Raw genomic sequence first — 56,362 nt, 5'->3', positions numbered from 1 at the left:
AGCGATACGGCAAATTGAGAAGATGGTGGGGGAATGAACATGGGTATAGCGGTGGCAAAGAAACAACACATCTTACAATCAATAAATTGGTCACGTTTTGATTTAGAGGGATGGTTAACTCAGTTTGGGGCATGGTTATATATCAATACTGGTTCAAGCGGTCGCACGGTGAATCCAATCGCTGTAGCGATGGATAATGCTATTAAAACCAAGAAGCAGAAAGATCTAAGCCGTGCTCAACAGCTGCAGGTCATTACTGACTATCTGACAGGAGACTATCAACCTCCTAAACCACGAAAGACCAGGACTCTTTGTGAAATCGATGACAATGAAGCTCGCGCCGTACAGCGTTTAATTTTAGACATGAAGGGGCAGTCTGAAATATTGGATGATTGGATGAATGCAATTATCGATCGCTATTTTTATGGGAATTCATGGTCCGAGATGGTTCGTGAAAACCGCACTCAGACGGATTCACGAATGGATGTTAAATGTGGATTGGCTGCTTTGCATAGTAAGTATGGGTTTATTGAATATTAAAAAAAAGCACCTCATGAGTTGCAATAGGCGATAAGAAAGCTATATGCGTGATGCAATAGTATTTAATAAGTCTTGACGCTCATTGGTATTTGTCTCTAATTCAAATAAGGTCTCATACATAAGTTTATCATTTTCATTTTTTTGATCATCCACAATTTTTTTAAGATTCTCTATGTATTCTGCATTGCCTGCGTGATACATATTTACATTAAATCCCCATAATATTTGAATGTGTGTAGCTGCTGAAGGGTCTAATTTATTTAACTCATTTTTATACAGTGAAGCAGCTTCTGAATAACAACCCTTAATCAATGAAGTTGGCTTTTTAAGCGATTCCATTAACATACACTGGAAATTCTTCATGTTAGGTTTATTTTCTTTAGCTAAAATTTCTTCTGTTAGCTTATAGGCTTGATCAATTTCTCCTATACGCAAATATGAGCTTATCAAAAGACGATTACGTTCTTTATCGCTATTAATTTGCTTAAGCTTAGGGATCAAAGATTTGAGCTTTTTAGTCGTTTTTGTCTCATCATCACCATTTTGAAACTCTAAAATTATTGAATTGTATTCATCAATAATTTGTTTACTTTCACTGCTTAGTTCTGAACTTATTTTGGGGTTAGTAGAGTTTTCTACAGGGTTGTTGGAAGAACTATTACAAGCAGTCGCTAAGCCTAGTGTTGTAAAAGATATGAATAATGGAAGAAGAAATTTTTTCATAAGTAGCTTATCTAGCAAAAGAAGTTAACGTGAATTTGTGTTTCTTGTATGGAGGAATAGGGGTAACAAATCCAACACTGTCATTAGGACGAGCGGTATACCCTAACTCAAGTTCAACCTCGACCAATTGAATATTAGGTTCTGGTAGTTCTATAGTGCAGCTACCTAATGGTATCTTCCCTTTTTCAGTGTTCCAGACACCTGAACCCACTTGAAGCCGAGTTGTACCGAAATCTTCGCCTTTTCTCTTAATTGTTACTTTACCGTAGGGATGAATTTTAGCGCTATGAATAATTGGTTTGGGATCCATCATCACACTTATGAAAAGATCTCTACCGGTTAAAACATAGTTTAGAAAGTAACTAACTGCACCAGAAAGCCCTTGAACTCCTTCGTCAAATGGCATGATTATAGCCTTGTGACTGATGAAGACATCGGTTTCATTTCTATCAACATAATATACTTTTGTTTTAGCCTGTTGACCGATATAGCTACTATTAAGTTGGTCTTCGATGCTACTTGACGAACTTGAGCTAGAAAAGATATTACTACTACCAGAACTTGATCCTGCACCCTGAGCTTTGCCTACTAAACTTTGACCAGGAACAAAAGTTGCTCCACAAGTAGTTTTATCACCAGCGACAATCATTGCTTTACCATTTATGGTAACTAGACTATTACTCGCTATAGCTGAAACCATTGTTTTGCATTTAGGGCAGAAGTGTTTCATCCCTTGTAGGTGAGCAGCTTTTCCCTGAACAATAAAAGTATTATCAACTTCAGTTACCACACCACCATGAGTGGTTTTATCACCTATTGTTATTGTTGCTTGCATTCAAATAAACTCAATTTGATTAAACCGATTGATAAGTCAAATCTTATCGGAAATAGTCTCTGCCTTCAAATGTGCTTTTGTTAAATAGTTTAGTCTGAATTATTTGTACTATGTTTTTCTAGCTCGTTAATTAAGAAACGAGTTTCTGACAAATCGGTGGTTTTGAAAAGACACATAAACATCAGTGCTAAAAAAAGGATAATAGCAATTATTAAAAGATATAAAATTCCCCAAAAATTATCTATTGAAAACGAATTTATAATTTGAGGAAAATATAGGACTAAAAAGGTCGCAAACATTGCAAATAGAACATAAAGTAAAAAATAACCTAATTGTCTGAGCCCTATGTAATTAATGTTGGATTTTAAAGTTGTTACACCTGATACGGTAATAATTTCAAAATATTTATGTGATTTTGTGAGTCTTGAAACGTAATGAAAATACTGATTAGGATGATTTTTAATCAGGAAATCTGTGAATTCTGTGGGGAGGTTTACATTTTCATTTAGGTCATCACTATCAATTTTTTTTAAAAAGGGTGAAGGGGTTATAGATGGAGGTTTATTAATGTATTCCTGATAATAATGTTTAGCTTTTTCAGATCTGCTTTTAACTTTTTCAAAACTTTTTAAAGTAATCAAATAGGAATTACGTGTGTAATAAACTCCAATTGTTGTCACTAAAAATGCAAAAATTGCTAACGTTATAGTGGACCAAAAATTCAAATCAATGTTATCCATAATTTTTAATTTAACCTTAATATTTTTAGCTATAAATAAATTATATGTATGCATTGGTGTATATAAATTTATTGAGTTATGAGAAGTTTTTTTAACTCTAGATTTTTCATTCTAAGAAACAGCTTATCTTTCTCATCGTTCACAACGTGCATTTTCTTATGACAATTTGGGCATAAGGCCACAGTATTCTCAGGGCTATCAGAGCCGCCGTTTGCTAACCATTCGATATGGTGTGTTTCTAAGTAAGGGTCACCATTTTTGTCCAAGAATGGAGCAGCTTCTTCACAAAGTTGACAAATTCCATTAGCGAGTTTTTTTGCAAGTTGAACGATTGAATCAGATCTAATGTAATACTTTGTAGAAGTATTTCGAAAGCCTACATCATTTTTTGCCGTTGCTTGGGCTTCTGCAGCTAACTGCTCTAACGTCTTTTTACGTAATTTACGCTGTTTATTTTTACTCGTTTCAATAATTTCTGTCAGAGTCACAGCTGAATTTTTTGATTTTAACTGTAATGGAAAAACCCATACAGTTCTTGATTTTTTTTGCTCATCCTCTTGTTGCTGTTGGTAAGGTTCGTCGATTAGTTCAACAGGTCCCTGATAAATATAATTCTTATCCTTGAATACTTCGAATAGATGAACAGTAATACCGTTCGTCTTACTTTCTGCTAATGTCTTATTTTGAGTATTGAGCTTTTGATCACCAAGACGTCCCATGCCAGTGTAATGCAGTATGTCACCAATCCACTTATCCTCATAAATTGATTCAACATGATTTGAAACGATGATCAAAGTATTAGTTCTTTTAGATCTCCGCATACCACCTTGAGGTGAGCATCCAAAATAATCACAAAGATCTTGATTTAGAAGAACGTCCCCAGGAGTTAAATCTTGATAATTTTTTAACATTTTAAAATTCTTTTTCAGATAAGTGATGAACTATTGGTAAGTCAGCTGCAGCCCAATCAAGTTTTAAAATCACATGTGAGCTAAGCCATTTAATTTCTTTATGTTCTTGTATTATAAGATTATCAGTCGAAAGAGTGGTACAAAGATATGAAATTAATTCAATCTCAAAGTCAGGATAAGAATGATTAACTGTGATTAAGTGATTATTGACAGTAATATCTAGGTTAAGCTCTTCTTTAATTTCACGAATAAGCGCTTGTTCATTTGATTCATTTAATTCGACTTTCCCACCAGGAAACTCGTACTTATTAGATAGATAACCGTATTTATGGGTATCTTTAAGCGCGCATAGAATCTTATCCTCATAAACAATTACAGCGGCAACAACTTTCAGTACTTTCTTTTTCATTCTTTAAAAGTCTCATTCAATGCTTGTTGAACGGCGTCAACACGACTCTTACAAGCTTTGTATGCTGACATGGACTCTTCAACAATCTTCATTAAATTATCAATATCTGGTTCTTCTTGAGACTCAAGTAGTTCAGCATTCTTTTTCAGAACTTCATAGCCTTCTTTAAACGTTAACTCTTTCTTAGTCATTGCTGGATACCTGCGTCACATTGGCGTTGATAATACCATCCTGTAATTCTACTTGAATGCTATCACCTGAAATTTGTTGAATAGAACGAATGGCTTTACCTTGACTGCGCACGATACCAAAACCTTTGGCCATTACATTTTTAGGATTCTGAAGTAGTGTTTCACGCATGAGAGATTCGACTTGAGTAGAGGCGAGCTTAATTCGTTGTTGAGCTAAATATTGTGTGGTGTCTTTAATTAATTCTAAGCTGCGATTGGCCTCATTAATGTGATTATTGGCATGTGTCTTAATTAGCTTAATGTATTGGTCATTCTGGCTTTGGTACGACGTGATTTGATGTTGCGATAGTAGTTTAATGGTTTGCAGTGATTCGGATACATCTTGGACACGCTCTACAATTAAATTGCGTATGCCTCCAATGACCTTACTTGGAGTGTCAAAAGATCGATGTGCAACTTCATCAAGAATAGTCCGGTCTTTTTCATGGCCAATGCCCACCCAAATAGGAACTGAACGTTTACAGAGTAGGGCAGCTAGATCATAGTCATTTAAATATGCCAAATCGTTTACAGATCCCCCACCTCGAATTAGCACGATTAGATCTGGAGCAACTTCGTAATCTTTGACCCATTGTTTAAGAGCAGTGATTAAGGAATCCCTAATACTGGTTGGAGCTGTATTACCTTGGAAAGTTGCACTGTGATAAACGAAATGGCAAACACCGGCTTTATGTAATGCATCAGCATCTTTTTTAAAATCACCCAAACCTGCAGCATTCTCTGGAGCAATGACCAGGACATTTTGAATATCAAATGGCGTGGATAAAAGTTTATTTTTATCGGCAAGTCCTTCAGTACGTAATTTTTCTAATGTTTGCTGATAACGCCGTGCTATATCACCCAATGTAAAACTTGAATCAATATCTTCTACATTAACTGAGAATCCATATTGCGGGTCAAATTTGGCTTTAACTTTGATAAGTACATTAAGATCTCGAGATAACTCAATGCCACTTTCACGTTCGAATTTAAGAACCATCTTTTGAGCAGAGGATTTCCATATCGTTGCCTTACAACTTGCGATCACTTTATCCGAGCCTTCTTCTTTTTCTGCCAGCTCAAGATAGTAATGGCCACCTTTAATATTTAAATTTCTAATCTCTGCTTTAACCCATACAGGATCATCAAAGGTTACTCGTATAACTTCTTGCACAGTAGACAAGTATTCACTTAACGATAGTTTGTATTCAGACATCATTGGGCAACGAGAAGGTGGACCAAAAATACTAACGAACATAATGATTAAAGACAATGATGAATGATTGACCTTGCGCAAGGGATATGGCATATTTCAGTTATAGTGCTGTGGTTGTATCAGTAGCACTCAACTAAAAAGCTCGCCTCATGGTGGGCTTTAATCTTAAAAGAAGGGTGTAATATTTTGGAAAACAAAGAGCCTGAACAAAACCCTCAGCAAGAAAACAATCAATCAAACCCTATAATTGATAATTTAGGTCACGCAAACCCAGTGGATGTGATTGAGGTTTTGGTAGAAGCAGGAAAGTTTGTTGTTAATACCAGTAAAAATGTTATTTCAAGTATTGCTGATAATATCGATATTACTTAATAACTCAGAATAAATTTAAAGTTCACAAATCGATGTACATTTAATTCTTATCTGCAAAATATAAGTTAGAAATTTATGAAAAAAATATTGGTTGGTCTCGTTAGTTGTTTAGCCACTTTTGCGAATGCTGCAACTTTAGATTGTGAAAATAGCTACCCATTATTTGAAGAAATAATTCAGGAAAAGACAGACGTTGAGAACGTTGGTGGTGTAGATGATATATATAATTATATTCAGCACTATGATTACACATACATATTTAATAAAAACCATCCAGATAAGCAATTTTGGGTAGATAAGCATTTATCTTTTGCAAAACCCTCATGGAGTAACAATGAATGGATAAGTAAAAGTGAATTTAACAAAAGAATTAAAGTAATTGCTAAGCACAATGTCAAAGATCCTTCGAATCCGTACATCCATGAGTTGCTACCACCTAAAGCTAATCTTTTAACCCAGTCCGGTGAAATATGTGTAGTCCCAGTTCAGGCGTATCTTGAAGTAGAGGTGGATGCGGAACCAGATGAAGGAGAAAATCAAAATACTTCAGAAACTGTCGTGGTTGAGGCTATGCTAATTGATCATATTTTTGTGCGAGATATTAAGAACAATAAGTGGCGTGTTTTAGCGTTCAATCGCTATATTGCAGATAATGATTTTAACGAGTTTTTTCCAGATTTATCTGATCATATTAAAAATGAATTGAATGACGGTATTGAAGAGGCTGAGGAAGCAATGGTGGAGCAGATAGAGATTCAGGAGTAAATTAAGCTTATTTTTTACATTCCGCTAATCGACTTTTTGTTGTTGTCCAACCAAATCCTAATACCTGGTTGATGAGACAATTTTTCATTTAATATGTAAACTAGAAGATATGAAATTTAAGATAGCGAGCAGCTGGTGGATCGTCAAAAATTAGAAGAAAAATATGATGAATTTATGAGCAGTAAGCATTATCAAAAAGCTGATGTGAATCCCAAATATTTCAAAAGAAATACAGACCTGTCTCGCCTGGCTATTATTGCTGACAATATGGTTTGCAATATGTTGTTTCTTAAAAATTATTTTGAATTAGCTAGGCCAGATGATGAGTCAACTCAAGTAGCAAGTAATTATATGATTCTCGTGGATAATGCTGAAGTAGCGCTCAACGTGAATGAGGCTCCTAACTTTAGGGATAAGGAAGATTATTTAAGCTGGTTTGAATCAAAGTTAAATACAATATTGCATTAGCCTTTAAACCTCCTTGTGGAGGTTTTTTATTGACCTCAAATTATGGATATAGACCTATACAAATCACTGACAGGTAAGGCGCCGTTAAAATCTAAAGTTAAACATAAATCCTTAGCAAAACTCAGTGAAAAATATGTAGAAGCATTCGATCGACTGAAAGAGATTATTGATCGGATGGAGATTAAGTATGAAGAGTATTTTCATTTTAAAAGCACAAAGCATTGGCGTTTTGATCTGCATTTAATTGAATATCGAATGCTGATTGAAATCGCTGGTGGTCCATGGTCAGGTGGCCGTAAAGGTCGGCTTGCTACCAAGGCGTGGAGCATTGAAAGATATGATCATGCTAACGAAATGGGTTATCGATATATGCGATTTGAGCAAGCTGATATCAATATGGGTAGAACTACAGCTTGGCTTAGAAATTTAAAGGCTAATCATGGAACAACAATTCAGACCATTCCCACCGACGGAGCTAATTGATCAGGCTGATGAGGAAGAAGCAATCCGCTTGGCACCCGCCGTAGATTTAAAAGAATGGGTTATTAAAAACTGGCTGACCATTGGTGGTGAACTTCACAATCCAGATCATGATCATATTGCTGAGCTCCTGCACGATGATGAAACCTTTTTAGCATTTGCTTGGGCTTCATCTGCCGCCGTAGCGAAAAAACGTATGGTACTTGGTCAGTGTGAAAAAGTGATGTTTAACCAGGGCGGATGGAAAAAGGCAAGGCAAGAACAACAGATGCGTGACTGGTTTGGTTTTGTACCTCAATACCTGATTACGGTTGATGCAGCATTTTGCGAACAGACTTCAGATCGTGAATTCTGCCGTTTGATTGAGCATGAGCTTTATCACATTGGTGTTGAACGTGATGAGGACGGCGAACCTATATACAGCGATCATACTGGTCTGCCTAAGCATTACTTAGCTGGCCATGATGTAGAAGTGTTCTTTGGTGAAACAAAACGATGGGGCGCAGATGAGTCAGTCAAACGGCTTTTGGAAATTGCCAAGAATGCGCCGTTTGTATCGGAAACCAATATTGCTGCGTGCTGTGGAAATTGCGTGATTGGATAGAGCTGAAAGGCTCTATTTTTTTGCCTATCTTGCTATACGTAGCTATACAAAGAGGTGTTTATGGCAGCACTAAAAGAGCCTGTAAAAATGTTTATAGTTCAGTCTCTTGCTTGCTTTGAAACCCCTCAACAAGTTGTAGACGCTGTAAAGCAAGATTATAAGATTGAAATAACACGCCAACAGGTAGCGCTTTACGACCCAACGAAAGTTGCTGGACGCAATCTTAGTAAGAGATTGAAAGATTTATTTGAACGAACTCGGACAGATTTTCGAAAGAATATTGAAGATATTGCGATAGCCAACAAGGCATTTCGATTACGCGAGCTTCAGAAGATGTATGAGGATTCTGGGCGAAATAAAAGAGCTAAGCAGAATTTACTCAAACAAGCGTATCAAGAAACTGATGGTCGTATTACTCGTCAAGAAATCACCGGTAAAGATGGTAAACCAATTGAAACAATAAACCAGAACGTGCCAACCGAGAGTTATTTAAAAGCTCGGGAGGGAGTCCTGAATGACTATTGACCCAGCGCGTGAATTAGCCATTCAAATTGAGGCTCAAGAGGATTTATATTTCTTTTCACGCTATATGTTTAAAGAGCGTCGTAAATATAAATGGCTGCACAACTGGCACCATCGAATTGTTTGCGATGCGTTAATGAAAGTGTTTCGTGGGGAAACCAAACGATTAATTATCAATATTCCGCCACGATATTCTAAAACTGAATTAGCTGTAATTAATTTTATGGCTTGGTGTTTTGGAAACGTTCCTGACAGTGAATTTATTCATGTTAGTTATTCAGCAACACTTGCTGCAAATAATGCTTTCCAGACACGTAATCTTGTACAGGAAGATGCCTATAAGCGTGTATTTCCTGATTTTCAATTGCGTGATGATAGTAAAGCTAAGGATGATTGGCGAACTGCAAAGGGCGGTGTCTGCTATTCACAGGGTACTGGCGGTACGATTACAGGTTTCGGTGCGGGTAAGTTTCGGGATACTTTTGGTGGTGCAATTATCATTGATGACCCACATAAAGCCAGTGAAGCGCGTTCTGATACGGTTCGTAAAGGCGTGATTGAGTGGTTTCAGAATACACTTGAATCTCGTACCAACTCACCAGACACACCCATCATTGTGATTATGCAGCGATTACATGAGGAAGATTTGGCAGGGTGGTTGCTTGATGGCGGGAATGGTGAGGTATGGGAACATTTGGAGCTTTCAGCCATTCAACCTGATGGATCGGCATTATGGCCAGCAAAGCACAGTATCGAAGTACTTAATCGAATGGAATTAGCAGCTCCTTATGTTTTCTCGGGGCAATATCGCCAAAGACCATCACCGCCAGCAGGCGGTTTTTTTAAGCCTGACAATATTGAAATCGTTGATGCATTACCTGCAGACATAATCAAACAGGTTCGAGCATGGGATCTGGCATCTTCTGAAAATGAGGGTGATTACACGGTTGGTATGCGACAAGCCAAAGGCAAAGACGGGTATATCTACATTGTGGATGTGCAGCGTGGTCAGTTAGGTCCTGATGGTGTTGAAAAGCTAATAAAGCAAACTGCTGCTCTGGACGGTAAGCCTGTTGCAATTCGACTTCCACAAGATCCCGGCCAGGCTGGTAAATCTCAAGCTAAAAGCTTTATTAAGATGCTCGCTGGCTTTTCTGTTAAAGCTGAGACAGTTTCTGGTGACAAGATTACTCGTGCAGAACCTTTTGCTGCTCAGGTCAACGTCGGTAATGTACGGATGCTTCGCGGTGATTGGAATAAGCCGCTGATTAATGAAATGCGGAACTTCCCAAACGGCAAATATGATGACCAAATCGATGCAGGAAGTGATGCGTTTAACGAGTTACTAGAAGCTAGAACAAGAGCAAAACCTACTGGTGCAGGCACACGTACTATTAATTAGGAACAACTATGGCAAAGTCTAAAAAAGACAAAGTTAAAAACAAGGCTTTGTCGAGCGGTTCACTTGACTCTCATTTAGCCGTAAAAAGCTTTTTCAATGCAGGTAAAGCCCCTGATATTGATGAAACACTGAGAAAAGCAGGGATCCAGCGCCATCGCTTATCAATTTTACTTGATGATGATGAGATAGGTCAGGCTGCTGAAACTCGTTTAGATGCGTTGCTCGGTGCACCTTATCGATTAGAGCCAAATGATACGCCTGAAGCTGAATTACTTACTCAAGAATTGAATGAATGGTTTGTTGAGATTGCAACATCAGCACACAATGCATTGTTCTTCGGTTATTCCGTACAAGAGGCAATTTATGAGCGAAAAGATACGCATATCGGGCTTGAATGGGTCGGTGAAAAACCTATGGAATGGTTCGAGCCAAAGAGTGATGGGCGTTTAATTTATCGACCTGAATCAGGTTTAGAGAGTGAAGTTGATCAAGTGGTTAAGTTTTTTCTAACTCGCCGTAAATCTTCATATCAACAACCCTATGGCAAGGCCCTTTTAGCATCTTTGTATTGGTTATTCTTTTTCAAGCAGAATGGATTTAAGTTTTGGGCTAAATTTCTCGAACGTTTCGGCACGCCAATCTTACTTGGAAAAGTTAAAGATGGCAGTGATGAAGATGTGCAGGCAATGAATGACGCTTTGTTGTCGGCTCATGCACAATCAGTCATTTCAATTGATGCTGAAGATAGTGTGGAAGTTATTGGTGTTGCGCAAGGAACCGCAGGAACATCATTTGATGCATTTAACAATGAAATCAAGCGTCAGATTCAAAAGTTAATTCTGGGTCAAACGCTCACATCGGGAAATGATGGTGGTGGCAGTCGGGCATTAGGCCAAGTACATGAGAATGTGCGAAAAGATAAGCTTAAATCAGATATTCGAATGATTACGCCGACGGTTCAAGCTGTTGTGAATGCCTTGTGCAAATTGAACCAATGGTCGCAGCACAAAGTCATTATTGGTGATGAAAAATCACTTGAAATTGATAAAGCTGAACGTGATGTAAAGCTCAGAGATGCAGGTGCTAACCTTACACCACAATATTTTCAGCGTGAATATGGCTTGCAAGATGGTGATATTGCCGAAGCTCAAGAGCTTACACCCAAGACATTTTCAGCTATTCCGAAGCAGGCATTTAGCTTTAAAGCGGATGTTCAGAAGATTAGCCCTGATCAGCAAGAAGTTGATGATTTGGTTGATGACATTGATAAGACGCTATTTTCTGAATCAGAACTTTTGAAAGTGGTTGAGACTGTGAAGAATCCCGATGAGCTTCAAGAAAAGATTTACGGTTTGATGGCGAGTGAATCGGTTGAAAAGTTCAATGCAACCATGGCAAGAGCTTTGTATTTATTTGATGTGGTTGGGTATGTACAGCGGAGTAAGTGATGTCAATAACCTACGCTGACGCACTCCGTTATGCTCGTGAAAAGCGTGTTGTTTTGCCTGAAGAATTCTATTTATTAGATTTGAATGCAAGGCAATACGCAACCACGGTAAGCAAACTGGCTTCACTTGATCAGATTAGAACGGTAATTAATCTTTCAAACAAGGCGATTGAAACCGGTTCAACTTTTCAAGACTTTCAAAAAGCTGTTAAAGAGTCAGGGATTGAACTTAGCCCACATCATTTGGACAATATTTTCCGCACAAATATTCAGAATGCTTATGCGCATGGTATTTGGACTCAACAACAGGCAAATAAAGCCAATCGACCATATTTACGTTATTCATCACTCACTGATAGTCGAGTGCGTCCGAGTCATTTAGCTTTAAACAATATCATTCGACACATCGATGATTCGTTTTGGTATACGCATTATCCTCCCAATGGATTTGAATGTCGTTGCGGTGCGGATGCTTTAACTGAGGCGCAGGCAAAAAAACAAGGCATCACTATTGACGAAGATTTACCAGATATTCAACCTGATAATGGCTGGGCAACTGGTCCTGCAAATTACGGCAAGCAATTGAATGAAGTCTTGGATCAGAAGATTGCTGATGCTGAGCCAAAATTAGCCGATGAATTAATTAAGGTCCGTGATGAGGCTCTTGTGTCGCAAGAAGCCAATGATTCGATTGTGAAAGCGTTTGAGCCAATGTCTGAGGCATCTAAACAGGTTAATGAGTCCATTGTTGATCGTGTGCTTGAATCCAAAAAAGACGTTGAGCCTAGCGCCATACGCATGCTGACTGAATTGGTACGTGACGATGAGCAGGCTTTAACTGATTTGCTGAAGAGTGCTGTGGTGAAAGATGATAAGTCTATTATTGGTTGGATGAAGCGTTCATTCGACTCACTACTCTCGATTGCTAAGAACCTCAAAAATAAGCTGACAGGTAACAATCTGAAAGGCTTTGATTCTCTTGAGTTGAAAAAAGGCAATGTGATTGGGATCCAAACACCGACTTTATTCAAAACCTCTGCCGAATCAGGCAAAAACATTACGATTTTGGATGCTAAAGGTGTGGCACTCGATTTAAGTAAAATTAATGGTTTAAACGGTGCGTTATTGGCTCCTGATTTGAATTTAGAGGTTGTTAGCGTTACCGATAGTGAAGTAGTGCTGAAGAAGACAAAAAAGCTTGCTACACGCCTTTTTGTGGCGAATAACACGTTATTTAATTTGTATTAATCGAAATTAATTTAAGACCGTCCTATTTGGGCGGTTTTTTTATGGAGCATGAAAATGCCAAACCCACAAGAAAAGCCCAAGGATCAGTTTTGCTTTGAGCTTGGTCAGTTTGCTGTAGAGCAACCGGTCGAAGGTAAAAAGAAGCGAACCTTTACGGGCGTGGCGTATAGCGGTGAACCAATCATTGATCATTGGTATTGGGAACGAGTCATTTTTGATTTGGACTCAATGCAGATCAAAGGGCGCATTCCCGCACTACTTGAGCATTCAGCACGTCAGCGTGCAGGTGCGATCAATAGTCACACCATTGACCATGCTCAGGGCTTGGTTATCTCAGGTGATCTGATGAGTAATGAGTTTGGTTCACAAGTCGCTCAGGACTCGGACGATGGCTTCCCATGGCAAATGTCTGTGCGTATTGAGCCAACAACCACAGAAGAAGTCGCGCCCGACCAAGCTGTAACGATCAACGGTAAAACATATCAAGGACCTATCACGGTTTTCCGTGGTGGCCGTATTCGTGAAGTGTCTTTTTGTGCATTGGGCGCAGATGAAAACACAAACGCAGTGGCGGCAAGCCACAACCCAACCCATCAACCCAAAGAGGACACAAACGTGACCGAATTAGAACAGGCGCAAGCCAAAATTAAAGAGCTTGAGCAAAAGAACACTCAACTCGAATCAGATGTGAAGAAATTCGCTGCTGAAAAGCGTGAGGCTGAAATCAAAGCATTGACTGCTGAAACCAAAACTGAGTTTTCAGCTGAAGAACTGGTAGAAATGAAAGGTCTTAATGATAAGGCGTTCGCATTTTCCGCTGCTCAGATTCGCAAATTTTCAGCTAATTCAACTCCGAAAAAGCCAGATCTACCTGATTACTTGACTAAACACCAAGCGGGTGGTCAAGGTGGTCAGGCTCCGCAAGGCTCGGCTTTAGATCAAGCATTCAACCAATTTGCTGCAGCACAGCAACAAGGAGCCAAATCATGAGCCAAGTATTAACAAGCACTATCGAAAATAAACAATTGGTAGTTGGTGATGGTGTTCGCACTGAAAATGCAAAAGCTAAAACCGCTACTGCGTATAAGCGTGGTGATTTACTAAATATTGATGCAGATAACGTGGCTGAGCATCCTGTAGTTACTACAGGTGTGGTTGGTGATTGGAATGCAATTGCTTTAGCGGATTTTACTGCAGAGCAGTCCACCTACCATGCTGTAAATGATCTTGAAGTGCCGATCTATGTGCAAGGTGCATTTGATATTGCAGTTGTTACTGTGAATGGGATTGCATTAACCACTGCTCAATACGATGCAGTACGTGCTCAAGCACTAGAAAATAAAATTGAACTTCGTAAAGTTGTGGGGAACTAAAACATGAGTCAAACTTTTACATTTCAGAATGCACCAGTTGAATTGCTGGATGTGCCACAACTGGTACTACTGACCGATACCACTCAAAAGGTCGATACATGGTTGATGGATCGCTTCTTTCCACAACGTGTTTCATATACCAAAAAGGAAGTTCCTGTTGGGGAGTTAAATACAGCTACACCGCTTGCACCATTTGTAACTCCAACTGCAGCTGGCCGTCAAATTAAAGTAGGTGAGTCTGGTAACGTGAAATTCGTAAAGCCTGCTTATCTAAAACCCATGATGACGGTCATGCCAAGTGAGGTGCAAAATACAGCGCTTATCGCGCGTTTGCGTCAGTTTGGCGTTATTGCGACTGGTTCTAATCGTTTGTCAGATGCAGACCTACTGCTTATTGATCAGGCTCAAAAGGCTTTATATCTTCGCCAATCTATTGAAAACCGAAAGGTATTGATTGCGCGTGATGTATTGCTTTACGGTAAAACCACGTTTGCCTCTGCTGACTTCCCGATGTATGAAGTGAATTATGAGCGTAACCCAGCTTGTAATTTCTCTCCATTGGTTAAATGGGGGCAAGTTGGAGCAACACCTGTTAAAGATATTCAAGCAATGATTGATCTTTCAGTTGAGCATTCTGGCACATCACCAATCATGGCGTTAACTACATCTAAAGTGTATAACACGCTGATTAAGGAACCTGAATTTAAGGAGAAATTCATTGCGCCATATGCAGGTGTTAGCGTTCCACTAACTCCAACTTTTGATCAAGCTGATAAACCTCAATTCCGTGGCACTGTCGATAATATTGAAATCTGGACCTATGATGCTAAACACAATATGGGTGGTGATATTGAGCGCTTTATTCCAGAAGATTTCTTTGGTCTTATTTCTGATGCGAATGGCTGGATTGCACACTGTGCATTGCAAAACGTCGAAGCATTTGGTCAAGCTTTAGAGTTCTATTTAAGCCAATGGCAGGAAAAGAACCCTTCAAGCATTCAATTACTTGCTGAATCTTCTCCACTTGCTGTTCCGAATAATAAAAACGGTTTAGTTGGCGGTCGTGGATTTGTTTAAGGAGTAATACATGTCAAAGTACATTGCAAAACAGTCGATCGGTCATTTTCGTCCTGGTCAGGAAGTAGAAGGGCTTGAAGCTAAACAACTTCAGGCTCTTTTAGCATCTGGGGCTATTGAAGAATATCAAGAGTCCGAAGATATTAAAGAGGATGGCTCTGCTGCACGTTTAGCAGAGCTTAAAAAGGTTAATGCCGAACTAACAGCATCCAATGCAACTTTAACCAAAGACAATCATAAAGCAATGTCTGACAAGGCTAAGGCCGATCAAGAAGTTGCTGATCTAAAGGCAAAAGTGGCAGAGCTTGAAAAGGTCAAACTAGCTGCCAAACCGAAAGCTGACGATAAGTCAGCGGATGCAACCAAATAAGGTGACTCATGTACGCAAACCGAGATGATTTGGTCTTGCGTTACGGAGAGATTGAGATATCTCAATTAGAACGAGCTTTGACTGCAAATGAGTCGGTCAACTCTTACATTGAAGACGCTTCCGATATTGCCGATGGCTATATTGGCGTTATCTACGATGTTCCGCTTACCTATCCCCCTAAAAATTTAAAAATCTATATCTGTGATATTGCTCGATTCTTGCTGTGGCGCGCCAAAGCGTCAGAGCAGGTACGTCAGCGATATGAAGACGCTATTGGGTTTTTAAAGCGTGTGGCGGATGGGAAAGCAACACTTCTAATTCAGAATACTGAAACTCAAGAAGTAACCAAGCCAAAGAAAGTCAGAGCAAGCGCACCACTGGGTACAACGTATACAGGTGGTGTTTTCTCAAACGCAAAACTTGACGATATGCCGAGTCTTTAATTATGGCAGATACTATTCAGTTTCATGGTCAAGAGAAGATCACGCAATGGCTGAACAAGGTTTTAAAGCAAGCCGGTGATCACAGTAAGTTGATGCATAACATTGGTTCAGTGCTTGAACACAATACAAAGCAGCGTATTAACACTGGTATTGGCACTGATGATAGGCCTTGGCAGAAGTCTTGGCGTGCAAAAATGCAGGGTGGTACAACGCTTCGTGATACGAGTCGACTATACAACTCTATTAAGTACACGGTACTTGATGGGGGGAAGCGAGTTGTTGTGAGTACAAATGTTTTCTATGCCCCGGTTCTGCATTTCGGTGCAACCATTCGAGCTAAAACTGGAAAATATTTAAAGTTCAAAACAACGATGGGTGGTTGGGCTCAAATTCAAAGCGTCATTATTCCGCCGCGCCCGTTTCTTGGTATGTCTGTTGATGACTCTCAAGAAGTTCTATTTGAAATTGAAGAGTATTTGTTGGAGTTATTACTCAATGCTAAGTGATTATTTTGCAGTTGAACCCAAGATTGTTGATTTGCTGACACCAAATGAAGGCATTTTGGTAGTGAACACGCCGTTTAGTGTTGATGACATGCTTCAGATTACGAACATTGCACCCGCGCTGAACGTCATTTATGTCGGTGATCGAGGGGTTGATAGTGTTGGGCAGGGTCGGGCAAATATGGTCACTCAGCAGTGGTTGATTGTTTTAGCTGTACGCGATGCATCATCACAACTTGATCAAACAAGCAATATTCGCAAAGAAGCAGATCCGTTGATTCGTGAATTGCTCAGCAAAATGCAGGGCTTTAACCCCCAAGTTGCGGGCTTTAGATCGTTTGAACGTGTTGATGCTGGTGTGCAAATCGGCTCATCTTCAGGCTTTGCGTATTTTCCTTTCTTATTTGAAATTAAATTTATTAATTAGGAGTCATCATGGCGAAGCAATATAAAGCTTTGAAGCCAGTGGGGCGTTTCAGTGTTGGTGATGTGATTGCCGAATTACCTCAAGCGCAAATCGAAAAACTATTATCAGACGGTGTGATTCAGGAAGTGCCTGAGACTAAAGCTGTTAAAAAAGAGGTATCAAAATAATGGCTAAAACTTATATCTCGTTACAAGGCCGTTTTTATCTATCACCGATTGTTGCGGGTGTGGTCGGTGCAATGCGCGAACTTGGTAACGTGCCTGAATTTGGTCTTGAGATCGGCGCTGAGGTGTTAGAGCATCGTGAATCAATGACCGGGCAGCGAACCACAGACTTCACCATGGTTCAAACCACCTCTGTGAATTTCACAGGCCAACTTGAACAGGTGGATGATGAAAATCTTAAATACATTTTATCCGGTATGCAGCATGAAGTTGCTTCTGAAGCCGCTAAAATTGAATCGCTTGGCACAGTCAAAGTTGGTGATGAAATCAAGCTCGGTGGCTACAACTTAACAGCGGTAACCTTTACTGATTCTGCTGAACCTCCTGCTCCAATCGCTACTGATAAGTACACGCTTGATGCGGTGTTTGGTACGGTCAAGTTTAAAGAAGCGATTGCTACACCAGTGATTGCAACTTATACGACTGGCGCGGTGAGCCATACAACACTTGCATCAGATTTCAGCTCTGAATATCAGCTGTTTTTCAAAGGTATTAATACCGTGACAGGTGAAAACGTTGCGCTGACATTGCATCGTACTAAAAAATCACCTGAGACTGAGTTTCCATTGATTCACGAAGAATTGGGTTCTTATTCTATTTCTGGTCAAGCGCTGTCAGATGTGGCGAAAGCGCCAGATGGAAATCTTGGCTTATACGGCTACATAGTCACAATTCCAAAAGCAGCATAAAACAAACAGGCACATGGGGCGCATAAGCGTCTTTTTTTGTGCCTGTGGTTTGGGTTTCATTATGAATGATTTTTTCTTAGCATCGAATCGCACTGTCACAATTCACGGTATTGAAATCAAGCAGATCTCCGTCAAAGACTTTGATCTGTGGTGTCAAAGTGCTGAACCAATTAAACAGTTTTTAGAAGATACAGAATATTCAAATGAGAATCTGCAAGATTTGTTTGTGCAGCACGCAGGTGATGTTCTTAAGTCTTTAGCATTGATTATGGACAGAACTCCAGATTTGCTGCTTGATCTTGCTACAAAACAAGATGTGTTTCTTCAGTTTGTTTGGGCAATGCTTCAGATTAATGAGCCATATTTCAAGCCTGAAAAGCACAAGAAAACAAACGCTAAAGATGATTCAACTTGGTTCGATTCTTTCCAAGTTTTAATCAGTGCAGGTCATACGCACAGTGAGATTATGAATATGTCGTATGGCGCATTTCTTCAATATTTAAAGTCTGTGACAAAAGATCAAAAGCATCAAGTCCAACGATTACGATTTGCTCAACATGCTGATGCAAAAGCTTTTAAGAAATATGCGAGTGATTAATTCTAAAGCAATGACTTCATTTAATTAACTTGCTACTCTATTAAAAAAATAGGGGGGAAGTTATGAAGTATTTAATCTTTGGGGTTATTTTGGCTTTTTGTACTACAGCGTATGCAGCCAATGATTCTAGAAGTGTCAGATCGCCAGATGGTGTGATTGTAATTTTAGGTGATTCAAGACAGAAAGTTTTAGATGCTTTTAGACGCGATCGACCGATATCAGTTAATAATTACTTTCTTGATGATGGTCGTGTTTATGGACGCGCTACTGACTACGTTTACCAAGTGGATAATTCTAATTACACGATCACTGTTTTAAGGGAGCGTGTTTATCGTATCAGTTGGGAGCGTAGATAATGAGTACGGTTGAATGTATAGCATGTGGGCATGTTGGTGCTTCGAAAACCAAAGGTAGTCTATGGATTACAATAATTTTACTCTTGATATTCTTTCCTAGCGCAATAGTTTATGAGATTTGGCGCAGATCGGGTGGTGGGGTTTGTAGTGCTTGCGGTAGTAATCACGTAAAACTTTATGTGCCTAGACTTAAATAAGTACAGCCACGGACAACTTACCAACTATCAAAAAGCGCTCCGAAAGAAAGTCGGCAAAGAAATCCTAGAAGCGCCAAAGTATTGCCACACAGCCAATGCGATTCTAAAAACATTCAATATGATTGCCCGAGCAAGAGTGATTCATCACAGTGGCACACCGATGCCGCTTGAGTCAGCCAATATTTTGAGCTACTTAGAGTTACATGATGCGCCAGTTGATCTACCGATCTTTGTTGAGTGTATTACAGCAATTGATAATATTTTTATTGATGATGCGCATAAAAGAATGAGTCGGGGCTAAGCTAAGTTCATAAGGTTTTAATCTCTCACCTAAATAAGATATTTGTTACTCCTTGTAATATATTGTTATTTACTATGCATCTATAGTAAGTGTATAAATAAAGAACAATTAAAAAGGGGATGAGAAATGAACGCAGTCGATGCAATAAAAATTTCAAGCTCAGGTTTAATATTTATGATTTTTTTATATCAAGTCGGGCAGATGTCAATCTGATGTGATTTGCAAAGCCACTTGAAAGAGTGGCTTTTTAATGCTTGATAAATATAAGGAATAGGCTATAAATAAGGCTTACTTTTAAAGGGTTGAGAGTTGTATTGTGAGTGAGTTCAAAGAAGGTGATGTGGTTTTCTTAAAGTCAGGCGGTCCAGCTATGACTGTTACTGAATTAAATGATGGCACATCTTTCTGTGAGTGGTTTGATAAACACCATGCCTTTCATAGCAAATCTTTCATTAATATAGCACTCACCAAAGAAGATCCTACTTTGAAAAAATGATTGTAAATCTGAATTAGAACTGCCTCGCGGTTTTTAACACAACCACCTTCGGGTGGTTTTTTTAGGAATAAAACATGAGAAAAAAGCAAGAAAAATTCATTGTTGCAAATTATACACCTCAGGGTTATCCAAAATTGCACGCCAAAGTTGGGGATGAAGGGTTGTCAATAATTCAAGAACATGACAATACTTCAGCTAAAATTGTATCAAAGCTTAATCACAAAGTTGCCTATGTCGGCTACTCGGAATCAAGAAGCAGCTTTCTAGAAACAATCGCTTCGTTTGTACGTTGCAAAGACGGTAAGGTTTTCTATGTAGTGAATAGAGAGCTTCAAAAATAGAAGACCAACAACGCCTATCATCAGCCTGCTAAATGCGGGTTTTTTTACGCCTGAGGAAAAGTTATGGCAGGAAATTTAGACTTTCGATTAAATCTACTTGCCAACACAACTGGCTTACAGCAAGGCGTAAATGGGGCGAAGTTTGCTGTAAATGCACTTGTTACAGCGATGGCAGCGGTGGGTATTGGTGCATCGGTTAGTGGTCTAGTTGCAGCAACAGACAGCTACACCAATCTTTCAGCACGAATTAATATTGCCACCAAAGATGGTGGTGATTTCACTTCTGCGATGGCTGGAGTGCATCAAGTTGCTTTGATGACAAACTCAAGCCTTGATGCCACAGGTAGCCTATTTACCCGATTAAATACAGTCGGCAAAGAAATGGGGATGACGCAGCAACAAGCGTTAGATCTTACAAAAACAGTTACACAAGCGATTCAGGTTGGTGGTGGCTCAGCGCAAGCGAGTGAAGCAGCTGTACAGCAATTTATTCAAGCTATGCAGGGTGGCGTGCTCCGTGGTGAAGAATTCAATAGCATCATGGAGAATGGCTACGGTTTAGCTGAAGCACTCGGAAAAGGCTTAGGTGTAACGACTGGCGAACTCCGCAAGATGGCAGAAAATGGCGAACTCTCAGCAGAGCGAGTCATTACAGCGGTTCAAAGCCAAGCATCTGAAGTTCAAAAAACTTATGATCAATTCCCAGTAACGATTGGCAATGCTTTGCAACGCATTACAACATCGTGGGAAATCTTAATTGGCAAGATGGATCAGTCAAACGGAGCGTCTGCTACGGTTGCTCAGTGGCTTGTTGCACTTGCTGATAATATTGCTGAACTCGATGTTGTATTAAATGATATTGGCGAGGGCTTTGTTTGGGTTGGTGATCAACTCAAGAAGATTGACCCTGCAACGATTGAGGCGCTTAAAACAGCACTACTCAGTGCCTATGATTCTCTAAAAACATTAGGCTCAACCGTCGGTATAGCTTTTGAAGCAGTTGTTGATGTTATCAATTCCGTTTTGCTGCAATTATTTAATTTCGGTAGTGGTGTTGATACGGCATCTGATAAAACCAATGGTTTCACTAAGGTTTTGCAGTTAATTAATATTGCAATTGGTGCGCTGAGTGATGGCTTTGCTGCAATTGGTATTGGTGTAAATCTATTTGTTGGAGCGCTTTACTCTGTTGGTGCTGCGTGGGCTAATCTGGCAGCTAAATTCACTTGGGGTGATGTTAGAGAAGAGGCTTTGGCTAATCTAAAGGTGATGCAAGCTAAGTCGGAAGAGTATTACCAAAAAGCTTCCGATGGAGCACTAAACTTTAAATCAAAAGCTGTTGAAGCTATCGAGGAGATTGGTAAAACTCAAGCCCAAAAAGATGCCGAGGCCTTAGCTTCATCAAAAGCCAAGCTTGATCAACTGCTGTTAGACCAGCAAATAGAATTAAGTGCAAAAAAGATAAGTGAGGAAGAAAAACTAAGCGCTGTTCAAGCCTATGCTGAAGCTGCAATTACTGCAAATAAAGGAGTTATGGACGGTGTAATACAAGCCGACCTGATGACCAAGGGCTACATTGTCACTTTAAGCGAGGCAGGCAAGGTAAGTGTTGAGGCTTGGGCTAAGGCCGAGGTAGCAATTGAAGGCGCTGCAGCTTCAGCAGATAAAGCACGTAAAGCTGCAACATCTTTGGGCTTGGATTTGGATATTGCGCTTAGCCGTGTTTCTGCAAAGTTTAAAGAAAGTGAAGCACAAGTTAATGCTTTCTCGAACAATCTATCGGCACTGGGCGTTGAAGGCTCTCAAGCTGCCAACATTCTTTACCAAGCTTGGGCTAAGTGGCTCGAAACAGCAAAAAGCCAAGCTGAAATTGATTTTGCCAAAGCCAAGCTCAAAGAATTTGGCGAGCAAGGCAAGTTATCCACTTCACAAGTTGAAATGGGTATGCAGGCGATTCGACAAGTGGTTCAAAAGCTACCTGCTGATATCGATCCTGTAACCGCTGCTTTCGAGCGCCTCGGCATTAAAACCAAAGAGCAACTGGCTTTGGCTGCACAATCAGCTTTAGCTGACTTCAACACAATTCAATCAAGCGGACAGGCTACGGCTGAGAGTTTGAAACAAGCCTATGAGCGAACAATGCAAGCAGCTGCCGCATCAGGTGATCAAGCGGTTATAGCTTCAACTCAAGCGAAGGCTGCATCACTTGGTCTACAGGTTCAAGTCGATCAAACAGGCAAGGCTACAGTCGCGTCGATGGATGACATGAGTTCATCTGTGGATCGTGTTGGTCGCTCTTTTGATGGCTTAAAAGGTCATGCTCGATCTGCAGGTGACGTCATGCGTGAAGAAGCTCGATCTTCTACTGAAGAATGGGCAGCGGCTTTGGAAGCACTTGATGGTGGCATGAGAGGGCGCACACAAGGTACACGCGCTCGCATGGCGTATAACGCAGATATGATCGCTGAATCTTTAAAAGCACAGGGTTATGACGATGCGCGAGCGCAAAAATTAGCAGAAGAAATTTACGCAAGTTCAAGAACCGCTGATGGTAAAGCATACAAGCAAGTTGGAAACAAATGGTCGTTTGCTGGCGGTGGTGGTGGCATGTCGAATGGCGATTTTGTAAATGAGCAACTTAAGTATTACAGTCAGTATGCCAGCAATGCCAGTTCATCAATTCAAGCACCCTCCATCCCTAAAGCACCATCACCCTCAAATAGTCCATCCAAAACAGTCGAATATAAGTTTATGTCTGGTGGTAAAGAGGTTTCTCTATACGGATCACCAAATGATGGGAATGCTATGGAAGCACTCTTGAGTGAATTTGAAATGCTAAAACGAGGCACTTAATGAAATTAATACGAAATTCAACTTCAGAAGCCGTCCCACTTGAGGACGGTTTTTTATGGCCGGATGAGTTTGATTGGAAGCCTATTGAGCAAAATTTAGAACGCGCAATCGATGGTACAGCAATCATTCAAGAAGGTATGAAAATATCAGGTCGCTCTATTTCATTGGTGCCTGCCGACTCTGACATGGGGTGGATTCAACTCAAGCATTTGCGACAGGTTCAAGCATGGTCAAATCTGCAGGAGCAATTCACTTTGGCTTTCGAATGGCCACATGACAACCGTAGATTCAATATTGTTTTCAATCACGAAGCTGGCGCGCTGGAGGCAAAGCCAGTTAAAGGTATTCCTGCAGTATCACTTGATGACTATTTCAACGTAACACTTAGATTCTTGGAGCTAGAGAATGACAATTGAAACAAAAGACTTGGTGCTCTATAAATCTGAGCGTTTAACGGACACAGACGATGGTGGTGGTAAATACTCAGGTCAAGTCATCATTGATGGTCAAAGTAATAATTTATTCAACGATGTGAGTGAGCTAGACCGAAGCATGGGCGATGTGTCCATGCGTAAGATTTTTCCTGCTGTTATTACTGATGATACAGATGCACTGATGGGTGCCACTGTTTTTATCTCTGAAAATCCTGTTGACCCAAACGTATCAGCTTTGCTTTTCAGTACGGACTCACATACAGATCAACGCTCAAATGCTCAAAACCGAGTTGAAAACTATCTTGCTAAAGGTGGTCAAATTGCTGGTACACCGCTTGATACTCACTGGCAAGGCATGAAGCAATTGCAAGTAGCCATGTTTCCACAAGAAACTGAAAGCTCTGTCGGTGATACGGTTGTTTTAGTGAGTGATGAAGGTAAACCGCTAGAGTTTGAGCAGTATTTGCGAATCACTAAAGTTGAAACTCGCATTGCAATCATGGTTATTGATCAAAAAAATGTTGAGTACAAGATTGCAACTTATGATCTGAGTGATGCGCTAGAGCGTGATTTTGTTGGACTTTCAGCAAAGCAGTGGTACAGCGGTGAAAAATCAAAATCAGTGGTTCGCGGTTCGATGGTTGCAGATACAGGGCTTTATTATGGTTCTGTCAAAGCGATAAGCGATATTTCAGTCGGTGAATATACAGTTAATGCACAAAGTATTTTTACTCAAATTATTCCCTCAGCACAGACTGAAACGCCAATTATTGATGTGAATGCGGCAGGTGAGAATACAGCTTTTGTCGCAGGCAATAGTGAAGCAATCACTGCTTCCTTTTCAACAACTGTAAGCACATCTCAGAACCTGTACATTGGGTCGGGTGTATTGCCTAAATCCGTGACATTCACTCTGTTTAATCAGCCTGTGACTGATCAGGGTGGTCTTCTGAAAACTACCGCAGGCACGCAAGTTGGAACGATTGATTATCAGAAAGGCTTGATTCAGTGGACAAGTGGTGCCGGTACGGGAAGCACTACAATTGATATTTCTTTCATACCGGCTTCAGCGCCAACGCAATATTTTCAATCCTATTCATTACCTGTTTTGCAAAATAATCAAGGCTCAAATTGGACAGGTGTTTTGGTGCCAACACCGACACCAGGTAGTCTTTCAATTTCCTATATGTCACAAGGTAAGTTTTACGAACTCAAAGACGACGGTTCAGGTCAGTTAAAAGGTGCGAGTCCATCGTTTGGATCGGGCGTGATTAACTATGAAACAGGATCATGGTTGCTAACAACAGGCGCTTTGCCTGACGTTGATACACCTATTTTACTGCTTTGGGGTACGCCAATGGCGACCTACACAAGAGCAAATCTACCGGTATTGCCTGCGAAAATAGACTTTGATTTAAAGCAAACAGGCATTGTTGCATCAAGCCTGACTGTAAATTGGATGCTTGAGGGTGTTCAAAAAACAGCAACAACAAATGCTTTGGGTCAATTCAGCGGCGATGCGACAGGCTTTGTGAATTACTCAGCAGGAAAAGGCTCCTTGATTCCTAAAAAGCTACCACAAAAAGGCACATCCTTTAATTTTGGCTACTCATTTGGTGACTCTAAAAGACAAGAGGTTCTTTCTGCAGTACCTGATGCAAGTCAAAAACTGGCTTTCAATATTGGTACAGGCATTGCGCTACAACCAAACAGCATCACGCTTGAGATTCCATTGACATCAAGTTTAGGTGACGAGGTGGTTTTGGTGGTGACCGATAACGGAAATAGCGGTCTTATTGATGCATTTGGAAACGTGCAGGGCTCAATTAATTACAGTACTGGTGATGTGGTTTGCACACCAACCATTGAGACAAGCTATTTCTATTCAAGAGAATTGGTGACGTATAGCTCATCACCAACACTTGAAACGATTTCAGTTAGTAATGGTGAGGGCTCTGGCTCAGGATCTGGCCGAGTAATAAGCACACCGAAATCTACACCGGTCACCGAATACAAACCGCAAACAAATCGATGGGCCAACTACAGGGCAGCTTAACGAATGACAATACATCAATCACAGCCAAGTAATGTGACTTTAGCAAGCAACACATACAAGGCTTATTCAGAAACAAAAGGGATTATTGCTCATTATCGAGACTCAGATGCAGCAACCGGTTCAACCAAAACAATTGTGCAAGATTCACTTAAATTTGATTTGACATATGGCTTTAATGAGCAAGTTTTGGGTAATTCAGTTCGATTTAAATTGGGTAATGAAACCTTTATTGACCGTACTGGTTCTCTATACCGAAATGTAGATTCTGTAAACAATAGCGGCACTTTATCTGGTCAAGTAAACTACGGCAATGGTGAGATTGAATTATCATCGTGGACCCCAAACACAGACAATGTTTTGAAGCTTGAATCTCTGACTACGACAACAGACATACCGCCAATAAACAACGTCAGCTTTAGAACGCCGGTGATTCCACTTCGACCAAATTCTATGACCATTGTAGTGGCGACACTTGACCACGGTCAGTTGACGCTTCGATTTGATGAAAATGGTGTGATTGAAACAGCCTTAGCACATGGAAATCTCAATCACGATACTGGTTTTGCCACGGTTTATTTCTATGAGAAGACAGAAATTACAGCAGATAACCGAGCAGAAATTCAAGAAAATGACTGGTATGACGTGCTTTTAGAGTATGAAGAAGCGGGCAAGACTTATCTGAATATTCCGGTTTGGATTGATGCATCTTCAATTCGTTACAACGCAGTGGCCTATACATACATCCCTCTTGATTCCGAGATTTTAGGTTTATCAGCTACTCGTTTGCCAATCGATGGGCGTGTGCCGATATTCCGAGTTGGCGGTATAGGAATTGTCAGTTCAAGCAAGTCTCAAGAGTTGCCAAGCGCAATTGCTGGCACAACTTATGAACTACAAGATCAGCGTATTTCGTGGTGTGAGCTCGAAGATGCAGACGGCTTAAAAGTGCCATTTGATATGTATGTCGTGGATTATGACTATGGCAAAGTCACATTGAATGGCGACTTCTCTTTAAATGCATTAACTGCGCCACTTACTGCCAAATACCGCTATCAAGACATGGGTTTAATTCGCGATGTGCAGATCAATGGCCAAATCACCTTCACAAAGCCTGTAACTCATAATTACGATGCTGATAATACGATTATTGGTTCAGCTTTAGTCATTGGTGATATGCAATCGCGCTATACACGCAAGTTTGTTCAAGGCACTTGGAGTAATGCGTGGGCTGATGAGCCAGTAGGCGCTTTAATTTCAGCGAACTACAACGACTCGCTCTATCCAATTGCTGTGACCAATAAGGGTGCGATTCAAGAGCGGTGGGCTTTAATCTTTACAAGCAATACAGATTTTAGAATTGTTGGTGAATACTCAGGCCAGATTGGAACAGGAAGCATTAATATAGATTGCTTTCCAATTAACCCTGTGACTGGATCGCCTTACTTCACTGTGAAAAAAGAAGGCTGGGGAAGTGGATGGGCATCTGGAAATGTAGTGCGTTTTAATACTGTTGCTGCTAATTATCCAATCTGGGTGATTAGAACAGTGAAGCAGTCTGAACCCACAGTCTTATCAGATCAATTCCAAATCATGCTGCGCGGTGATATAGACCGCGTAATCTAAAATCAATATGACCGCTGTTGCGGTCTTTTTTATGAGTAAAGATTATGGCAATGAAGCAAACACAAACCAAGTTATTTGATTTTAGTGATGTGGGCTTAGACTTTTGTGCGGGATCTAAAAGCTTATTTCCAGATCGTTTTAAAAAAATGTTATCACTAGGTTATAACGAGCAAATAGTATCGAGTGTGAGTGTTTCTGGCGATCAAGTAACATTCAATTACGGTGTGTCACATGGGTATGTTGCTGACCGCGTCTTAAACGTCAATGCGCCTGAGCTTTTAAACATCAATGGTGGTGAATTTGTTATTAATAGCGTGACTGAAAATACAGTTACGCTAACAGTAGAAGGAGCTCCAAGTTTAATCAACGGAAACTTCACAACTCGCATAGCACCGCTAGGTTGGGATTTGGTTTTTGAGAAAAGTAACATTCATGTTTATCAAATCAAAACACTGGACGAAAATGACTTATATGTTCGATTGTGTTTTCAAAATAATAGCAATCTTAGAAATAGAATCTCGCCTTGTGTTGGAAAGTCTTATGATTCAGCCACTGGAGAAATAACAGATTTAGACGCGATTCAAGCAAATACAAATACAGCAACACCCTCGACGTTTGCCTGGGATTTTAACTATCAAGCTAACAGTAGCTATAACAATTTTACAGCAGCTCAAGGTGCTGGATTTGGTAAAGGTGTGTTAATTGGTAGTAAGTATCATATTTGTATATTTACCAATTCAGCTCAAAGCACTTATAGTGCTGCGGGGTATATAGGAGCTATCCTCCCTACTACTTGCTTAGATTATGAAGTGTTAAAAGCACCAATAATCATCGGGTCTAATCAGCCTGTGTCTGGCGATGGTAGTGTGCGCTATCTAGATAGCTCTGCAGCATACATAAATAACATACCTGTTAAAATTCAAGGGGCGATTGGTGAAAGTGGGATAGCTCCCAGAACACCATTTTCACAAAACTCCTTTTTACCTATCACTATTGATGCTTTCAATACAACTCCAGCATATCCAATGCCTATCCATGAGTTAACTACTGGAGGATTTTTAGGATATGGAGTGGGGCTATTTTTAGCCTCTTATGGGTCTAACAATGCACCGCCCACAACCATGAGTAGTATTCCTTTTTATACGTATGATATTGATTTAACCTCTAAATCCTACATTCATCAGGTGGATAGAAACAGCCCTAATGGAGGGGTTTGGTTTTGTGTGCCAGTGGAGGAAATAAAAATTGATTAAACTCTTTAGAACTTTTTTTGGCGGTTACGACCCCAATTACGCAAAACTCAATTTAATGGGATATAAGATTTTAAGAATTGGAAAACCATTAATTATGGTGGCAAATTCCAATCAGGGTTTTGGTCAAATTAAGGGCACAACAAAAAAAATAGGCGCAAATTACTCTACTGTCCCTATTTGTGTATTCAGAAGAGACAATCGTCAATTACTTTGGGAAACAAGATCAAAAGCGGATGGTTCTTACACACTCAGAAACATTGCTGTAGGTCTTGAATGTTTTGTAATTGCATTTGATCCGAACAATCAATACAACGCAGTAATACAAGACAAAGTGGTGTCGAAATGAGTAAAACATCAGTCAATGCTCGGCTTGCCATGATTCAAGCCTTCGCAAATTTTATGGATAGCGGTAGCCAAAGTGCTACCGTTATTTTTTATGAAGGTACACAACCCACCAACCCTGCTGTAACAGCAGATTCTAATAATGCGCTTGTGACACTGAAATTTCCTGAGCCTTGTATTAAAGAAGTCACATCCACCTATGCTGAGCTTTATCCAACCGATACAACCACAGTCATTAAGTCTGGCACAGCCACTTGGGCGCGTATATTCAATGGATCGGGGCAAGTAGCTGCTGACTTAACCGTGGGTACTGATATTTCCCTTGCAAATACCAATTTAGCACTTGGCGGCACGCTATCTATCACATCAATCAAACTTAGACCTTAAATTAAAAGGGTGCTCATGTGGATTTTAAAAATAAGCTTGGCACCGTTGATGCTCACAACCTAAACCTAAATTTCAAGCCTGATAATACCGACAGTCATAACATCATTCTTAATTTTGAGCATCTAGCTAATGGCTCAACCAATCTAAATTTTGGTGATGATGTCTCGGCTGCAATCGATACAACACTTGATAGTGGTTTTTCATTCGAAGTCACGGCAGTCTATGCAGAAAGTGGTGCAAATACTGCAATCATAGACACAGTGTTAGACACTGAATTCAGCTTTGATGTGATAGCTAGATCTAGTGAAAACACTAATGTTATTGGTCAGCTCGATACGGTTTTGGATACCAGTTTTAGCTTTGAAGTCGAAGCAGTATTTAGTGAAAACCTGTGCACGATTGATACAGTTTTAAATACTGAATTTCAATTTGAAGTTAAAGCGCTATTTGATATCAATCATCTTGTCGGTGTGTCATGCGGCTTAAATTCACATTATTACAGCGCGATATCAAGACTTGGAAGTGTTGAAATACCATGGTCTAAGCCAATTTTAAGAGTCTCAAATGAGGCTCTTTTTTATGACCAAGGTTTAGTGCTTAGTCAGCAAGCATTTGTTGGCTTTGATAAGTCTTTAACATTATCGCAGTCGGTACGAATTGAGCATGAAAAAGCCACTGGTTTAAGCATTGACGCATATATTGTCTGGCAAAGCGGTGATAAGCGTTTCATTCACAGTAGTTTGCTTTTTGATGAATCTCTAAAACTAAGAGTGAATAGATCTACTGAATGGCAGGAGATGATTCGAAAGCGTCGAAACATCACTTATTCACATGAAGTCGCTCAAGTCTTTGAGAAACGGTTTAGCTTTGAGTGGGATAAAGGCTTAGAAATCATCACCAAAGATGATATTGCATGGGATAAAGCCAACGCGATTCACTATCGAAAGCATCCGATTCAGCCGTGGCCTAAACCTGAAATCCCTGAATATGTGCCATCAACAGACCTTAATTTCAATTGCTTATGTCATGACGTTGATTCGCACAATGTAGTTTTAAATTTTGGCGCTGACGACTGCATACCTGCTATACCGAATAAAAAAGGGTGGTACATTTTGAACACTTTGAAAGTTACACGCCTTGATAATGGTGCTGATATTGCTGTGTACAACGGCAGTTACAATACAGACCGCTCTCGCTGGTGTTGGTCCTATTCTCTCACTGTTCCCAATTCTGAAATTATAAAGCTTAAACCAATCAATGGTCAGCGTGTCATTTTAAAAATTGTTGTAAATGGCACTGAGCATCATATGCTTTTAGAGAATCGCAGCCGATCACGTAGTTTTGCGAACATTACTTGGAACCTAACTGGACGAAGTCAAACAGCTTTACTTGATGCGCCGTACTCAGCTGTGCGCTCATTCTTGCAAGAAAATGAGCGTACGTCGGTGCAACTGGTCCAAGCTGAAATTGATCGCTCATCTAGTCAACCCAATTTGAACTGGAAATTGATTGATGATTTAGGTTGGATTGTAGCAAATGAAAGTCTGAGTTATTCAAATCTTTCGCCAATTGCTGCAACTAAAACAGTGGTTGAAAGTGGTGGTGGCTTTATCTATAGCGAAAAAGGCAGCAATACACTTTCTATCAAACCGCTATACAAGAAAACCTTTTGGGATTCACTCACGTTTGCTGACTATGATCGACTTATTCCCGAATCAATCGTGACCAGCCTATCAACTGATTTTGAGCTGTATCCACATTACAATGCAATTACACTGACAAATGATAGACATGCCTTACAAGCTCAAGTGAAAAGGGCAAGTACTGCGGGAGATGTGTTACTTCCTTCTGAAAATTCACCATTGTTTAATCACGTCAGCATGGGAGCTTTTGGGAAATCTAAACTTGCTAAATCTGGAATGGTTGAAACACATAGTCTTGTGATGCCAATCAATAGTGAGATTGGAGAATGTGCACCAGGTGAAATATTGGCATTTAATGCTGAGTGGTGGGGCATTATTGATTCCGTGAACGTCTCATTCACATATTCAAAAGTGACTCAAACGGTAACTGTGGAGCGTGTAAATCATGAGTAATGCATTACAGCGATTAATCGATTTACTACCTAAGGCACCTGAATTTATTGGCACAGTCACAAGCGCGGATCACCCAAATTACAAGGTTTTGGTGGTGGATGGCTCAGGCCTTGTGATGTGTACAAGCTCTACAAAATATACAGTCGGGACCAGAGTTTTTATTTCCGATAATGAAATTAAAAGGGTGGCGCTCGGCGGCGAGGTTATACAAATTGAAGTTTAAAATTCACAAATACACGCACCCAACGGGGTGTTTTTTTTATTATCAAAATTAAGGGGGCGTGATGTCTGAGTACAGACCGGGCAACAATGGATGGGAGAGTAAAATCGAATCCATTCACAAAGACATACGATTGATTTTAGAACACGTTGCTCGGCAAACATTTATTAATGAGCATCATAAAAATTCTATCGATGAGATCCGTAAAGAAGTTGATGCTTTGGAATTGCGAGTATCAGCACTTCAAAACAAATCAGCAAGTCTAGATGGTGGCCTTGGGGTTTTAAGAATTCTGCTTGGTCTTTGCGGGGGTTCTCTTCTAGCTGCATGCATCTGGGTTGGCTCATCAATAGTTCAGATCAATCAAACACAATCACTTATGAATGAAAAGGTCGCGAGACTTGAGGAAACTATTAAATGAAATTAATTGAAGATTGGAAACAGGCTTGGAAACTCAAGTCGGTACAAGTTGGCGCATTGAGCGCCATTTTTTATGCCTTGATTTTGTTCGCAGATCAATTTGTGCAGGTATGGCATATCATCCCTCAGGACCTGAAAAATCATATTCCAGAGCAATGGCAAGAATACGTCGGATGTTTTGTGGGGGTGGCAATGATATTGGCACGTTTGAAAAAGCAGCCTGAATTACATGAAGTAAATCAATTTGTCACAGTGACAGCAGGGCATTCGAATAAAGATCCGGGTGCAGTAAATAGTAAATTTAAAGAAGCCGAATTGGTCTCTCAATTTCGTAATGCGGTTGCTTACTATCTACGTGAAGCAGGCATTCAATATAAAACAGATGGTGTTGGCACACTTAACCAAGATTTAAATTCAGCCATTAAGCTGATTCAGGGCTCGTCTGTCGCAGTTGAATTCCACATGAATGCAGCCGTATCAAAGCAAGCAAACGGCATTGAAACGATTGCGCTACCTAAAGACAAGAAACTTGCACAGGATTTATCTAAAGCAGTTGCTGGCATATTTGGTAGTCGTCTACGTGGAGATAATGGTTGGATTGATCAAAGTCAGTCAGCACGAGGAAAACTAGGGTTTATCAGTAATGGTGGCTTAATCGTGGAGCTTGGTTTTATTTCTAGTGAAGTTGAATTAGCGCAATTTAATGCGAAGTACTGGACTGCTGCAAAAGCGGTGGCAAAAGTATTGATTGAATATGAAAAGCGTAATTAGGCTTTTAATGCTGTGCTTCCTGTTATCAGGATGCACAGAAATCCATTGAACATAACAGATTTTATTTTTTCTTCTTAGGACACTTCTTACCATTTCCTCCAGGCAAGCAATCACATGCTTGGCCATCGCCGTCGCGGTCTAAACTTTTCCAACCTGTTTGACCTGATTTCTTGCGTTGTTCGTACCAAGACTGAGCTTGCTTTTGATTGCTGAAGTCAGCACATTTTTTTGCATAAGCTTGGATGGAAGTGAACCCCAAAACTAAAATGAGTAAAAATTTCATAAATTATATTAAAGTCAGCTATTTAGAAGGAGTCTAACAATTTTGAGGAATTTGACTCAATATGATTAGCTTAAAGTCTTATACGTTATAAAAGGGTAAATATTTAGCACGATGCTTGCAAAGCATGCATATTTACTCAATAATAAAAATACCGCTAATTATTAGCGGTCAGCAGGCGAATACATTACAGTTGTTGTAGTGATAAAAAGCGAAGAGGATGGGGATTTTTCTATTGTAGTTACTGCATTTAAAGAATAGGTTCAATTATGTATCACTATGAAGAGTGTGGTTTGAGTAATGTTTGGCTACACGATGGTTATAAAATTGAAGAAGATGAGCTCTATGGTGAGTTGGTTTCTATTGCATCAGTTAACGAGCTTCATAAGACCATCGGTTTGTATTTGATCAATGAAAAACCTGAACTAAATGGTGAAGAAATTCGTTTTCTCAGAAAAGAACTCAATCTTTCTCAGAAAAATTTAGCAGGCTTGATTGGTGTTAATGAGTCAAGTGTGCGCAACTGGGAAACTGATCGTGGTGATATAGGGAAGCCTGCTGATCGATTTTTACGCGCACTCTATAAAGAGCATGCTCATGGCGGCGGCGAGTTGAAAGAAATGATAGAAAAGCTCAATGACCAAGAAAGAGTACATGCATCAAGCAGTATTAGTTTTTCATATAATCATAATAAATCTTGGAAACACAATGAGTCCGAGACAAGGTAATAACTAGCCACCTTAGGGTGGTTTTTATTGTTTGAAAAATTAAAGGAATACAGTTTGGTTGACAAATCCTAGTTTGAGTCCTAAAAGTGGGTTGACAAAATTTAGAATTAGTCCTAAATCAAACTTTTATTTCATAAAAACATGACAATGGAAATTTTATTAAAAATTGGTGGGGTATTAGCTGTTCTTGTTGTGCCAATCATATTAGCATTCTTGAATAATAAACTAGCTCATTTAAAACATAGCAAAGAAAGCAAGGCAGAAGCCTTAAAATTAGCACTTGAGTTTGAATCACAAGAAGTAGAAAAGAGATCAGCTTTGTATAAAGACAGATTAGCTAAATCTCTTTTTAATAATGATGCGCTAACCTATAGCGAAGCAAAGTTTTTCTCGCAATATGAAAATGCAGACTTATGGATAAGAGAGTATGTAAAGATTAGAGGAATGTTGACGCGTGAAAGGGATGATGCAGGGGACGTTACAGGATTTAAGCGTAAGTCACATTGGTACACAGCACTTTTTTTCTTTGTAGGATATTTTGCATCAGCATTTATTGGATTAATTCCTTTTGTAATTATGAATAAGTATATTGCATGGATAGTTAATTCATATGAAAAGGGTATGCCGTTGCTTATAGTTTTAATGATTGTGGTTCCAACTGTATTTTTGGTAATTGGTTACTACTGTTTAATGTATGTTGAAAGATATGCGAGTTGTGGTGTCTTCCTTAATGATTTTAAGAAAGATGCTTTTAAGATGCAGAGCACTGAAGAAAAAAATGACAGTGAAATAGATGCTACTGCATAAAAATAGAGTTAGATTTTCTAACAAAAATATATTCTTTAAATAGTTTTGTATAGGTGTAATTAATGTCAATTTTAAAAAATGCACTAGATTCAATTGCACTTGGAGTTGAAGACTACGAATTTGCGCAAACTGACGAGTGACGATTTGTTTCGTGTACAAGAAATATTTTTGCTGGAATTTTACTCCTCTTTAAACATCAGCTTAGTGAGTTGAGTCCATCAGATTCTGATGAGGTGCTTATTAAGCAAAAAATTATGCCGAGAATGGAAGATGGTGAATTAATTTGGATAGGTGAAGGTAAAAAAACAGTTGATGTGCAAGGTATAAAAGACCGCTTTCACAGTTTAAAAATTGAAACAGATTGGAAAAGACTGGATGAGATTAATAGATATAGAAATGATATAGAGCATTATCACTCTCCAGTTTCTGCTGGATCTGTACAAAAAATGGTTTCAAATTCCTTTTTGGTAATTGCAAATTTTATTAGAGACTATTTAGAGGAGGATCCACGAGAGCTTTTAGGTGAGGGCGTGTATGATGTAATGCAAAAAATAGAAGAAGTTTATAATAGAGATAAAGCATTTTGCATTGATAAACTAAAATCACTTACTTATTTCAATGAAACAATTTCTAATGCATTTTTAGATATTAAATGCTTGGAATGTGGATCTGAGCTAATTACTTCAACAGATCAAGATATAAGCGCTGATAGTACTTCTTATAGCTGTCGATCTTGCAATGATGAGTTTGTTTATGAAGAAGTTGTAACAGACTTATTTGAAAAAAAATATGCTTTAAGTCATCGGGATATTATGAGTGGCGAAGAAGATATTAGTTGCAGTTGTCCTGAATGTGGAGGTTTTTTTTTATACTATGAAGGGTTTTGTGTAGCATGCGGTGTCGAAAACAATTTAGTTTGCGATTTATGTAGTGAAAAAGCTCATCCATCGGAAGCTGAAGTATTTGAAGGGCGTTGTTCATATTGCAATTATAAATGGGAAAAGATGATGGCTGAATAGGTATAAAGAAAGCACCTTAAGGTGCTTTTTTTAAATTCTATCACTTTTATTTAAGTTACATGCTCGACATAATAGTTGAATATTATTTTCAGAATTCGAACCACCTTTTGAAAATGGGATAATATGATCAAATTCTAAATATGAGGTAGAGCTACATTCCACACATCTTCCATTGCAACGCTGCCAAACGGTATTACGAGTTTCTTGTGTTATATGTCTGGTGTTGTTTGTAGATTGACGTAAATCAATTTGTCGATGAAAACGCTTTACTGATTGCTCAATATGAGCTTCCACAAAATCAACATCTTTACCAATGTAAAATTCGCCTGAATTATTTGCCGTTTTTGATGTAATAAAGATCATATTTTTATTACTTTCATAAGAAATAATATTGGATATTAAGATGTTTTTGGGTTTATCGGATTTGTAAATAATCCTTTCACTTGTAACAAAAAGATCACCACGGTAGCGTTCGACATTATTAGCATTTTTACGCTGCACAGTTAATAATACATCTTTTTGGTGTAGATAGATTAATTCAGAATTCTTAACAACAATTTCATTGGTTTGAATTAGCTTTACATCGCCTTTTTTAATTTTTTCAATATTGTTAACTCTTTGAATGGTATTTTTTATTTCTGAAATAATACTTTGATCTGGTTGGAAATAGTCACATAAACAATTTATAAAGTCATGCTCATCTTTGCCAACGAATCGATCTGCAATGATATTAGCTAAAGTGAAATGTAAAAAGTTATTGATCAATAAGCTTGATTGTTTAAATAATTGCTGTTTATCCAATTTATGTTCGATGCAAAATTCATCCAACTGTTGCCTTTCTTGATTCGTTAATTTTCCATCTGATAAATATTGGCTTAATTTAGATTGAAATTCTTTCTGCTTTAATTGAAGTTCCTTCTGCTTTTTACGTTTTTCAATCAGTTTTAAAGGTGATAAAAAAATGTCTCTTAATGTATTACTAATATTTGGGGTTGTGTCACTGGTCGCTTGAGAGGGAATAGGGGGAGGTGATACTTCGGAGAGAGGTTGCTCATCTGCAATGTTAACCCCAAAATGCTCAGCTAGAGACTTTAAACCACCATTAAAGCCTTGAGATATAAATCTGAATTTCCAGCTTTGTTGATATCTATAGAACTCGCCAATAATTAAAGCAACTTCTGAGCGATGTTGTCCTGTAATTCTACTTGTCGCAATAACGTTTGAGTTTTTAATTTTAATATTAAGATAGTTTATAGAGGAAAAATTTTGTTGTTCATCTGCCAAGGTTGCACAAATAGAAATTTTATTAATTTGAGGGCTTAATTCTGGGAGATTAATTTGAAAATAAACACTTGAGGACGTTTGGATAAGTTTAATTGTTTGGGATTTATTATGTAATTGACCATAGAAAATCATATCATCATCACTACAAACCTTAGCATTTGTTGCTAGAGAATATGCACTAAAGTCCAGTTCAGAACTGTCTATACCAAAGATTTGAATTTCAATGCTTATTGGTGATGTTGGTATAATCGTATTCGCCCCAGCAACTAATTCCATTTTATTTTCCTTCTTGTTTTTTTAGCATAATTTCAATTAATTTTGTTAAATCATTAATTTTGTTATTTATTTCTGAATAATCTGTAGATTGGTTTTTAGAGCTAAAACTTTGCTCAAGACGGTAAACAGCTTCAGCCGTAATAGTGCGACCATTTTCAAATGCTGCTTTTTCTATATTTTCTTTCAACTCCATGGGTACACGGAGGTTCATTTGAGGATCATTGCGTGCCATGTGCGAAAGACTCTATTACTGATGTAAAGAATAATATTACATCACGGTGCTTTACAGCAATGAAGTGCTGTGCTTTAATGTGATCACCGTGCTTTATTTAGGAGATCAAAGTGGCGCGTCACGACACACAGGTAGCAGTACGTATTCCACCTGAGTTGCATAAGCAACTAAAAGAAAAAGCTGCGAATGAAGAGCGTTCAATGAATTATTTAATCAATAAGGCTGTTCAACTTTTATTAAACCAAGAGAATGCGAAAGCATGAATATCACAGACAACAAAAAAGCCCAGAACTTTGGACGGTCGGGCTTGATTGAAGTCATTACTAAGGAAGTAAAAACATGAGTAGTTTAGCATTAAGTTTCAATGAAGTAAATTTCATACCTGTTCAGCAGGACGGTCAAATTTGGCTAACAGCAACTGAGTTAGCTAAAGCGCTTGGTTATGCAAAATCGGATGCAGTAACTCAGGTGTATGATCGTAATCAGGATGAGTTCAACCCATCAATGACTAATACGATAACTGTCAAATCAAATGATTCTGTCGAGACCCTCAATTTGAGTGTCTCGAAGAAAAACAAAAATTTAACTAAAACGATCCGCATCTTTTCACTTCGTGGCTGTCATCTAATCGCAATGTTTTCCAAAACAGATATTGCTAAACAATTTCGTAAATGGGTACTCGACGTACTGGACAAAGAGACACTGCAACAGCAAATCGACACACGAGTAAAAATTAACTCAGAACAACAAGCTGAACTCAAAGAAATCGTCGACCGCCGTTGCGAGGGTAGTGTAAAGAAACGCACCGAACTTTGGAGCAGACACAACCAACACTTCCGCATTCCACGTTATAGCGAACTCTTGGCCATTCATTTCCAAGATGCTGTGAATTACCTAGAAACCATGCAGATCAAGGCAAAAGGAAGTATTCATATAGATGAAAACCAATCTATAGAAATGCTTTGTGTGTATTCAAAGTTCTTTCAGTCTTGGTGGGATACCCATAGTCCAACATTGGGGAAACTGAATCCATTACTGGTGTCTATGATGCACGACTGTATGTTTTCAATGACCTATGCCATTTCAGACGTATGTAAAAAACACAGCATAGTTTTACCCGAATACGACTATAAACATATGTTCGAACTGAAAACGCTACCTCACCAAAGATACAAACTACTTAAATAATAAAACTAACCACCTTAGGGTGGTTTTTTTATACTTCACATATGTAGATCTCAATGTGGCTCTGATCTGTTGGTAGAATTCATATCATGTCTAACTTGGCTAATACGATCATAAATCACTTTTCGCATGCGGTTCATTGCTCCAAGCGGTTTATGTTCACCTAGTGTATGCCATGGTGTAAAGGAGAGGTTTTCACAAAACTTATTTTGCTCAGGCGTATCAAAAACTTGCTGAGGAATACGGATAGTTGCTACCTTGTAAAAAGGGGCTTGGCTTTCTTTCCATTCCGTCATAGAGTCCTCGACCGACATAGTATTTGATGTTCGAGGTTGTATTAAAAACTCCATACATGCATCGCTATTTTGCAGACTAGTTCGTAGCGTATCTCTCAGAAAATCATGAGTCGGTTTTGCTGGCATAGGGTCTGTTACTGTTGAGCATGCTCTAGCAGAATATTTTACCGCTTTACGATCAGAACCTAGTCCTAACTGGTAGGGAACCATGGACCAATATCGGGTTTGCAGGGGATTTGAAATTTTATTTCTAGAATTTAAGGCAATCCAAGTTCCTTTAGCCCCTAATGCAAAAGGAATATGAAGTTTTTTAAGAAATCTATCACTATTTATATCCTGCATAAGCGACATATAGCGAGCTGGATCATTAGCAAAAAAGACAGGATGATTAATCATAATAAAATCTTGTGTGGATGCTGCATCATCTAAAAGCTTATTGCCTGGTACTGCCAAAAGTTTTATCGCCATGCCCCGAGCATCTTTTTTAATATCCGCCTGTTTTGCGTTACTGGATCCATTAGAAAAACGAATCCAGGCTTGGTATGTCTTGCCGGGAACAAAAATGCCTTGAGCCATGTTTTTGGGGAGCGTTTCATCTACCTTAAACTCTGCGCGTACACAGCCATGGGCTTTGGGGTGTGCATCACGTAGCGCCAATCCTGCGGAATACTCTTTCCGGATCGACATTTCAATTATGTCTGCGATTTTTTCAGCTGTTTTTGCTTCATTAGGATAAAAATTTTCACTTAAACCCCGATCAATATTAGGGTAAACAATGTTGTCTGGAGAATTAAGTGCTATAGCCGAAGTATCAGCATGTGTAGCAGCAGTACAAATACTAATTAACATCATGGGGTGGAAAAGTAGACCCAAATATATAGGCTTTATGAAGTTCGGCATTAAGTGTCTCCTTGCTATAAAGCTGCAAGCATTTTAATTTATAGCCTGATAGTTCTAAATTCTTTACGCTTAATTAACACACAAAATAATGATAATGTCTGTCGGATTTTTATTCTTTCCAGTTGCCAACCATACATATTTACCCAATCTTGCTCAGGATAGTTGATCTTATTTTTTGTACTAAAGTAAATACAGTTAGTAACTATAACTGCAACAGATGCAAAATTTCAAACCTGTAATATGAGAATATAATGCTCTTGCAGATTAACCGACTTAAGAGAGATTTTGAGTCGGTTTTGTCATTTTAAAATCTGTGGATAAGTCATTTGCGACACCATAAAAACTCCAATAATACTTAAGGCACTGATTAATATAGGGAGTATCTATACAATGATTTTAGTGACTGGTGGTTTAGGCTTTATAGGCTCACATGTCGTTTTAAGCTTGTTGGCCCATGGTCAAGAGGTTGTCATTGTGGATAATTTAGCAAATGCCAATCTACACACCTTAGAAAGACTTGAATATATTTCTGGCATGTACGTGCCTTTTGTGAAACTCGATGTCCGCAATACGCCTGCCTTAAACAAAGTATTTGAACAATATTCTATAGATGCTGTCATTCACACGGCAGGCTTTAAATCGATTGAAGAATCTCGGCTTAAACCGCTCGAATACTACAATGACAATGTTAGTTGTATTATGAGTTTAATGCGCGCTATGCAACGAACTGGCGTGCGCAACTTGATTCATCTGTCTAGTTTGGCTGTGTATGGGATATCAAGTTTGGAACTGCATGAAGACATTGCTTTTAATTTTGCCAATCCGAATCCCTATATAAAATCTCAGCAAATGATTGAAGAGATTATTCGGGATACTGTAAAGACCGATAGTGATTGGAATGTTGCCATTTTAAGAATAGGCAATGTAGTCGGTGCATTTGAACATGGTGTTCTAGGGGAGTTTATTCCGCCTTTACCGAAAAATATTGTTCCTCTTGCGCTACAAGTCGCAGCAATGCAACGTGATGTGATTGAACTTCAACATAGTGCAGATACCTCAGATCAAACCGTAGAGCGTAGTTTTGTGCATGTGCTGGATGTCTGTGAAGCTGTACACGCCAGTCTGTACTGGTTGCAGCAACATTTGCGTGGGTGTGAAAGTTTTGATATTGCGGGAGAGCACAGTTCAATCTTGGGTTTGATTGAGCAGGTTGAAAAAGTGACGCAGTCTAAAATCAATACGATCGACGCCGTTTATGCCTATGAAGAATTAGATCAACTTGGTTCGATCAGTCAAAAAGCCTTACAACATTTGAACTGGAAAGCCAAACGTAGCATTGAACAGATGATTCAGGATGAATGGCGCTTCTATCAAAACAGTTTAAGCAAAACGCCTTAAATAATCATATTCGTTATATTTGATCATTAAATACTGATTTAAAGAAAATATTGAAAATGAGAATTATTTACATTTTAAGCCGTATTGATTAGTATGAAATAAAGCATCAGATGCTTGCTTAAACATAAATGGAAGAATTGAGGTGAAGAATGCAAACACGTATTGAACATGACACGATGGGTGAGGTAGAAGTACCCAGTGAAGCAATGTGGGGCGCTCAAACACAGCGTAGTTTGCAAAACTTTAAAATTGGTGGTGAGCGCCTACCACGTGCGATGATTCGTGGGATGGGTCTTGTTAAAAAGGCAGCAGCCATCACCAATGCTGAATTGAATCAAATTCCACAAGAGTTGTCTCATTATATCGTAGGTGCCGCTGAAGAAGTCATTGCTGGGAAATGGGATGATCAGTTCCCTCTGGTGGTGTGGCAAACCGGTTCAGGTACGCAAAGCAATATGAACTGCAATGAAGTGATTGCCAACATTGCCAATCAAAAATTGGGAAATCCTTTAGGTGCGCAAAAGCCGGTACATCCGAATGATCATGTCAATCGTGCGCAATCCACCAATGACTCATTTCCGACTGCTATTCATGTGGCTGCGAGCTTACAGATCAATGAATTACTCATTCCAGCAGTCAGGGCCTTACGTGATACCTTAGCGGCTAAAGCTCAAGCATTTTCCAGTATTGTCAAAATCGGTCGTACCCATTTACAAGATGCAACGCCGTTAACCTTAGGGCAAGAGTTCAGTGGTTATGTATCACAGCTTGATCATGGTTTAAAGCGCTTACAGTATGCGCTTGAGGGGCTATATGAGCTACCACTAGGTGGCACAGCCGTGGGTACAGGATTAAATGCGCATCCTGACTATGCAGTCAAATCTGCACAGCAATTGGCAGACTTAACAGGACTGCCATTTGTCACAGCGCCAAATAAGTTTGAAGCTTTAGCGGGTCGTGATGCGGCTGTGTTTGCATCAGGGGCACTAAAAACCCTTGCTGCGAGTTTAAATAAGATTGCCAATGATATTCGCTGGTTGGCCAGTGGTCCACGCTGTGGTTTTGGTGAACTTCGTATTCCTGAAAATGAACCAGGTTCAAGTATTATGCCGGGTAAAGTCAATCCCACTCAAAGCGAAGCCATGACCATGGTGGTGGCGCAAGTCTTAGGGAATGACACCACCATTAATGTGGCGGGTGCCTCAGGGAACTTTGAGCTGAATGTATTTATGCCGGTCATTGCCTATAATTTATTGCAATCGATTCACCTCTTAGGTGACGCTTGCAATAGCTTTAATGAGCACTGTGCGATAGGTATCGAGCCAAATGTTGAAAAGATTGATTACTTCCTGCATAACTCTCTCATGTTAGTGACTGCACTCAATCCTGTGATTGGGTATGAAAATGCAGCCAAGGTGGCCAAGACTGCATATAAAGAAGGTAAAACACTGAAACAGGTTGCTGTTGAATTGAATCTGGTAACTGCTGAGCAGTTTGATGCAGTGGTGATTCCTGAAAATATGGTATCGGCGAATGCAAAGTAGTCATTAAATCGACATAAAAAAGCCCTCGATTCAGGGCTTTTTTATTAGGCAGATTGTGTGAGATTTTTATAGCAGTCATCATAAGAAATGGGTTGAGCATTCGTTGAAAGTTTATCAAGGATGTTGGTGAGAACTGGCTGAAATGGGCGAAAGTAATCGTATCGTTTATTGATTTAGCCAAGTCTTTTTATAATCAATTTAAGTAATAAATAAGCCCTTTAATTGAGGGCTTATGTTTATTTATTTTAAATTGGCTTGTTGATCTTGGCGGTTATTTCTGCAAGCTTGATGTGGAACTCCCTGTAATAATCTTCACTCGAGTCAATCAGCTTTCTAGCCCTACCAATCTTGTAATATTTTTCTAAATCTCCGACGTTTTGTAAAAGACTATCCGTTTCATTTTTTATTAGATTTTTTAAGTTGCTGTATAACTCATAGATACCACTAGAATCTTTTGTTGCCTTCTGCAGACGGATAACATCGTATTCAATTAGAAACAACTCAGAACGAATGGATATGCAAAGGCGATTGATTTCATTAATATTATTAAAAATTCGCTCTTTTTCATTTGGGCTTATGAGGGCAATTGGTCTGTTACCGCGGATTATTTCAGCATCAGTGATAATTAAACTTAGCTTTACAAAGGATTTATAATTTTCTTTAACTGCAAGATTAATTGATTCACATATGGACGACACATAATTGGTGTTATGCTGGTTACGCCAATCATTAAAAAGATGAGCAGCAATATAAACAGCCGTTAGTTGCAAAACCACCAAAAAAAGAACCTACTATGGTCCAACTGTCTTTTAGTGAATTACTAGACTTCTGAAAGTCAAAAATTATCCAAGTGAAAGCCAATAAAAATATTAAAGCCACAAATACAGTTGCAAGTAATTTTTTAATCCATTCTTGATCAATGTTGCTCTTCAATCTACACCCCAATAAAAATTATAACAGCGAATCTAAGTTTTAATCGTGAACTGTATGGCCTTTTTATTTAGTTTAACTTTTGCTTTTTTGTTTGTCTTATTTAAATACAACTGACCTTTTTAAAACGTGCTGAGTATGGATTAAAATGTCATAATTGCAAGAGTACTCAAATTTTTAAAATGCTGTTTTGCAATAGTTTTGCACTGGTTTTGCAAGGCAGATTTTTTATTATTGCAATTCAATCGCTTATGTGTGGAAATTTTCAATGTTCGATATTTATTTAACAGATGTTCAGAAAAACGTTCAATTTAAAGACTACCCAGGTGAACATCCAGTTAAATTCATTCTTAATTTCAAAAAGATTTTCCCTAGTGTGATGGAGCTTTTACTTCCTGTATTGCCTTCAGATGAGAATCTAGAAGAAATGACTTGGGAATCGACCAGCAGTGATTTTGAAAAGTTCAAATTGTTACTCAGTGGTTGGGGCGTGATTGAACTACGCTTAAATACCATTGCCAAGTTTAAGACGCGTAATTTTGCGGATCAGTTGGTGAAACAAGCGCAGCAGAAGCGCAAGAGCTTTGCCAAAGAGCAACCACGTTTAAGCAGTGTTGAACTCGATTATTTATTTAAGCATGAAGTTCATGCACTCATTGATGCTGAATTGGTGGAGTTGGGTGAGAAGTTCTATTTACCCACATTACGTGAGCTTTGGAAAGTTCAATTGAAAGCCAATGTATTAGAAGCAAAGTTTTAATTTCATTCTAAATTAGCCTTTTAAATCCTCCTACGTCGGAGGATTTTTTATATGATCAAAATCTTCAAATAATTGGTTAATAGGTCAACGACCAAATTGATCTGTATAAAATAAAATCAATCGAATCAAGCTTTGTAGCAGATATTTTAAATTAAATGGTACTTGGTCTAAATTATGCTTAATGTAGAACTGTATTTACCTTGATGTGATGAATATATAAGCACATGTTTATATATTCTAATCAATCATTTGGCTTGGTGTCGTATTTCCGCGGGGAAATACCAAAGGATTTCAAATAATGTCGAATCAGTTTTTAGATTTAATTAACAAACGCCGTACGATTTATGCCATTGGCAAAAATGTAGTCCAGTCTACAGAGCATTTAACCGATTTAATTCAACATGCCATTAAACAGAGCCCATCATCATTTAACTCACAATCGTCACGTGCAGTGATTTTGTTCAATGCTGAACATGAAAAGTTCTGGGGCTTTGTCAAAGATAAACTGAAGTCTTATGCAAAAGATGAAGCATCTGCGGCTAAAACCAGTGCCAAAATGGATAGTTTTGCGGCGGGTGTGGGAACTGTCTTGTTTTTTGAAGATATGGATGTAGTTACAGGCCTGCAAGAAAAGTTTCCATCTTATGCAGAAAACTTCCCAATTTGGGCTGAGCATTCAACTGCAATTGCACAGTTCGCGGTATGGTCTGCATTGCATACAGATGGCTTAGGTGCATCCCTTCAGCACTATAACCCGATTGTGGATGAACAAGTGCATGCAGAATGGGATGTTTCTGCACACTGGAAATTACGTGCACAATTGGTGTTTGGTTCTGTAGAAGCAGAGGCAACAGAGAAGGGCTACATGGATGATGCAGCACGCTTTAAAGTCTTTAAATAAGTTTAATTCTTATAGATAAGTCGCCCATGCTATACCGAATAAAAAAGTGCTCATATTGAGCGCTTTTTTATCTTTGTTATATTTTTTGTTATAAGTGATGCCTAAGTAATGAGGCGTATGCTAAACAGCCGCAGAATTAACTTTAGCGGTATGACGACCATGTAATAGATAGTACAAGCCAATACAGGCTAAACTTCCTATAGCACTATATAAATACAGCTGCTGATAACTTATAAAATCGAGTGTCATACCTAAGAAGTAAGGACCGAAACCCAAACCAGCATCTAAGAAAATAAAATAGGTGGAGGTTGCAAAACCCATTCGTTCAAGTGAAGTGCTTTTTACCGCAACCGTTTGGCAGATTGACTGAATATTGCCATACCCTAAACCGAGTAAACCTGCGCAAATTAACAGCATGGTCGGGGTTTGTGCAATGCTCAGTAAAAAGAAAGCAATTGCCATAATAATGAATGCGGGATACATAATGATATTTTCACCTTTACGATCCATGAGAGGACCAGTAATCGGGCGAGAAATCAAAATTGCAATCGCGTACATCAAAAAGAAGAATGAAGCAGCTTGAACCAAATCAATGTCTTTGGCGTAAAAATTGATAAACGACAATACACCTGAGTAAAAAATAGAGGCAAATAACATAATCAAAGAAATTGGAATCGCATTCTTTTCAATATATTGAGAGATGAAACTTGGCTTGGTCACAGGCACTTGGCTGTCCAAGCTTTGAGATGCCTGTGGAATATTAGGTACACGAATATACAGTGAAACCAGTAGACAGCAGAGCGCAACAGCACTGGATAACATAAAGATTGCGTTATAACCGACATGCAGCATCATCCAAATCGCAAGAAATGGTCCAATTGCCGTTCCTAGCGTGCTGCTCATACTAAAATATCCGATCCCTTCACCGCGGCGGCTGGCAGGTAAAATTTGTGCGATGACGGTGCCGAAGACGGTTGCTGCAATACCCATCATAAAGCCATGCATAAAGCGTACGAACAACAGTGCGCCCACGCTCATATGGATAAAATAAAGCAGTGAAAATAGAAAAAAACCTACTAGCCCCACAATCATGGTGGTTCTACGCCCAAAGTGTGCGAGAAATTTCCCGACCAATAAGCGTCCAATTAATGTACCGACAATGAATAAACCCGAAATTAAGCCTGCTTGAGCGGTACTGGCGCTGAGTTCTGCCATGGCATAGCCGACAATCACCACAACCAACAAATAAAAGGTCAGAACCAATTGAAAGTTGATGAGGCTGACCAAAATGAAATTGCGAGTCCAAAGCGGTGCAGAACGGTCTTTCATGCGTCAGCTCCCTGAGATTGATATTCAAGTTGATACAAAAGTTGGCTCAACGTTTCTGAGCTTTGTTTAAGATCGTTAGGATTTATATGAACAAGAAGTCGCTGTTCAAATTGATCGATTTTTTGGGAGCAAGTTTCAAACAGGCTTTGACCTTGTTTAGACAATTTCAATTTCTTTTGACGTTTATCTTCAGTAAAAACCTGCTCCAACAAATCCAGTTGCAACAGTGTATGCACACGCTTAGCGATCGAAGGTTTTGACACATTCAGATACTTTGCAAGATCAATCGAGGTGATTTCAGATTGCTCCTGAATCACATAAAGCACTTGCCACAACGAATAATTTAACTGATGGGGCAGTAAAATAAGGTTGCACTCGTCACTGATTAAACGAGAACAACGCAGCAATAGAGTACGAAATTTTAGAGGAGATGGCATAATAGTTAGCTAGGGTAACTAAATAAATGCTAATTTACGCCTATCTTAAAACTGAATCAAGCCTTGAATGAGCCACAATTAAATCGGAGCGATAAGCGGTTATTTGCCTGCTTTACGATAGACGCTTGGACGCACAGGTCGACTTGTACGCCATAATCCTTTTTTGCTCTTTTTAGCTTTCTCTTGTAAGGAGAGTAGGTGTTTACGCTGTTTAGGATCTTTAATGTATTCTTCATAGACCCATGCAGCACCACGTTTGACCAATTCTTCGTTCATATTGCGTCTGAAGCGATAAACCACGCCGACACAACGACCATAACGATCAATATCGGTAATTTTCACGCGCACTAGCTTGCGATACACCATTTTTTTGACCAAGCGCTGTGATTCGGCGCCGTAGCTTTGTGATGATTCGGGTGCATCTACATAAGCAAAACGTAACTTGGTTTCAGAGCGCCGTAGATTCAAACGATAGCAGGTGAGGGTATCACCATCGCTGACCGCAATGACTTTGCACCAATAGGTTTTACCTTTTTCATAAGGATTAAAATAGGCAATCAGGACGAGTCGAATTTTTCGAATCAATAACAATAAAATCAGGCATAACACCATGCCGATACAGATGAGCCAGCTTGCAGGTAAATTTGACAACATAAGGGGAGAGCTTAATGCTCAAGGAGCATCTAATTATGGGAAAGTTCCAGCATATTCTACTTGGATTTAAGTTCAATATTGAAGAATAAAACAACAAACAAACATTGATCACTTCGACGTTTCACGCTGCTTTATCCTTCATTAATCATTAAAATAGCCTAAGCGAGATATAGCATCCCAACCCCTCAAATAGCCTAAGCAAAAATTAATTTTATTTGTTCTTTTAAAAAATGATGCCTTAAATTTCCATTTAAATTTTGATGCCAATACATCCCCATATTCATTTGCGGCAGCGAAATAGGCAGATCAAAAATGTTTAAATGTTCTGGAACCTCTAAATGATTCAAAATACTGTTGGGAATCGTTAAAATTGCGTCAGCATGTTGCTGCAAAATTTGTAAAGCAGTGGAGTAATGCTGACATCTTAGAAAAATCTGACGAGACAGCTGTTGCTTATTTAAATAAAGATCCTCAATTAACACACCAGTTCTTCGAGAAGACACCCCAATATGGGGTGAAGCTAAATAACGTTTTAAATCCATATTGGGCTGCCGAGTACACAGCATAAATTGGTCGCTAACCAATGTTTGAAACTGCAGCTTCGCACCTAAATCTTGTTCAAGGTCGATCGCAAAATCAATCTGTTGGGTGGCAAGGTCTGCCTCAACCGTTTTTCGATTCAGTTTAATACTTAAAAATTGAATATCTAAATTCAGTGTTTGAAAATGTTGAATGAGTTTCGGGAAAATAATCGGTTCAATTTCATCATGCACTGCTATTTTTAAACTTCCGACCATACTTGGTTCAAAGGAGTATTGTTGCTTTAAAACATTTTGCAGGGAGAGCAGTGCAGTTTTAATCACGGGATAGATCTGTTCCGCAAAAGGTGTAGGGCGCATTTTCTGTCCAGAACGGATAAATAAATCATCATTCATTTGTCGTCTTAAACGTTGTATGGCATGGCTTGCAGCAGATTGGCTAATGCATAAAATATCTGCCGCCTGACTCATACTGTGATGTTCAAAAACTGCGATAAACAAAGGATATAGATTGATATCGATGTGTGGAAAAAATCCCAGATCTAAATGTTGATTTTCATGAAATAGATTCATAGTGCTGTATTTAATTAAATCATTTTATTCATAATAGATTTCAGGCTAATGTGTTGTAAAGCGCTAAAGATATGAATGAACGGCAATGGGTATGGCGAGATACTATTTACTCTAATGCTCTAGCACCCTATTTAAAGGAATAAAAAAATGTTTCAATTGTCAGCACGTGCACAGGATTTTGTAGAACGAACCCAAAATTTTATCCAAAATGAAATCGAACCGATTGAAGCTGATTTTTGGAATGAAGTCCACAAGCTCAATGCGGGTTCAGACTGGACCACTTGGCAGTGGCCAACACAGTTGGACATTTTAAAAACTAAAGCCAAAGCTGCCGGGCTTTGGAATATGTTTTTGCCCGATGAAAAGCTTGGTCAAGGCTTGTCTGTGCAAGAATATGCACATATTGCAGAACTAACGGGGCGCAGTTTAATTGCACCAGTGGTATTTAACTGTAATGCACCTGACAGCGGCAATATGGAAGTCCTTTGGCGTTATGGCACAGAACAACAAAAGTACGACTGGTTGTTGCCATTACTGGGTGGAGAAATTCGCTCTGTTTTTTGTATGACAGAGCCAGAGGTAGCTTCTTCTGATGCCACCAATATGCAGGCAACGGCGATTATTGAGGGTGATGAAATTGTATTGAATGGTCGAAAATGGTGGTCGTCAGGTTTGGGTGATCCCAACGCAAAAATCATTATTTTTATGGCACATACGCCAGATGAAACTAAGGATCGACATCATCAACATTCGATGGTGTTGGTGCCCATTGATACATCGGGCGTAAAAATACAAAGAATGTTGCCTGTGTTTGGTGACTATGATGCGCCTCACGGACACGGCGAAGTCAGCTTTGATAATGTGCGGGTACCTCTGACCCACTTTATTGGTGGAGCGGGTCAAGGTTTCGAAATTGCACAAGGGCGCTTGGGGCCTGGGCGCATTCACCATTGTATGCGCTGTATTGGCGCTGCTGAAAAATCCTTAGAACTGATGATTTATCGTGGCATGCAACGCACCGCTTTTGGCAAAGAAATTTTAAAATTAGGCGGAAATCTTGAACGTGTCGCTGAAGCAAGAGTATTGATTGATCAAGCTAGGCTACTGACCTTATATGCTGCCTATAAAATGGATACCTTGGGCAATATGGCTGCACTCACTGAAATTTCAGCCATAAAAGTGGTTGCGCCTAGTGTGCTTGAAAAAGTGGTGGATATGGCGATACAAATCCACGGCGGTGCAGGGCTGTCTAGAGATACGCCACTCACAGGTTTTTTTGCACAAGCTCGTGCGTTACGTTTAGCGGATGGACCTGACGAAGTGCATAAAGGCATGATTGCCAAACTCGAACTGGCGAAACGTGGCTATGCTCGACATTCGAAAAAATAAATGATTGAGTTTGTCTTTGCCATGATTTAACGTGGCTTGACGACTTGGCTCATGTTATAACTAAATGAGTGATGAATAGATTAGATTGCATATATTTCAAGTGCATAAAGATACAGTAAAGTTACTTGAGTAAAACAATTCAGGTCAAGTGAATAGGAAGAAAAATGTCAGTGATTGATGTGGGTGGAGCAGTTCGGGCAGGTGAAGAGCTTGATATAAATGCAGTGGAAACATGGCTAACAACGCAAGGTCTTAAATTATTGGGTCAAGCTGAAGTGACCCAATATTCTGGCGGAGCTTCCAACTGGACTTACCGTTTAAAATATTCCAATACTGATCTTATTTTAAGACGCCCACCTAAAGGCACTAAAGCAAAGTCTGCGCATGACATGGCACGTGAGTATCATGTTCAAAAGAATCTCATCCCATTTTTTCCCGTTCTGCCTAAAATGGTGGCGCTGTGTCAGGACGAGCGTGTAATCGGCTGTGACTTTTATGTGATGTACCGCATAGCAGGGATCATTCCACGTGCCAAGCTGCCACCCGAATTACAGTTTGATGAACAACAAGTCAACCAGCTTTGCCTGAATGTCATTGATAAATTGATTGAACTGCATCAAGTTCCCTATAAAGGGACAGAATTTGAAAAACTCGGCAAAGGCGACGGATATTGTCGTCGCCAAGTTGAAGGTTGGGATGCCAGATATGAAAAGGCCAAAACCTTAAATGTTCCGTCATTTCGCTATGTCCGAAAATGGTTAAAAGCACATATTCCAGAAGATACCCATACCTGCATCATTCATAATGATTGGCGTTTTGACAATATCATTTTAGATCCGAATAACCCTACTGAAGTGATCGGCGTTTTAGACTGGGAAATGGCCACCTTGGGAGACCCACTTATGGATTTAGGTTCAGCCTTAGCTTATTGGGTTGAAGACACAGACAATCAGATTTTCAAGAGTACACGGCGTCAGCCCACGCATTTAAAAGGCATGTTAACGCGTCAGCAAGTGGTCGATTATTATCTAGAAAAAACGGGCATACAGACAAGCAATTGGGCTTTTTACGAAGTGTTTGGTCTATTTCGTCTGGCGGTGATTGTCCAGCAAATTTATTACCGTTACTACCACAAGCAAACCCAAAACCCTGCATTTAAAGACTTTTGGATTGTCATTCATGCTATTCATATTCGAGCGTTAAAATTGATCGGACTACAAAAAATTGCAGCCAATGACAAGGCACAGCGTTACATTTCAAAATTCAAAAAGGGACGCGGTCAATGACCACTATTTATTTAGTCCGTCATGGACAAGCCTCGTTTGGTGCTGAAAGTTATGACAAACTTTCTCCCAATGGCGAACTACAAGCGCAAGTACTCGGTCGCTATTTCAAAGAGATTTTAAAAGAAGCACCTTATGTGGTGGCAGGTTCCATGCAGCGCCATCAACAGACCGCACACATGGCTTTAGCAGAAAGTTTTCCTGAATCCACAGTCCTGACAAATGCAGCTTGGAATGAGTTTAATCATCAACAAGTATTTGCACAGTACGAACCCCGATTTAATCAACCGCATTTACTTAAACAAGATGTTGACAAAGAATTAAACCCGAGGGCGTATTTATCCAAAATTTTTGAAGGGGCTATTGGTCGCTGGACGGGTGGAGAGTTTCATCATGAATATGATGAGTCATGGCCTGAGTTTAAAGGTCGTGTTGAAACTGCATTACAAAATCTATGTGATGAATTGGCAAAAATCAAACCACGCTATGCAGTGGTCTTTACTTCTGGTGGTGTGATTTCTGTTGCAGCAGGCAAAATGTTGCAACTTAGTCCCGATAAAACCTTTGCGCTTAATTGGGCAATTGCCAATGCTAGTTTTACAACGCTTCGACTGGTCGGAAATGAACCGCAACTGTTGAGTTTAAATGAACATCATTTTATAAAAGCATACGATTCACAACTCCTTACATGGATATAAACGAAAATATTATCAGGATCAGATATGGCTAAAACAATCTTAATTACCGGTGCCAGCTCAGGCATTGGCGCGGGCATGGCACGTGAATTTGCACAAAAAGGTTATAACCTGGCCATATGTGCCCGTCGTTTAGAGCGCTTAGAGACTTTAAAGTCTGAACTAGAATCACGCTTTGCTGTCAAAGTGATTGCAAAGACTTTAGATGTGACCGATTATGACCAAGTCTTTGACGTGTTTCGTGCATTTCAACAAGAATTTGGCAGCATAGACCGTGTGATTGTGAATGCAGGCGTAGGAGAAGGTCGTCGCATTGGTAAAGGCAATTTTGCCATTAACAAAGCCACGGTTGAAACCAATTTTATCTCTGCTTTAGCACAGTGTGAAGCTGCCGTTGAAATTTTCCGTGAACAAAATCAAGGTCACTTGGTGATGATTTCATCGATGAGTGCCATGCGTGGCATGCCTAAACACTTAACCGCTTATGGCGCGAGTAAAGCTGGGGTTGCACATTTGGCAGAAGGCATACGTGCAGAGCTGATAGATACGCCAATTCAAGTCACGACCATTTTCCCCGGCTATATTCGTACCGAAATTAATGAAGGTGCGAAAAAACTTCCCTTTGAAGTGGATGTTGAAACGGGTTCTAGACTTTTGGCGCTCGAGATAGAAAAAGCACCTGTTAAAGCTTATGTACCGAAGTGGCCTTGGTTGCCCTTAGGTCTTGCTATGAAAGTGCTGCCTTTAAAATGGGTGAATAAATTAGGCTAAAATAAAAATCTATACATCAAATCTTAATATCAGGACTTGTCTCGTCATGATATTGAGATGAATCAGTTCACTGGATTATAAGATATGAAAGACGCTCTAAAACCATGAGATGTCTTTTAATCCTAGATATTTAAATGGTTATAATACTCAAATTTCAAAATGCATCTTACAAAGACACATAAGCATAATCACAAATAATGAGAAAAATCAAAATGCACTTAATTTTAGGTTTTGTGGTATCCACTGCTTTGGTGTTGCTTGCCAGAGTGAGTTATATCTACTTTTTTGACAATAGCTGTTTCAGCCTCGAATGTATGACGCAAATGAGTCAGATCCAATACATCATGTATGCTGGGTTAATTTTGCTGGGTACCTATAATGCACACCTGATGGCGAAACATCAAAAATACACATTGCTGGTATTAGAGTTTTTAGGTACATTCCTTTTCGCTTTCGCACTCAACTTTACCGCTTTAAATGCTTGAGTATGCGCTTAGGGCTTCCTAATTGATGTCGTGCTGACCTCAGTTGGGGGGAATGATGTGACTAAATTAATGTCCGCAGAGGTGTGGATAAACAAACAGCAAAAATTATATGCCAACATTTCAGAAAAATTCAGTCCTCAATTGGTAATTGCCGATGAACTTATTCCCAGCTTTACCAAATCCTCTAGCATGGTTATTTGGACAATATGCCAAGAAAATGAATCAGAAGCTCAAGAAAATAGTGAATCAAACCCTACATATGGACTGGATTGAATACGATATTCAAACATACCAAGCACTGAATTTAGAGATGGCAGAAGATAGTTTTCATCCAAGCAAAGACGTCTATAAACTTTGGGCAGAGCAAGTGGTAGAAAGAATCCGTTTGAAATTTTAAGATGTGTTTTGATCAAATCAGGCGAATTGAATCAGGTCAAAAGAGAACGATACTATGACGGACGTTGAAATAGAAACCCATCCACTTGAACCTTTTTTACCTAAGCGTGCCAAACTCCTGATGATGGGGAGTTTTCCGCCACCAAAAGCGCGCTGGAAAATGAATTTTTATTATCCGAATTTTCAAAATGATATGTGGAAAATATTTGGATTATGTTTCTTTCAAGACGCAGATTATTTTTTAGATCGTGCCCATAAAAACTTCAAAGAACAATTGATCCGTGATTTTTTAAGTGAAACAGGTATCGCAATATTTGATACAGCCCTTGAGGTGATTCGACAAAAGGGCAATGCCGCAGATAAATTTCTGGAGATCGTGAAACCGACTGATTTAAATCAATTGCTTGTTCAAATTCCTGAATGTCAGCACATCATGACCACTGGAGACAAAGCTACAGATACCTTAATGTTGTCTATGCCTCAAGACACCATAAAGCCTGCAATTGGACAATCCTCTCACATGACTTGGTCAGATCGTGAACTGACCTTGCATCGTATGCCATCTTCATCTCGCGCTTATCCATTGGCTTTAGAAAAAAAAGCTGCTGCATATTTAGCCTTGTTTAAACAGGTGGGGCTTATTGCTGAAATGAATTAATCATTATATTCGATATAATCCCACAAATTTAAACACGCTTTAATTTCGCGGCGAAGATGAGGAATCATGGACAATAACGTTCCTTCAATCCATAAGGTTAACGCTTGCGCGGAAAGGGCATTCTGATTTACATCGCAAAGTCGAGCGCCCTTCACCATGACTCCGCTATGGTCTGTGATTTGAGTTTCTATACCCTCAAATAACACGCGTAATTCATGCCCAGTGTCTCGAATAATCCAAGCTAATTCTACTTCAACATTACAGTTGGACTTCAATACTACTTGTCCAGCCACGGTGTCAGACTCATTTAAGCAATCATATTCAACGCGAACTTTGGCCAAAACCAATCCTGCTGACCGAGTTCATCTAAGTTGTACGAAGGCGTAATGATCTCGTCAAGATTAAATTGACGACTCAAATCAAAAAATTGCATGGGAAAGGGATCACAATAGGGAGATTTAAAATGGATTCAGCAAAGCGCTAAAAAACTGGAATTTTATCGTAATTCCTAGCTTGAGTAAAACTTTGACTCTATGCATTTGCCAAATGATCGAGATTGAATCTCGATCAAGGGCCATAGTTTATACGTTACGCTGATGCACTTACATCATCCATTCAATCGGTAAGTAAGAAACGGCTTTCATAGTGAATCTTTGAAATTTAGTAGTTTCAGGATCATGTCTATGTTCAATGACGGATCCATCCGCTTTGCGATCCAGCCAAATAATATCGCCTTGCGAATCTAATTTGAGCTCATAGGCGATTTGCGGTAAATATTGATCTAGGGATGCAGAAATTTGATTTTGCAGTTCATCTGATTCAACCACCAAACCGACTTCTGTATTTAAAAATGCAGAGCGCGGGTCAAAGTTAAATGATCCAATAAACACAATACCATCTATGTCGAAGAATTTTGCATGCAGACTCGATGCATTTTTACCTTTAGCAGGAATAACGTTACCGGTCATCACTTCATACCACGTTCTTTTTTCTCGCACAATATACGGTTTAAACTCATGAAGTTTGACACCATTTTTCAGCAAATCATGACGATATTTTGAATAAAAGGCATGTACTACAGCCACATCATTGGCTAAAAAAGAGTTGGTGAGTATGCGAACATCAATATTTTTCTGCGCTAAATTGGATAGATATTTTTCGCCTTTTTGCGTCGGTACAAAATATGCAGATACCAACTCTAAATGTGCTTTGGGTTCACCCATAATACCCAGCATTTGGTTATGGATATATTGTTGACCTTTCGCTTTTCCACGAATTTTATCAGGACTATCTGCGACAAAATGCGCTTTAGCCCATTGAACCGGGCGCTGTTTTAAATTTTCCTGAATTTGCTTTTCTGCGAATTCAAGTCGATTTTCAAGTGCATTTTTTTGTTGGGCATTGGCTAAATATTTTTTCCGTATCCGATTTAAATCTTGCTCAGTACTGTCACCGAGTAACTGATCAGTCGAATAGCTTAATTGGTCATTCCAAAATTCAATAAAGACCGCATTAGCATGTTTAACTGAGTCACCAAAAAACAGAATATCTAGATCGGTAAACTGGAAACTTTCACTGGCATCAAAGTATTCGCGGCTAATATTTCGACCGCCCGTGACGGCGATAACACCATCCGCAACAATGAGTTTATTGTGCATGCGGTGATTAATGTTCTTTAAGCGAAATACATAGTCAATGACACGAAACTTTCGATACTTATAAGGATTAAACAATTTAATTTCAAAATTTGGATGTGCTGCTAAAGCTTTTAGTGATTCATCGAGCTGAGTACCATTTTGATCATCAATCATTAGCCGTACTTTAACACCACGGTCTGCGGCATTCAGCAGT

At 39.3% G+C, this 56,362-nt stretch carries 68 protein-coding genes and 2 pseudogenes (2 of these 70 only partly in view); 52 read left to right on the top strand and 18 right to left on the bottom strand.

Annotation, left to right across the window (positions count from 1 at the left end):
• Both AMD27_RS08450 and AMD27_RS08445 read left to right on the top strand, forming a co-directional pair.
• Positions 1–37, top strand: partial view of a hypothetical protein gene (locus AMD27_RS08450; RefSeq protein ID WP_067658946.1) — the 3' end only. It extends 368 nt beyond the left edge of the window; 37 of the gene's 405 nt are visible here — the last part of the coding sequence; its start codon lies beyond the left edge, outside the window; it ends in the stop codon at positions 35–37.
• A 2-nt stretch (positions 38–39) separates the two neighbouring features.
• The gene (locus tag AMD27_RS08445; protein ID WP_067662910.1) at positions 40–540 is read left to right on the top strand and encodes a hypothetical protein; all 501 of its coding nucleotides are present in this window, start codon (positions 40–42) and stop codon (positions 538–540) included.
• Between the two features lie 39 nt (positions 541–579).
• Here the strand turns inward: AMD27_RS08445 and AMD27_RS08440 are convergent, their stop codons facing one another.
• The 7 genes from AMD27_RS08440 to xseA form a co-directional block, all read right to left on the bottom strand.
• Entirely contained in the window at positions 580–1,263 is a 684-nt protein-coding gene (locus AMD27_RS08440) for a hypothetical protein (RefSeq protein ID WP_067658944.1), read from the bottom strand.
• A gap of 7 nt (positions 1,264–1,270) precedes the next feature.
• Entirely contained in the window at positions 1,271–2,098 is an 828-nt protein-coding gene (locus tag AMD27_RS08435; protein WP_067658939.1) for a PAAR domain-containing protein, read from the bottom strand.
• An 89-nt stretch (positions 2,099–2,187) separates the two neighbouring features.
• On the bottom strand, positions 2,188–2,838 hold the full coding sequence (locus AMD27_RS08430) for a hypothetical protein (protein ID WP_150115765.1): 651 nt from the start codon (positions 2,836–2,838) through the stop codon (positions 2,188–2,190).
• A gap of 68 nt (positions 2,839–2,906) precedes the next feature.
• Positions 2,907–3,749 carry an HNH endonuclease gene (locus AMD27_RS08425; protein WP_067658934.1) on the bottom strand — a complete coding sequence of 281 codons (843 nt, stop codon included), beginning with the start codon at positions 3,747–3,749 and terminating at the stop codon, positions 2,907–2,909.
• A 1-nt stretch (position 3,750) separates the two neighbouring features.
• Positions 3,751–4,158, bottom strand: a complete 408-nt coding sequence (locus tag AMD27_RS08420; protein WP_067658931.1) for a (deoxy)nucleoside triphosphate pyrophosphohydrolase — start codon at positions 4,156–4,158, stop codon at positions 3,751–3,753.
• Positions 4,155–4,349, bottom strand: a complete 195-nt coding sequence (gene xseB, locus AMD27_RS08415) for an exodeoxyribonuclease VII small subunit (RefSeq protein ID WP_009586282.1) — start codon at positions 4,347–4,349, stop codon at positions 4,155–4,157. The genes AMD27_RS08420 and xseB overlap by 4 nt, the downstream gene beginning before the upstream one ends.
• Positions 4,342–5,604: an exodeoxyribonuclease VII large subunit gene (xseA, locus tag AMD27_RS08410; protein ID WP_067662907.1), complete on the bottom strand. Its 1,263-nt coding sequence runs from the start codon at positions 5,602–5,604 to the stop codon at positions 4,342–4,344. The genes xseB and xseA overlap by 8 nt, the downstream gene beginning before the upstream one ends.
• Positions 5,605–5,790: 186 nt before the next feature.
• Between xseA and AMD27_RS08405 the strand changes: the two genes are divergently transcribed.
• The 34 genes from AMD27_RS08405 to AMD27_RS08245 all read left to right on the top strand — a co-directional run bounded on the left by AMD27_RS08405 (position 5,791) and on the right by AMD27_RS08245 (position 32,762).
• Positions 5,791–5,976, top strand: a complete 186-nt coding sequence (locus AMD27_RS08405; protein ID WP_067658928.1) for a hypothetical protein — start codon at positions 5,791–5,793, stop codon at positions 5,974–5,976.
• Between the two features lie 75 nt (positions 5,977–6,051).
• A complete protein-coding gene (locus AMD27_RS08400) occupies positions 6,052–6,741 on the top strand; it encodes a hypothetical protein (protein ID WP_067658925.1) in 690 nt (229 codons plus the stop codon).
• A gap of 135 nt (positions 6,742–6,876) precedes the next feature.
• Complete coding sequence (locus AMD27_RS18725; protein ID WP_171254790.1) at positions 6,877–7,209, top strand: hypothetical protein; 333 nt, start codon at positions 6,877–6,879, stop codon at positions 7,207–7,209.
• A 42-nt stretch (positions 7,210–7,251) separates the two neighbouring features.
• Positions 7,252–7,692 (top strand): hypothetical protein, encoded by a 441-nt coding sequence (locus tag AMD27_RS08390; protein WP_067658922.1) that lies wholly within the window; start codon positions 7,252–7,254, stop codon positions 7,690–7,692.
• The gene (locus AMD27_RS08385; RefSeq protein ID WP_067658919.1) at positions 7,649–8,293 is read left to right on the top strand and encodes a putative metallopeptidase; all 645 of its coding nucleotides are present in this window, start codon (positions 7,649–7,651) and stop codon (positions 8,291–8,293) included. Before AMD27_RS08390 ends, AMD27_RS08385 begins: the two co-directional genes overlap by 44 nt.
• Positions 8,294–8,353: 60 nt before the next feature.
• A complete protein-coding gene (locus tag AMD27_RS08380) occupies positions 8,354–8,818 on the top strand; it encodes a DUF2280 domain-containing protein (protein WP_067658916.1) in 465 nt (154 codons plus the stop codon).
• Positions 8,808–10,217: a phage terminase large subunit gene (terL, locus tag AMD27_RS08375; protein ID WP_067658912.1), complete on the top strand. Its 1,410-nt coding sequence runs from the start codon at positions 8,808–8,810 to the stop codon at positions 10,215–10,217. Before AMD27_RS08380 ends, terL begins: the two co-directional genes overlap by 11 nt.
• Positions 10,218–10,225: 8 nt before the next feature.
• Positions 10,226–11,665, top strand: coding sequence for a phage portal protein family protein (locus AMD27_RS08370; protein ID WP_067658909.1), 1,440 nt, complete (start codon positions 10,226–10,228; stop codon positions 11,663–11,665).
• On the top strand, positions 11,665–12,912 hold the full coding sequence (locus tag AMD27_RS08365) for a phage minor head protein (protein ID WP_067658906.1): 1,248 nt from the start codon (positions 11,665–11,667) through the stop codon (positions 12,910–12,912). The genes AMD27_RS08370 and AMD27_RS08365 overlap by 1 nt, the downstream gene beginning before the upstream one ends.
• Before the next feature lie 54 nt (positions 12,913–12,966).
• A complete protein-coding gene (locus AMD27_RS08360; RefSeq protein ID WP_067658903.1) occupies positions 12,967–13,902 on the top strand; it encodes a hypothetical protein in 936 nt (311 codons plus the stop codon).
• A complete protein-coding gene (locus tag AMD27_RS08355; protein WP_067658900.1) occupies positions 13,899–14,285 on the top strand; it encodes a hypothetical protein in 387 nt (128 codons plus the stop codon). The genes AMD27_RS08360 and AMD27_RS08355 overlap by 4 nt, the downstream gene beginning before the upstream one ends.
• 3 nt (positions 14,286–14,288) lie before the next feature.
• Entirely contained in the window at positions 14,289–15,362 is a 1,074-nt protein-coding gene (locus AMD27_RS08350) for a major capsid protein (protein ID WP_067658897.1), read from the top strand.
• 10 nt (positions 15,363–15,372) lie between these two features.
• Complete coding sequence (locus tag AMD27_RS08345) at positions 15,373–15,732, top strand: hypothetical protein (protein WP_067658894.1); 360 nt, start codon at positions 15,373–15,375, stop codon at positions 15,730–15,732.
• A gap of 8 nt (positions 15,733–15,740) precedes the next feature.
• Positions 15,741–16,175: a gp436 family protein gene (locus tag AMD27_RS08340; RefSeq protein WP_067658891.1), complete on the top strand. Its 435-nt coding sequence runs from the start codon at positions 15,741–15,743 to the stop codon at positions 16,173–16,175.
• 2 nt (positions 16,176–16,177) lie between these two features.
• Positions 16,178–16,681 carry a phage virion morphogenesis protein gene (locus AMD27_RS08335; RefSeq protein WP_067658888.1) on the top strand — a complete coding sequence of 168 codons (504 nt, stop codon included), beginning with the start codon at positions 16,178–16,180 and terminating at the stop codon, positions 16,679–16,681.
• Positions 16,671–17,105 carry a hypothetical protein gene (locus AMD27_RS08330; protein WP_067658885.1) on the top strand — a complete coding sequence of 145 codons (435 nt, stop codon included), beginning with the start codon at positions 16,671–16,673 and terminating at the stop codon, positions 17,103–17,105. Before AMD27_RS08335 ends, AMD27_RS08330 begins: the two co-directional genes overlap by 11 nt.
• 8 nt (positions 17,106–17,113) lie before the next feature.
• Positions 17,114–17,272: a hypothetical protein gene (locus AMD27_RS18720; protein ID WP_171254789.1), complete on the top strand. Its 159-nt coding sequence runs from the start codon at positions 17,114–17,116 to the stop codon at positions 17,270–17,272.
• Positions 17,272–18,018, top strand: a complete 747-nt coding sequence (locus AMD27_RS08325; RefSeq protein ID WP_067658882.1) for a hypothetical protein — start codon at positions 17,272–17,274, stop codon at positions 18,016–18,018. Before AMD27_RS18720 ends, AMD27_RS08325 begins: the two co-directional genes overlap by 1 nt.
• 61 nt (positions 18,019–18,079) lie before the next feature.
• Entirely contained in the window at positions 18,080–18,616 is a 537-nt protein-coding gene (locus AMD27_RS08320; protein ID WP_081406012.1) for a hypothetical protein, read from the top strand.
• Positions 18,617–18,678: 62 nt separating this feature from the next.
• Positions 18,679–18,972 carry a hypothetical protein gene (locus tag AMD27_RS08315; RefSeq protein WP_067658876.1) on the top strand — a complete coding sequence of 98 codons (294 nt, stop codon included), beginning with the start codon at positions 18,679–18,681 and terminating at the stop codon, positions 18,970–18,972.
• Between the two features lie 177 nt (positions 18,973–19,149).
• Positions 19,150–19,470 carry a hypothetical protein gene (locus AMD27_RS08310; protein ID WP_067658873.1) on the top strand — a complete coding sequence of 107 codons (321 nt, stop codon included), beginning with the start codon at positions 19,150–19,152 and terminating at the stop codon, positions 19,468–19,470.
• Positions 19,471–19,786: 316 nt separating this feature from the next.
• Complete coding sequence (locus AMD27_RS08305; RefSeq protein WP_067658870.1) at positions 19,787–19,966, top strand: YodC family protein; 180 nt, start codon at positions 19,787–19,789, stop codon at positions 19,964–19,966.
• A 74-nt stretch (positions 19,967–20,040) separates the two neighbouring features.
• Positions 20,041–20,307 carry a hypothetical protein gene (locus AMD27_RS08300; RefSeq protein ID WP_067658867.1) on the top strand — a complete coding sequence of 89 codons (267 nt, stop codon included), beginning with the start codon at positions 20,041–20,043 and terminating at the stop codon, positions 20,305–20,307.
• A 63-nt stretch (positions 20,308–20,370) separates the two neighbouring features.
• Positions 20,371–23,160, top strand: coding sequence for a tape measure protein (locus AMD27_RS08295; RefSeq protein WP_067658864.1), 2,790 nt, complete (start codon positions 20,371–20,373; stop codon positions 23,158–23,160).
• On the top strand, positions 23,160–23,576 hold the full coding sequence (locus tag AMD27_RS08290) for a hypothetical protein (protein WP_067658861.1): 417 nt from the start codon (positions 23,160–23,162) through the stop codon (positions 23,574–23,576). Before AMD27_RS08295 ends, AMD27_RS08290 begins: the two co-directional genes overlap by 1 nt.
• Complete coding sequence (locus AMD27_RS08285) at positions 23,566–25,650, top strand: hypothetical protein (protein WP_228140648.1); 2,085 nt, start codon at positions 23,566–23,568, stop codon at positions 25,648–25,650. The genes AMD27_RS08290 and AMD27_RS08285 overlap by 11 nt, the downstream gene beginning before the upstream one ends.
• 3 nt (positions 25,651–25,653) lie before the next feature.
• Positions 25,654–27,273, top strand: coding sequence for a hypothetical protein (locus tag AMD27_RS08280; protein ID WP_067658858.1), 1,620 nt, complete (start codon positions 25,654–25,656; stop codon positions 27,271–27,273).
• A 44-nt stretch (positions 27,274–27,317) separates the two neighbouring features.
• Positions 27,318–28,526, top strand: coding sequence for a hypothetical protein (locus AMD27_RS08275; protein ID WP_067658855.1), 1,209 nt, complete (start codon positions 27,318–27,320; stop codon positions 28,524–28,526).
• Entirely contained in the window at positions 28,519–28,872 is a 354-nt protein-coding gene (locus AMD27_RS08270; protein WP_067658852.1) for a hypothetical protein, read from the top strand. The genes AMD27_RS08275 and AMD27_RS08270 overlap by 8 nt, the downstream gene beginning before the upstream one ends.
• On the top strand, positions 28,869–29,255 hold the full coding sequence (locus AMD27_RS08265; protein WP_067658849.1) for a hypothetical protein: 387 nt from the start codon (positions 28,869–28,871) through the stop codon (positions 29,253–29,255). Before AMD27_RS08270 ends, AMD27_RS08265 begins: the two co-directional genes overlap by 4 nt.
• 17 nt (positions 29,256–29,272) lie before the next feature.
• Positions 29,273–31,351 carry a hypothetical protein gene (locus AMD27_RS08260; protein WP_067658847.1) on the top strand — a complete coding sequence of 693 codons (2,079 nt, stop codon included), beginning with the start codon at positions 29,273–29,275 and terminating at the stop codon, positions 31,349–31,351.
• On the top strand, positions 31,344–31,574 hold the full coding sequence (locus tag AMD27_RS08255; protein ID WP_067658844.1) for a hypothetical protein: 231 nt from the start codon (positions 31,344–31,346) through the stop codon (positions 31,572–31,574). The genes AMD27_RS08260 and AMD27_RS08255 overlap by 8 nt, the downstream gene beginning before the upstream one ends.
• A gap of 61 nt (positions 31,575–31,635) precedes the next feature.
• Positions 31,636–31,992, top strand: a complete 357-nt coding sequence (locus AMD27_RS08250) for a hypothetical protein (RefSeq protein WP_067658841.1) — start codon at positions 31,636–31,638, stop codon at positions 31,990–31,992.
• A complete protein-coding gene (locus AMD27_RS08245) occupies positions 31,989–32,762 on the top strand; it encodes an N-acetylmuramoyl-L-alanine amidase (protein WP_067658838.1) in 774 nt (257 codons plus the stop codon). The genes AMD27_RS08250 and AMD27_RS08245 overlap by 4 nt, the downstream gene beginning before the upstream one ends.
• 61 nt (positions 32,763–32,823) lie before the next feature.
• Here AMD27_RS08245 and AMD27_RS08240 read toward each other — a convergent pair whose 3' ends face one another.
• Positions 32,824–33,045, bottom strand: coding sequence for an excalibur calcium-binding domain-containing protein (locus tag AMD27_RS08240; protein WP_067658835.1), 222 nt, complete (start codon positions 33,043–33,045; stop codon positions 32,824–32,826).
• 266 nt (positions 33,046–33,311) lie between these two features.
• On the opposite strand from AMD27_RS08240, the gene AMD27_RS08235 reads away from it, so the two are divergent.
• From AMD27_RS08235 to AMD27_RS08225, 3 genes are all read left to right on the top strand, one after another.
• Positions 33,312–33,770, top strand: coding sequence for a helix-turn-helix domain-containing protein (locus AMD27_RS08235; protein ID WP_067658832.1), 459 nt, complete (start codon positions 33,312–33,314; stop codon positions 33,768–33,770).
• A gap of 147 nt (positions 33,771–33,917) precedes the next feature.
• Complete coding sequence (locus tag AMD27_RS08230; RefSeq protein WP_067662900.1) at positions 33,918–34,577, top strand: hypothetical protein; 660 nt, start codon at positions 33,918–33,920, stop codon at positions 34,575–34,577.
• A 209-nt stretch (positions 34,578–34,786) separates the two neighbouring features.
• Positions 34,787–35,596, top strand: a complete 810-nt coding sequence (locus tag AMD27_RS08225; protein WP_228140647.1) for a hypothetical protein — start codon at positions 34,787–34,789, stop codon at positions 35,594–35,596.
• 30 nt (positions 35,597–35,626) lie between these two features.
• Here the strand turns inward: AMD27_RS08225 and AMD27_RS08220 are convergent, their stop codons facing one another.
• Entirely contained in the window at positions 35,627–37,156 is a 1,530-nt protein-coding gene (locus AMD27_RS08220; protein WP_067658830.1) for a TerD family protein, read from the bottom strand.
• 1 nt (position 37,157) lies between these two features.
• Complete coding sequence (locus AMD27_RS19140; RefSeq protein ID WP_067658827.1) at positions 37,158–37,388, bottom strand: Arc family DNA-binding protein; 231 nt, start codon at positions 37,386–37,388, stop codon at positions 37,158–37,160.
• Between the two features lie 110 nt (positions 37,389–37,498).
• Here AMD27_RS19140 and AMD27_RS18125 point away from each other — a divergent pair, with 110 nt between their 5' ends.
• Both AMD27_RS18125 and AMD27_RS08210 read left to right on the top strand, forming a co-directional pair.
• Positions 37,499–37,651 (top strand): toxin-antitoxin system HicB family antitoxin, encoded by a 153-nt coding sequence (locus AMD27_RS18125; protein WP_081405953.1) that lies wholly within the window; start codon positions 37,499–37,501, stop codon positions 37,649–37,651.
• A 76-nt stretch (positions 37,652–37,727) separates the two neighbouring features.
• Positions 37,728–38,576 carry a Bro-N domain-containing protein gene (locus tag AMD27_RS08210; protein ID WP_067658825.1) on the top strand — a complete coding sequence of 283 codons (849 nt, stop codon included), beginning with the start codon at positions 37,728–37,730 and terminating at the stop codon, positions 38,574–38,576.
• Between the two features lie 50 nt (positions 38,577–38,626).
• Here the strand turns inward: AMD27_RS08210 and AMD27_RS08205 are convergent, their stop codons facing one another.
• Positions 38,627–39,769, bottom strand: a complete 1,143-nt coding sequence (locus AMD27_RS08205; protein ID WP_067658823.1) for a catalase family protein — start codon at positions 39,767–39,769, stop codon at positions 38,627–38,629.
• Between the two features lie 390 nt (positions 39,770–40,159).
• On the opposite strand from AMD27_RS08205, the gene AMD27_RS08200 reads away from it, so the two are divergent.
• Positions 40,160–41,167, top strand: coding sequence for an SDR family NAD(P)-dependent oxidoreductase (locus AMD27_RS08200; protein ID WP_067658820.1), 1,008 nt, complete (start codon positions 40,160–40,162; stop codon positions 41,165–41,167).
• Between the two features lie 149 nt (positions 41,168–41,316).
• Positions 41,317–42,711, top strand: a complete 1,395-nt coding sequence (gene fumC, locus AMD27_RS08195; protein ID WP_067658817.1) for a class II fumarate hydratase — start codon at positions 41,317–41,319, stop codon at positions 42,709–42,711.
• 245 nt (positions 42,712–42,956) lie between these two features.
• Here fumC and AMD27_RS08190 read toward each other — a convergent pair whose 3' ends face one another.
• Entirely contained in the window at positions 42,957–43,490 is a 534-nt protein-coding gene (locus tag AMD27_RS08190; RefSeq protein ID WP_150115764.1) for a hypothetical protein, read from the bottom strand.
• Between the two features lie 419 nt (positions 43,491–43,909).
• On the opposite strand from AMD27_RS08190, the gene AMD27_RS08185 reads away from it, so the two are divergent.
• Together AMD27_RS08185 and AMD27_RS08180 are read left to right on the top strand one after the other, a co-directional pair.
• On the top strand, positions 43,910–44,401 hold the full coding sequence (locus AMD27_RS08185) for a hypothetical protein (RefSeq protein ID WP_067658812.1): 492 nt from the start codon (positions 43,910–43,912) through the stop codon (positions 44,399–44,401).
• A 298-nt stretch (positions 44,402–44,699) separates the two neighbouring features.
• Positions 44,700–45,302, top strand: a complete 603-nt coding sequence (locus AMD27_RS08180; RefSeq protein ID WP_067658809.1) for a nitroreductase family protein — start codon at positions 44,700–44,702, stop codon at positions 45,300–45,302.
• Positions 45,303–45,422: 120 nt separating this feature from the next.
• Here the strand turns inward: AMD27_RS08180 and AMD27_RS08175 are convergent, their stop codons facing one another.
• The 4 genes from AMD27_RS08175 to AMD27_RS08160 all read right to left on the bottom strand — a co-directional run bounded on the left by AMD27_RS08175 (position 45,423) and on the right by AMD27_RS08160 (position 48,834).
• Positions 45,423–46,631: an MFS transporter gene (locus tag AMD27_RS08175; protein ID WP_067658806.1), complete on the bottom strand. Its 1,209-nt coding sequence runs from the start codon at positions 46,629–46,631 to the stop codon at positions 45,423–45,425.
• Positions 46,628–47,068 (bottom strand): MarR family winged helix-turn-helix transcriptional regulator, encoded by a 441-nt coding sequence (locus AMD27_RS08170; protein ID WP_067658803.1) that lies wholly within the window; start codon positions 47,066–47,068, stop codon positions 46,628–46,630. The genes AMD27_RS08175 and AMD27_RS08170 overlap by 4 nt, the downstream gene beginning before the upstream one ends.
• A 99-nt stretch (positions 47,069–47,167) precedes the next feature.
• A complete protein-coding gene (locus tag AMD27_RS08165) occupies positions 47,168–47,722 on the bottom strand; it encodes a thermonuclease family protein (protein ID WP_067658801.1) in 555 nt (184 codons plus the stop codon).
• 194 nt (positions 47,723–47,916) lie between these two features.
• Positions 47,917–48,834, bottom strand: a complete 918-nt coding sequence (locus AMD27_RS08160; protein WP_067658798.1) for a LysR family transcriptional regulator — start codon at positions 48,832–48,834, stop codon at positions 47,917–47,919.
• A 147-nt stretch (positions 48,835–48,981) separates the two neighbouring features.
• Here AMD27_RS08160 and AMD27_RS08155 point away from each other — a divergent pair, with 147 nt between their 5' ends.
• The 7 genes and pseudogenes from AMD27_RS08155 (at position 48,982) to AMD27_RS08125 (ending at position 54,511) form a co-directional block, all read left to right on the top strand.
• Positions 48,982–50,223, top strand: a complete 1,242-nt coding sequence (locus tag AMD27_RS08155; protein WP_067658795.1) for an acyl-CoA dehydrogenase family protein — start codon at positions 48,982–48,984, stop codon at positions 50,221–50,223.
• A gap of 164 nt (positions 50,224–50,387) precedes the next feature.
• A complete protein-coding gene (locus AMD27_RS08150; RefSeq protein ID WP_067658792.1) occupies positions 50,388–51,509 on the top strand; it encodes a phosphotransferase family protein in 1,122 nt (373 codons plus the stop codon).
• Positions 51,506–52,204, top strand: coding sequence for a histidine phosphatase family protein (locus tag AMD27_RS08145; RefSeq protein ID WP_067658789.1), 699 nt, complete (start codon positions 51,506–51,508; stop codon positions 52,202–52,204). The genes AMD27_RS08150 and AMD27_RS08145 overlap by 4 nt, the downstream gene beginning before the upstream one ends.
• A 24-nt stretch (positions 52,205–52,228) precedes the next feature.
• Positions 52,229–52,972 carry an SDR family oxidoreductase gene (locus tag AMD27_RS08140; RefSeq protein WP_067658786.1) on the top strand — a complete coding sequence of 248 codons (744 nt, stop codon included), beginning with the start codon at positions 52,229–52,231 and terminating at the stop codon, positions 52,970–52,972.
• Positions 52,973–53,184: 212 nt separating this feature from the next.
• The gene (locus AMD27_RS08135; protein ID WP_067658783.1) at positions 53,185–53,457 is read left to right on the top strand and encodes a hypothetical protein; all 273 of its coding nucleotides are present in this window, start codon (positions 53,185–53,187) and stop codon (positions 53,455–53,457) included.
• A 24-nt stretch (positions 53,458–53,481) separates the two neighbouring features.
• Positions 53,482–53,854, top strand: a pseudogene (locus AMD27_RS18120) (SGNH/GDSL hydrolase family protein); the annotation flags it as partial.
• A 54-nt stretch (positions 53,855–53,908) separates the two neighbouring features.
• Entirely contained in the window at positions 53,909–54,511 is a 603-nt protein-coding gene (locus AMD27_RS08125) for a DNA glycosylase (protein ID WP_067658777.1), read from the top strand.
• Here AMD27_RS08125 and AMD27_RS08120 read toward each other — a convergent pair.
• Positions 54,508–54,944 (bottom strand): annotated as a pseudogene (locus AMD27_RS08120) (hypothetical protein). The gene AMD27_RS08125 and the pseudogene AMD27_RS08120 overlap by 4 nt on opposite strands.
• Positions 54,945–55,113: 169 nt before the next feature.
• Positions 55,114–56,362, bottom strand: partial view of a phospholipase D family protein gene (locus tag AMD27_RS08115; RefSeq protein ID WP_416202816.1) — the 3' portion only. 266 nt of this gene lie beyond the right edge of the window; the window shows 1,249 of its 1,515 coding nt (coding positions 267–1,515); its start codon lies beyond the right edge, outside the window; its stop codon occupies positions 55,114–55,116.

It is taken from the genome of Acinetobacter sp. TGL-Y2 (assembly GCF_001612555.1).
Lineage (GTDB): Bacteria > Pseudomonadota > Gammaproteobacteria > Pseudomonadales > Moraxellaceae > Acinetobacter.
Note: the sequence above shows the minus strand (reverse complement) of the source record. Positions and strands in the feature narration are given on the sequence as shown.

Coding starts and splice junctions, on each gene's coding strand:
- AMD27_RS08185 (WP_067658812.1), top strand. CDS start 43,910: ATGTTCGATATTTATTTAACAGATGTTCAGAAAAACGTTCAATTTAAA.
- AMD27_RS08240 (WP_067658835.1), bottom strand. CDS start 33,045: ATGAAATTTTTACTCATTTTAGTTTTGGGGTTCACTTCCATCCAAGCT.
- AMD27_RS08160 (WP_067658798.1), bottom strand. CDS start 48,834: ATGAATCTATTTCATGAAAATCAACATTTAGATCTGGGATTTTTTCCA.
- AMD27_RS08300 (WP_067658867.1), top strand. CDS start 20,041: ATGAGAAAAAAGCAAGAAAAATTCATTGTTGCAAATTATACACCTCAG.
- AMD27_RS08435 (WP_067658939.1), bottom strand. CDS start 2,098: ATGCAAGCAACAATAACAATAGGTGATAAAACCACTCATGGTGGTGTG.
- AMD27_RS08340 (WP_067658891.1), top strand. CDS start 15,741: ATGTACGCAAACCGAGATGATTTGGTCTTGCGTTACGGAGAGATTGAG.
- AMD27_RS08285 (WP_228140648.1), top strand. CDS start 23,566: ATGACAATTGAAACAAAAGACTTGGTGCTCTATAAATCTGAGCGTTTA.
- AMD27_RS08165 (WP_067658801.1), bottom strand. CDS start 47,722: ATGTTGTCAAATTTACCTGCAAGCTGGCTCATCTGTATCGGCATGGTG.
- AMD27_RS08135 (WP_067658783.1), top strand. CDS start 53,185: ATGCACTTAATTTTAGGTTTTGTGGTATCCACTGCTTTGGTGTTGCTT.
- AMD27_RS08255 (WP_067658844.1), top strand. CDS start 31,344: ATGAGTAATGCATTACAGCGATTAATCGATTTACTACCTAAGGCACCT.
- AMD27_RS08380 (WP_067658916.1), top strand. CDS start 8,354: ATGGCAGCACTAAAAGAGCCTGTAAAAATGTTTATAGTTCAGTCTCTT.
- AMD27_RS08140 (WP_067658786.1), top strand. CDS start 52,229: ATGGCTAAAACAATCTTAATTACCGGTGCCAGCTCAGGCATTGGCGCG.
- AMD27_RS08445 (WP_067662910.1), top strand. CDS start 40: ATGGGTATAGCGGTGGCAAAGAAACAACACATCTTACAATCAATAAAT.
- AMD27_RS08320 (WP_081406012.1), top strand. CDS start 18,080: ATGAATGATTTTTTCTTAGCATCGAATCGCACTGTCACAATTCACGGT.
- AMD27_RS08210 (WP_067658825.1), top strand. CDS start 37,728: ATGAGTAGTTTAGCATTAAGTTTCAATGAAGTAAATTTCATACCTGTT.
- AMD27_RS08170 (WP_067658803.1), bottom strand. CDS start 47,068: ATGCCATCTCCTCTAAAATTTCGTACTCTATTGCTGCGTTGTTCTCGT.
- AMD27_RS08315 (WP_067658876.1), top strand. CDS start 18,679: ATGAAGTATTTAATCTTTGGGGTTATTTTGGCTTTTTGTACTACAGCG.
- AMD27_RS08175 (WP_067658806.1), bottom strand. CDS start 46,631: ATGAAAGACCGTTCTGCACCGCTTTGGACTCGCAATTTCATTTTGGTC.
- AMD27_RS08330 (WP_067658885.1), top strand. CDS start 16,671: ATGCTAAGTGATTATTTTGCAGTTGAACCCAAGATTGTTGATTTGCTG.
- AMD27_RS08345 (WP_067658894.1), top strand. CDS start 15,373: ATGTCAAAGTACATTGCAAAACAGTCGATCGGTCATTTTCGTCCTGGT.
- AMD27_RS08150 (WP_067658792.1), top strand. CDS start 50,388: ATGTCAGTGATTGATGTGGGTGGAGCAGTTCGGGCAGGTGAAGAGCTT.
- xseA (WP_067662907.1), bottom strand. CDS start 5,604: ATGTCTGAATACAAACTATCGTTAAGTGAATACTTGTCTACTGTGCAA.
- AMD27_RS08350 (WP_067658897.1), top strand. CDS start 14,289: ATGAGTCAAACTTTTACATTTCAGAATGCACCAGTTGAATTGCTGGAT.
- AMD27_RS08265 (WP_067658849.1), top strand. CDS start 28,869: ATGAGTAAAACATCAGTCAATGCTCGGCTTGCCATGATTCAAGCCTTC.
- AMD27_RS08245 (WP_067658838.1), top strand. CDS start 31,989: ATGAAATTAATTGAAGATTGGAAACAGGCTTGGAAACTCAAGTCGGTA.
- terL (WP_067658912.1), top strand. CDS start 8,808: ATGACTATTGACCCAGCGCGTGAATTAGCCATTCAAATTGAGGCTCAA.
- AMD27_RS08325 (WP_067658882.1), top strand. CDS start 17,272: ATGGCTAAAACTTATATCTCGTTACAAGGCCGTTTTTATCTATCACCG.
- AMD27_RS08365 (WP_067658906.1), top strand. CDS start 11,665: ATGTCAATAACCTACGCTGACGCACTCCGTTATGCTCGTGAAAAGCGT.
- AMD27_RS19140 (WP_067658827.1), bottom strand. CDS start 37,388: ATGGCACGCAATGATCCTCAAATGAACCTCCGTGTACCCATGGAGTTG.
- AMD27_RS08145 (WP_067658789.1), top strand. CDS start 51,506: ATGACCACTATTTATTTAGTCCGTCATGGACAAGCCTCGTTTGGTGCT.
- AMD27_RS08180 (WP_067658809.1), top strand. CDS start 44,700: ATGTCGAATCAGTTTTTAGATTTAATTAACAAACGCCGTACGATTTAT.
- AMD27_RS08125 (WP_067658777.1), top strand. CDS start 53,909: ATGACGGACGTTGAAATAGAAACCCATCCACTTGAACCTTTTTTACCT.
- AMD27_RS08390 (WP_067658922.1), top strand. CDS start 7,252: ATGGATATAGACCTATACAAATCACTGACAGGTAAGGCGCCGTTAAAA.
- AMD27_RS08400 (WP_067658925.1), top strand. CDS start 6,052: ATGAAAAAAATATTGGTTGGTCTCGTTAGTTGTTTAGCCACTTTTGCG.
- AMD27_RS08430 (WP_150115765.1), bottom strand. CDS start 2,838: ATGGATAACATTGATTTGAATTTTTGGTCCACTATAACGTTAGCAATT.
- AMD27_RS08370 (WP_067658909.1), top strand. CDS start 10,226: ATGGCAAAGTCTAAAAAAGACAAAGTTAAAAACAAGGCTTTGTCGAGC.
- AMD27_RS08155 (WP_067658795.1), top strand. CDS start 48,982: ATGTTTCAATTGTCAGCACGTGCACAGGATTTTGTAGAACGAACCCAA.
- AMD27_RS08355 (WP_067658900.1), top strand. CDS start 13,899: ATGAGCCAAGTATTAACAAGCACTATCGAAAATAAACAATTGGTAGTT.
- AMD27_RS08220 (WP_067658830.1), bottom strand. CDS start 37,156: ATGGAATTAGTTGCTGGGGCGAATACGATTATACCAACATCACCAATA.
- AMD27_RS08385 (WP_067658919.1), top strand. CDS start 7,649: ATGGAACAACAATTCAGACCATTCCCACCGACGGAGCTAATTGATCAG.
- AMD27_RS08440 (WP_067658944.1), bottom strand. CDS start 1,263: ATGAAAAAATTTCTTCTTCCATTATTCATATCTTTTACAACACTAGGC.
- AMD27_RS08200 (WP_067658820.1), top strand. CDS start 40,160: ATGATTTTAGTGACTGGTGGTTTAGGCTTTATAGGCTCACATGTCGTT.
- AMD27_RS08230 (WP_067662900.1), top strand. CDS start 33,918: ATGGAAATTTTATTAAAAATTGGTGGGGTATTAGCTGTTCTTGTTGTG.
- AMD27_RS08360 (WP_067658903.1), top strand. CDS start 12,967: ATGCCAAACCCACAAGAAAAGCCCAAGGATCAGTTTTGCTTTGAGCTT.
- AMD27_RS08420 (WP_067658931.1), bottom strand. CDS start 4,158: ATGAAAAAGAAAGTACTGAAAGTTGTTGCCGCTGTAATTGTTTATGAG.
- AMD27_RS08290 (WP_067658861.1), top strand. CDS start 23,160: ATGAAATTAATACGAAATTCAACTTCAGAAGCCGTCCCACTTGAGGAC.
- AMD27_RS08310 (WP_067658873.1), top strand. CDS start 19,150: ATGTGCCTAGACTTAAATAAGTACAGCCACGGACAACTTACCAACTAT.
- AMD27_RS08250 (WP_067658841.1), top strand. CDS start 31,636: ATGTCTGAGTACAGACCGGGCAACAATGGATGGGAGAGTAAAATCGAA.
- AMD27_RS18720 (WP_171254789.1), top strand. CDS start 17,114: ATGGCGAAGCAATATAAAGCTTTGAAGCCAGTGGGGCGTTTCAGTGTT.
- xseB (WP_009586282.1), bottom strand. CDS start 4,349: ATGACTAAGAAAGAGTTAACGTTTAAAGAAGGCTATGAAGTTCTGAAA.
- AMD27_RS08425 (WP_067658934.1), bottom strand. CDS start 3,749: ATGTTAAAAAATTATCAAGATTTAACTCCTGGGGACGTTCTTCTAAAT.
- AMD27_RS08335 (WP_067658888.1), top strand. CDS start 16,178: ATGGCAGATACTATTCAGTTTCATGGTCAAGAGAAGATCACGCAATGG.
- fumC (WP_067658817.1), top strand. CDS start 41,317: ATGCAAACACGTATTGAACATGACACGATGGGTGAGGTAGAAGTACCC.
- AMD27_RS08235 (WP_067658832.1), top strand. CDS start 33,312: ATGTATCACTATGAAGAGTGTGGTTTGAGTAATGTTTGGCTACACGAT.
- AMD27_RS08295 (WP_067658864.1), top strand. CDS start 20,371: ATGGCAGGAAATTTAGACTTTCGATTAAATCTACTTGCCAACACAACT.
- AMD27_RS08275 (WP_067658855.1), top strand. CDS start 27,318: ATGGCAATGAAGCAAACACAAACCAAGTTATTTGATTTTAGTGATGTG.
- AMD27_RS08280 (WP_067658858.1), top strand. CDS start 25,654: ATGACAATACATCAATCACAGCCAAGTAATGTGACTTTAGCAAGCAAC.
- AMD27_RS08205 (WP_067658823.1), bottom strand. CDS start 39,769: ATGCCGAACTTCATAAAGCCTATATATTTGGGTCTACTTTTCCACCCC.